Origin of the sequence: Streptomyces vulcanius (assembly GCF_042653945.1) — a bacterium.
Taxonomy (GTDB): domain Bacteria; phylum Actinomycetota; class Actinomycetes; order Streptomycetales; family Streptomycetaceae; genus Streptomyces; species Streptomyces mangrovi.
This window is the reverse complement of sequence record NZ_JBHSFK010000006.1, coordinates 57,672-115,342: the sequence shown is the minus strand read 5'-3', so window position 1 is coordinate 115,342 and position 57,671 is coordinate 57,672. Positions and strand designations below refer to the sequence as shown.

Annotated in this window: 44 protein-coding genes (2 of these 44 cut by a window edge); 13 read left to right on the top strand and 31 right to left on the bottom strand. The window is 71.0% G+C overall.

Annotation, left to right across the window (positions count from 1 at the left end):
* A protein-coding gene (locus ACFPIH_RS11410; protein WP_381173969.1) for a DNA gyrase/topoisomerase IV subunit B crosses the window boundary here: on the bottom strand, positions 1 to 167 show its 5' end (the start). The gene continues 1,957 nt to the left of window position 1, outside the view; 167 of the gene's 2,124 nt are visible here — the first part of the coding sequence; it begins with the start codon at positions 165 to 167; its stop codon lies beyond the left edge, outside the window.
* A 444-nt stretch (positions 168 to 611) separates the two neighbouring features.
* Here ACFPIH_RS11410 and ACFPIH_RS11405 point away from each other — a divergent pair, with 444 nt between their 5' ends.
* Positions 612 to 842, top strand: coding sequence for a DUF7455 domain-containing protein (locus ACFPIH_RS11405; protein WP_381173967.1), 231 nt, complete (start codon positions 612 to 614; stop codon positions 840 to 842).
* Positions 843 to 994: 152 nt separating this feature from the next.
* On the opposite strand, the gene ACFPIH_RS11400 is transcribed toward ACFPIH_RS11405, so the two are convergent.
* The 7 genes from ACFPIH_RS11400 to ACFPIH_RS11370 all read right to left on the bottom strand — a co-directional run bounded on the left by ACFPIH_RS11400 (position 995) and on the right by ACFPIH_RS11370 (position 12,364).
* On the bottom strand, positions 995 to 1,930 hold the full coding sequence (locus ACFPIH_RS11400; RefSeq protein WP_381173965.1) for a S1 family serine peptidase: 936 nt from the start codon (positions 1,928 to 1,930) through the stop codon (positions 995 to 997).
* A gap of 141 nt (positions 1,931 to 2,071) precedes the next feature.
* Entirely contained in the window at positions 2,072 to 3,619 is a 1,548-nt protein-coding gene (locus ACFPIH_RS11395) for an RNA polymerase sigma factor (protein WP_381173963.1), read from the bottom strand.
* A 426-nt stretch (positions 3,620 to 4,045) separates the two neighbouring features.
* On the bottom strand, positions 4,046 to 4,933 hold the full coding sequence (locus tag ACFPIH_RS11390; protein ID WP_381173961.1) for a FadR/GntR family transcriptional regulator: 888 nt from the start codon (positions 4,931 to 4,933) through the stop codon (positions 4,046 to 4,048).
* A gap of 162 nt (positions 4,934 to 5,095) precedes the next feature.
* Positions 5,096 to 7,585 carry an ATP-binding cassette domain-containing protein gene (locus ACFPIH_RS11385; RefSeq protein WP_381173959.1) on the bottom strand — a complete coding sequence of 830 codons (2,490 nt, stop codon included), beginning with the start codon at positions 7,583 to 7,585 and terminating at the stop codon, positions 5,096 to 5,098.
* A gap of 64 nt (positions 7,586 to 7,649) precedes the next feature.
* Positions 7,650 to 8,408 carry an NUDIX hydrolase gene (locus ACFPIH_RS11380; protein ID WP_381173957.1) on the bottom strand — a complete coding sequence of 253 codons (759 nt, stop codon included), beginning with the start codon at positions 8,406 to 8,408 and terminating at the stop codon, positions 7,650 to 7,652.
* 150 nt (positions 8,409 to 8,558) lie between these two features.
* Positions 8,559 to 10,478, bottom strand: coding sequence for a glycogen debranching N-terminal domain-containing protein (locus tag ACFPIH_RS11375; protein WP_381174282.1), 1,920 nt, complete (start codon positions 10,476 to 10,478; stop codon positions 8,559 to 8,561).
* A 344-nt stretch (positions 10,479 to 10,822) separates the two neighbouring features.
* On the bottom strand, positions 10,823 to 12,364 hold the full coding sequence (locus ACFPIH_RS11370; protein ID WP_381173955.1) for a DUF4192 domain-containing protein: 1,542 nt from the start codon (positions 12,362 to 12,364) through the stop codon (positions 10,823 to 10,825).
* A gap of 131 nt (positions 12,365 to 12,495) precedes the next feature.
* Here ACFPIH_RS11370 and ACFPIH_RS11365 point away from each other — a divergent pair, with 131 nt between their 5' ends.
* Both ACFPIH_RS11365 and ACFPIH_RS11360 read left to right on the top strand, forming a co-directional pair.
* A complete protein-coding gene (locus ACFPIH_RS11365) occupies positions 12,496 to 14,661 on the top strand; it encodes a RecQ family ATP-dependent DNA helicase (protein WP_381173953.1) in 2,166 nt (721 codons plus the stop codon).
* A gap of 329 nt (positions 14,662 to 14,990) precedes the next feature.
* Complete coding sequence (locus ACFPIH_RS11360) at positions 14,991 to 15,611, top strand: hypothetical protein (protein ID WP_381173951.1); 621 nt, start codon at positions 14,991 to 14,993, stop codon at positions 15,609 to 15,611.
* Between the two features lie 444 nt (positions 15,612 to 16,055).
* Here ACFPIH_RS11360 and ACFPIH_RS11355 read toward each other — a convergent pair whose 3' ends face one another.
* From ACFPIH_RS11355 to ACFPIH_RS11345, 3 genes are all read right to left on the bottom strand, one after another.
* Positions 16,056 to 16,688, bottom strand: coding sequence for a hypothetical protein (locus ACFPIH_RS11355; RefSeq protein ID WP_381173949.1), 633 nt, complete (start codon positions 16,686 to 16,688; stop codon positions 16,056 to 16,058).
* Positions 16,689 to 16,756: 68 nt separating this feature from the next.
* Positions 16,757 to 17,458, bottom strand: coding sequence for a ribonuclease HII (locus ACFPIH_RS11350; protein WP_381173947.1), 702 nt, complete (start codon positions 17,456 to 17,458; stop codon positions 16,757 to 16,759).
* Between the two features lie 115 nt (positions 17,459 to 17,573).
* On the bottom strand, positions 17,574 to 18,197 hold the full coding sequence (locus ACFPIH_RS11345) for a TetR/AcrR family transcriptional regulator (RefSeq protein ID WP_381173945.1): 624 nt from the start codon (positions 18,195 to 18,197) through the stop codon (positions 17,574 to 17,576).
* A 186-nt stretch (positions 18,198 to 18,383) separates the two neighbouring features.
* Here ACFPIH_RS11345 and ACFPIH_RS11340 point away from each other — a divergent pair, with 186 nt between their 5' ends.
* On the top strand, positions 18,384 to 19,931 hold the full coding sequence (locus ACFPIH_RS11340; protein ID WP_381173943.1) for an MFS transporter: 1,548 nt from the start codon (positions 18,384 to 18,386) through the stop codon (positions 19,929 to 19,931).
* A gap of 315 nt (positions 19,932 to 20,246) precedes the next feature.
* On the opposite strand, the gene ACFPIH_RS11335 is transcribed toward ACFPIH_RS11340, so the two are convergent.
* The 3 genes from ACFPIH_RS11335 to ACFPIH_RS11325 form a co-directional block, all read right to left on the bottom strand.
* Positions 20,247 to 21,152: an ADP-ribosylglycohydrolase family protein gene (locus ACFPIH_RS11335; protein ID WP_381173941.1), complete on the bottom strand. Its 906-nt coding sequence runs from the start codon at positions 21,150 to 21,152 to the stop codon at positions 20,247 to 20,249.
* Positions 21,153 to 21,262: 110 nt separating this feature from the next.
* Complete coding sequence (locus tag ACFPIH_RS11330) at positions 21,263 to 21,922, bottom strand: histidine phosphatase family protein (RefSeq protein WP_381173939.1); 660 nt, start codon at positions 21,920 to 21,922, stop codon at positions 21,263 to 21,265.
* A gap of 130 nt (positions 21,923 to 22,052) precedes the next feature.
* Positions 22,053 to 22,658, bottom strand: a complete 606-nt coding sequence (locus tag ACFPIH_RS11325; protein ID WP_381173937.1) for a YdbC family protein — start codon at positions 22,656 to 22,658, stop codon at positions 22,053 to 22,055.
* Positions 22,659 to 22,810: 152 nt separating this feature from the next.
* Between ACFPIH_RS11325 and ACFPIH_RS11320 the strand changes: the two genes are divergently transcribed.
* Positions 22,811 to 23,341 (top strand): TerD family protein, encoded by a 531-nt coding sequence (locus tag ACFPIH_RS11320; RefSeq protein ID WP_381173935.1) that lies wholly within the window; start codon positions 22,811 to 22,813, stop codon positions 23,339 to 23,341.
* 188 nt (positions 23,342 to 23,529) lie between these two features.
* On the opposite strand, the gene ACFPIH_RS11315 is transcribed toward ACFPIH_RS11320, so the two are convergent.
* Positions 23,530 to 26,430 carry a vitamin B12-dependent ribonucleotide reductase gene (locus ACFPIH_RS11315; RefSeq protein WP_381173933.1) on the bottom strand — a complete coding sequence of 967 codons (2,901 nt, stop codon included), beginning with the start codon at positions 26,428 to 26,430 and terminating at the stop codon, positions 23,530 to 23,532.
* Between the two features lie 165 nt (positions 26,431 to 26,595).
* The gene (nrdR, locus tag ACFPIH_RS11310; RefSeq protein ID WP_381173931.1) at positions 26,596 to 27,171 is read right to left on the bottom strand and encodes a transcriptional regulator NrdR; all 576 of its coding nucleotides are present in this window, start codon (positions 27,169 to 27,171) and stop codon (positions 26,596 to 26,598) included.
* Between the two features lie 596 nt (positions 27,172 to 27,767).
* Here nrdR and lexA point away from each other — a divergent pair.
* Complete coding sequence (gene lexA / locus ACFPIH_RS11305) at positions 27,768 to 28,547, top strand: transcriptional repressor LexA (protein WP_055635752.1); 780 nt, start codon at positions 27,768 to 27,770, stop codon at positions 28,545 to 28,547.
* Positions 28,548 to 28,684: 137 nt separating this feature from the next.
* Here the strand turns inward: lexA and ACFPIH_RS11300 are convergent, their stop codons facing one another.
* The 4 genes from ACFPIH_RS11300 to ACFPIH_RS11285 all read right to left on the bottom strand — a co-directional run bounded on the left by ACFPIH_RS11300 (position 28,685) and on the right by ACFPIH_RS11285 (position 35,479).
* Entirely contained in the window at positions 28,685 to 30,661 is a 1,977-nt protein-coding gene (locus tag ACFPIH_RS11300) for an ATP-dependent DNA helicase (RefSeq protein WP_381173928.1), read from the bottom strand.
* Positions 30,662 to 30,955: 294 nt separating this feature from the next.
* Positions 30,956 to 31,672 (bottom strand): GNAT family N-acetyltransferase, encoded by a 717-nt coding sequence (locus ACFPIH_RS11295; RefSeq protein ID WP_381173926.1) that lies wholly within the window; start codon positions 31,670 to 31,672, stop codon positions 30,956 to 30,958.
* The gene (locus ACFPIH_RS11290; RefSeq protein ID WP_381173924.1) at positions 31,641 to 33,665 is read right to left on the bottom strand and encodes an IucA/IucC family protein; all 2,025 of its coding nucleotides are present in this window, start codon (positions 33,663 to 33,665) and stop codon (positions 31,641 to 31,643) included. The genes ACFPIH_RS11295 and ACFPIH_RS11290 overlap by 32 nt, the downstream gene beginning before the upstream one ends.
* Before the next feature lie 152 nt (positions 33,666 to 33,817).
* On the bottom strand, positions 33,818 to 35,479 hold the full coding sequence (locus tag ACFPIH_RS11285; protein ID WP_381173922.1) for an aminotransferase class III-fold pyridoxal phosphate-dependent enzyme: 1,662 nt from the start codon (positions 35,477 to 35,479) through the stop codon (positions 33,818 to 33,820).
* A 534-nt stretch (positions 35,480 to 36,013) separates the two neighbouring features.
* Here ACFPIH_RS11285 and ACFPIH_RS11280 point away from each other — a divergent pair.
* Entirely contained in the window at positions 36,014 to 37,231 is a 1,218-nt protein-coding gene (locus tag ACFPIH_RS11280) for a trypsin-like serine peptidase (protein WP_381173920.1), read from the top strand.
* Between the two features lie 165 nt (positions 37,232 to 37,396).
* Here the strand turns inward: ACFPIH_RS11280 and hflX are convergent, their stop codons facing one another.
* From hflX to miaA, 6 genes are all read right to left on the bottom strand, one after another.
* Complete coding sequence (gene hflX / locus ACFPIH_RS11275) at positions 37,397 to 38,890, bottom strand: GTPase HflX (protein WP_381173918.1); 1,494 nt, start codon at positions 38,888 to 38,890, stop codon at positions 37,397 to 37,399.
* A 166-nt stretch (positions 38,891 to 39,056) separates the two neighbouring features.
* Positions 39,057 to 40,583, bottom strand: a complete 1,527-nt coding sequence (locus ACFPIH_RS11270) for a M1 family metallopeptidase (protein WP_385876672.1) — start codon at positions 40,581 to 40,583, stop codon at positions 39,057 to 39,059.
* 106 nt (positions 40,584 to 40,689) lie between these two features.
* Positions 40,690 to 43,692, bottom strand: coding sequence for an HD domain-containing protein (locus ACFPIH_RS11265; RefSeq protein WP_381186097.1), 3,003 nt, complete (start codon positions 43,690 to 43,692; stop codon positions 40,690 to 40,692).
* A gap of 529 nt (positions 43,693 to 44,221) precedes the next feature.
* On the bottom strand, positions 44,222 to 45,091 hold the full coding sequence (gene dapF, locus ACFPIH_RS11260; RefSeq protein WP_381186079.1) for a diaminopimelate epimerase: 870 nt from the start codon (positions 45,089 to 45,091) through the stop codon (positions 44,222 to 44,224).
* A 145-nt stretch (positions 45,092 to 45,236) separates the two neighbouring features.
* Positions 45,237 to 45,872 (bottom strand): hypothetical protein, encoded by a 636-nt coding sequence (locus ACFPIH_RS11255; RefSeq protein ID WP_381186095.1) that lies wholly within the window; start codon positions 45,870 to 45,872, stop codon positions 45,237 to 45,239.
* Positions 45,873 to 46,033: 161 nt separating this feature from the next.
* Positions 46,034 to 46,972, bottom strand: coding sequence for a tRNA (adenosine(37)-N6)-dimethylallyltransferase MiaA (gene miaA / locus ACFPIH_RS11250; protein WP_381186076.1), 939 nt, complete (start codon positions 46,970 to 46,972; stop codon positions 46,034 to 46,036).
* Between the two features lie 117 nt (positions 46,973 to 47,089).
* On the opposite strand from miaA, the gene ACFPIH_RS11245 reads away from it, so the two are divergent.
* Positions 47,090 to 47,380 (top strand): antitoxin, encoded by a 291-nt coding sequence (locus ACFPIH_RS11245; RefSeq protein WP_381186073.1) that lies wholly within the window; start codon positions 47,090 to 47,092, stop codon positions 47,378 to 47,380.
* Between the two features lie 19 nt (positions 47,381 to 47,399).
* Here ACFPIH_RS11245 and ACFPIH_RS11240 read toward each other — a convergent pair whose 3' ends face one another.
* Genes ACFPIH_RS11240 through ACFPIH_RS11225 form a run of 4 tightly spaced genes read right to left on the bottom strand, consistent with a single transcriptional unit; the run spans position 47,400 to position 51,315 of the window.
* Positions 47,400 to 48,119: a class III extradiol dioxygenase subunit B-like domain-containing protein gene (locus ACFPIH_RS11240; RefSeq protein WP_381186070.1), complete on the bottom strand. Its 720-nt coding sequence runs from the start codon at positions 48,117 to 48,119 to the stop codon at positions 47,400 to 47,402.
* A gap of 34 nt (positions 48,120 to 48,153) precedes the next feature.
* Positions 48,154 to 48,423: a hypothetical protein gene (locus ACFPIH_RS11235; RefSeq protein ID WP_381186068.1), complete on the bottom strand. Its 270-nt coding sequence runs from the start codon at positions 48,421 to 48,423 to the stop codon at positions 48,154 to 48,156.
* A gap of 35 nt (positions 48,424 to 48,458) precedes the next feature.
* Positions 48,459 to 49,988 carry a tRNA (N6-isopentenyl adenosine(37)-C2)-methylthiotransferase MiaB gene (miaB, locus tag ACFPIH_RS11230; RefSeq protein ID WP_381186065.1) on the bottom strand — a complete coding sequence of 510 codons (1,530 nt, stop codon included), beginning with the start codon at positions 49,986 to 49,988 and terminating at the stop codon, positions 48,459 to 48,461.
* Positions 49,989 to 50,046: 58 nt separating this feature from the next.
* Positions 50,047 to 51,315, bottom strand: a complete 1,269-nt coding sequence (locus ACFPIH_RS11225; RefSeq protein ID WP_381186062.1) for a CdaR family transcriptional regulator — start codon at positions 51,313 to 51,315, stop codon at positions 50,047 to 50,049.
* A 206-nt stretch (positions 51,316 to 51,521) separates the two neighbouring features.
* Between ACFPIH_RS11225 and ACFPIH_RS11220 the strand changes: the two genes are divergently transcribed.
* The 5 genes from ACFPIH_RS11220 to ACFPIH_RS11200 all read left to right on the top strand — a co-directional run bounded on the left by ACFPIH_RS11220 (position 51,522) and on the right by ACFPIH_RS11200 (position 56,875).
* Positions 51,522 to 52,448: a substrate-binding periplasmic protein gene (locus ACFPIH_RS11220; protein ID WP_381186059.1), complete on the top strand. Its 927-nt coding sequence runs from the start codon at positions 51,522 to 51,524 to the stop codon at positions 52,446 to 52,448.
* Between the two features lie 16 nt (positions 52,449 to 52,464).
* Positions 52,465 to 53,220, top strand: a complete 756-nt coding sequence (locus tag ACFPIH_RS11215; protein WP_381186057.1) for an amino acid ABC transporter permease — start codon at positions 52,465 to 52,467, stop codon at positions 53,218 to 53,220.
* A complete protein-coding gene (locus ACFPIH_RS11210; protein WP_381186054.1) occupies positions 53,217 to 54,011 on the top strand; it encodes an amino acid ABC transporter ATP-binding protein in 795 nt (264 codons plus the stop codon). Before ACFPIH_RS11215 ends, ACFPIH_RS11210 begins: the two co-directional genes overlap by 4 nt.
* On the top strand, positions 54,008 to 55,288 hold the full coding sequence (locus tag ACFPIH_RS11205) for an NAD(P)/FAD-dependent oxidoreductase (protein ID WP_381186051.1): 1,281 nt from the start codon (positions 54,008 to 54,010) through the stop codon (positions 55,286 to 55,288). The genes ACFPIH_RS11210 and ACFPIH_RS11205 overlap by 4 nt, the downstream gene beginning before the upstream one ends.
* 156 nt (positions 55,289 to 55,444) lie before the next feature.
* On the top strand, positions 55,445 to 56,875 hold the full coding sequence (locus ACFPIH_RS11200) for an FG-GAP repeat protein (RefSeq protein ID WP_381186048.1): 1,431 nt from the start codon (positions 55,445 to 55,447) through the stop codon (positions 56,873 to 56,875).
* A gap of 7 nt (positions 56,876 to 56,882) precedes the next feature.
* On the opposite strand, the gene rutA is transcribed toward ACFPIH_RS11200, so the two are convergent.
* On the bottom strand, positions 56,883 to 57,671 hold the 3' portion of the coding sequence (rutA, locus tag ACFPIH_RS11195; protein WP_381186093.1) for a pyrimidine utilization protein A. The gene runs 282 nt beyond the window's last position; only the last 789 of its 1,071 coding nucleotides appear in the window; its start codon lies beyond the right edge, outside the window; its stop codon occupies positions 56,883 to 56,885.

The window sequence follows — 57,671 nt, the reverse complement described above, 5'->3', positions numbered from 1 at the left end:
CAGTGCATCAGGCCACGGCTGTCGGTCGAGCCGATGTACATGCCCGGACGCTTCCGCACGGCCTCGAGCCCCTCGAGGACGAGCAGGTGCCGCGCGGTGTAGTTGGAACCGTCCCGGTCTGCTCCTGCCAGCAGAGCTGTGGACGGCACGGACGTTTCGGCGGTCACGCGGTTCGCTCCTCGCTGAATTTCAGGTGGGGCCCTTCTGGGTAAGGGCGCGGCTGGTTCACCGCCAAGAGGGTACCGATGCCTGGTAGAGCCGTTGTCACGCCACCCTCGTCTGAAGGTCAGAGTAGTCCAGGCTCGTATGCGTGTTCGATCCCTCGATGGAGTGAAGTACATATCACGTTCCCTTCGAGGCATGAACCATTTAGGCTCCGGGCACGTCCTCATGAACAAACCGGCAACCCAGCCGGAGGGACCGAGACCATGACCGACAGAGCGAAACCGTAAGCACACCACGCAAGCAATACGGCACATTCGCCGCCAAACCGGCAGCAGACGGCCGCCTCGAAAAGATTCTTTCGAGGAGAAGCCACGAGCGGGAACGTTTTGGGGCTGGTTGGATGTTGACCCTGGTACGACAGCTCGTCGAGCTAGAGAAGAGGCGACGTGACTACTGTTCTGACCCCCGCGAGCCCGCTGACGGCCGCTGACCGCTGCGACCGCTGCGGCGCCCAGGCGTACGTGCGCGTCGTCCTGCTCAGCGGTGGAGAACTGCTCTTCTGCGCCCACCACGGCCGCAAGTTCGAGCCGGAACTCAAGAAGATCGCCGCTGAGATACAGGACGAGACGGAGCGGCTGACGACCGTTCCCACCATCGCCTCAGAAGAAGAGCGCTGATCCCGCGCGTTCGCGACGAGCCACGGCCGGCACAGGCCGGCTAGCGGGCGGCGACCCCTGGACGCAGGGGTCGCCGCCCGCTCTCGTGCGCCCGCACGGCCCCGAGCACCCCGTCGGCGACCGGGCGGGCCCCGGCACCCCGCCGGGTGCCGTCAGGGCGCCGCATGGCCCCTTTGCGGTGTGCCGACTCCCTGAGACCCAGCAGTCTGGGTTTCCTGAGGCTCGGCGGTGCCCTGAGGAGTCGTGGTCCCCTCGGGGGCGGCAGAGGCCTGGCTCAGCGTCCGCATCACATCGGAGACGCGCGTGTAGACCCCCGGACTCCCCGGCCGCCCACAGCCGCTGCCCCACGACACGAGTCCGATCAGGCGGCCTTCGGCGACAAGCGGCCCGCCGCTGTCTCCCTGGCAGGCGTCACGGCCACCTCGCGTCTCACCGGCGCACAGCATGCTGTCGGCGAGGTACCTGCCGTCGGACGAGCCGGGATACGCCCGCACGCAGAGTGCGTCGGCCAGCACATGGACACGTGCGGCTCGCAGGCCGTGCGCGTAGCCGCCGAACCCCGTGGTGTCGCCCCAGCCGTAGACAACGGCCCGCGTCCCGGGCTCGTACGCCGTGTCGCCCGCGGCGGCCATTCCGATGACCGAAGTCGCCGGCAGCGGCTCGGCAAGGGTGAGCACGGCGAAGTCACCGGCGTTGCTGGCACTGTCGTAGGCCGGATTCACCCAGGTCTCGCGCACGGCGATCTCCTGGCCTGCGGCCGAGTACAGATCCGTACGGCCTGCGATGACCTTCAGGTCGCGCGCCCTGTTCGGGGGTGTTCCGAGGACGTCGACGGCCATGCAGTGGGCTGCCGTGAGCACGGTGGTCGGCCCCACCACCACCCCGCCGCAGAACTGTCCCGCCCGCATACCTCCGAACCGGTCACGGCTGGACACCGCGACGGTCCACGGGCCCTGGGAGACGTCGACGGGGAATCCCCCCACGACGACGTCGGAGGCCGCGGGAGAGGCTGACACCAACGGTATGGCCATGGCCGTGGCCGCAAGGACCAGCGGCCGGGTCAGCGCACGGGTGAAGAAACGACGCATGCGCACTCCTCACTCTGAAGTGATCGATGAACACCCAGAGTGATCCAGTGCGCGCCGCCCCGCACCCGCGCGGGAACGCCGAAGGCCCGGCTCCCCTACGGGGTCCGGGCCGGTTCGGTCGCCCAGTCGAGCTCGGTCGCCCTAGTCGAGGTAGTCGCGCAGAACCTGCGAACGCGACGGGTGACGCAGCTTCGACATGGTCTTGGACTCGATCTGACGGATGCGCTCGCGCGTCACGCCGTACACCTTGCCGATCTCGTCGAGGGTCTTCGGCTGACCGTCGGTGAGACCGAAGCGCATCGAGACGACGCCCGCCTCGCGCTCGGACAGGGTGTCGAGGACGGAGTGCAGCTGCTCCTGCAGGAGCGTGAAGCTGACCGCGTCGGCCGGGACGACGGCCTCGGAGTCCTCGATGAGGTCACCGAACTCGCTGTCGCCGTCCTCACCCAGGGGGGTGTGCAGCGAGATCGGCTCGCGGCCGTACTTCTGGACCTCGATGACCTTCTCCGGGGTCATGTCGAGTTCCTTGGCCAGCTCCTCCGGGGTGGGCTCGCGGCCCAGGTCCTGGAGCATCTGGCGCTGCACGCGCGCAAGCTTGTTGATGACCTCAACCATGTGCACCGGGATACGGATGGTGCGGGCCTGGTCGGCCATCGCGCGGGTGATCGCCTGACGGATCCACCAGGTGGCGTACGTGGAGAACTTGTAGCCCTTGGTGTAGTCGAACTTCTCGACCGCGCGGATCAGACCGAGGTTGCCCTCCTGGATGAGGTCCAGGAAGAGCATGCCGCGACCGGTGTAGCGCTTGGCCAGGGAGACCACCAGGCGGAGGTTGGCCTCCAGGAGGTGGTTCTTGGCCCGGCGGCCGTCCTCGGCGATGATCTCCAGCTCACGCTTGAGCTTCGGCGCGAGCTTGTCGGCGTTGGCGAGCTTGTCCTCGGCGAACAGGCCCGCCTCGATGCGTTTGGCGAGTTCGACCTCCTGCTCGGCGTTGAGCAGGGGGACCTTGCCGATCTGCTTGAGGTAGTCCTTGACCGGGTCGGCGGTGGCGCCGGCGGCCGCGACCTGCTGCGCGGGCGCGTCGTCCTCGTCCTCGTCGGAGAGCACGAAACCGGCGCTCTCGGTGCCCTCAGGCTCGTCGCCGGTCTTGGGAGCGTCCTCGAGGGCCTCTTCCTCGACCAGCTCGGCGTCGTCCTTCTTGGCGGTGGTCTTCTTGGCCGCCGCCGTCTTCTTGGTGGCGACGGTCTTCTTCGCGACGGCCTTCTTGGCGGCCGGCGCGGTCTTCTTGGCAGCCGCCTTCTTTGCGGGGGCGGCTTCCTCTGCGGGGTCGTCCACAGCGGGGGCGGCCGGGGCAGCCGTGGTGGCGGTGGCCTTCCTGGTGGTCACGGTCTTCGCAGCCACCGTCTTGGTGGCGGTGCGCTTGGCCGGACTCTTCGCTGCGACGCTCTTTCGGGTGCGCTTGGGCTCCGCGGCACTGACCATCAGCGTCACACCCTCTTCCTCGAGGATCTGGTTGAGGCTGCGCAGTACGTTCTTCCACTGAGTGGCCGGAATCTGGTCAGCTTCGAAGGCCCGACGCACATCGTCGCCGGCGATCTGCCCCTCAGCCTTTCCCCGCTCAATGAGCGCCATGACAGAGACGGACTCGGCGATCTCCGGCGGGAGCGTACGGGATGTGCTGGCCGACACGAACAACCTCTCGGAACGTTGGAAAACGGCTTCCGGCCCCGTCCACAACGGACAGGAGCCGACCACCAGCCTCGGGGTGGGCCGGCGGCGCGGGCGGGGGCCGGGAAGAGTCACAGCGCCTTGAACGGCGTCCGTATTCCCTCCGCGACTGTCACCTCTTAGGTCATCGCGCTGTTTCCACAAGCGTTACGCCCAATCTTCGTGGCCCGAGTCACACCCCGTAAGTAATCAAAAACGGTCAGACACGGATAGAGGAGGTCGCTTGTGTCGCCGTCGGGGCACGGCGGCCCGTCCTACCCTGTCGCGCCGTCGGACCCCATGGGACCCCTGAGCGGGTTCCATGGGGTCCGACGGCGGCGGAGAGTCGGTCGAGGATGACACGGGCGGGGGAAGGCGCCCCCGGGCCGTGCCGCCCACAGTGTGCGGTCAGTGTTCGCGCGGCGCCGGCACGACGCGCTCCACCTCGGGGTGAACGGTGAGCAGCTGGCGCATGGCGGTTTCCGCGGCACCGCCGTCACCCGCGGCCAGGGCGTCGACGATCCTGCCGTGGTTCGCCTGCGAGGCCTCATTGGGCCGGTCACAGGCCGTGACCGGCCCACCGGACACCTGGAGGGCGGCCGAGACGATCCCCGAGAGATGCTCCAGCATGCGGTTGCCTGCCACCTGGATGAGCAGCCCGTGGAACTCCGTGTCGGCCCGGGAGTAGGTGAGCGCGTCACCCTGCCCCATGGCGTGTCCCATGATCTCGACCATGTCGCCCAACCGCTGCTGGACGTCGTCCCGTCCGTGTCCGGCGGCGAGGCGGGCGGCCAGCGGCTCGATCATCCAGCGCAGCTCGTTGAGCTCGCGTCGCTGGTCGTCGCGCTGAGGACCGAAGGCCCGCCACTCGATGATGTCCGGGTCGAGGAGATTCCAGTCACTGACGGGACGCACGCGCGTGCCGACGTTCGGCCGGGCGCTGACCAGCCCCTTGGCCTCCAGGACGCGGAGCGACTCGCGGACGACCGTACGGGAGACCTCGAAGCGCTGGCCGATCTCCTCCGGCACCAAGGGACGGTCGGCGCCCAGGTCACCCGAGACGATCATCTGGCCGAGTTGCTGGACGAGTTGGCCGTGCAGTCCGCGGCCACGGCTGCCCGTGGCGCGCCGGCCCACGCGCCCCAGCTCGGGGTCCGCGCTTTCCCAGACGGTGGCGCCGACGCGGTCGACGGCGGGAGCCTCGGCGTAGGGGTAGCGGTCGAGTTCGCCCGGGCCGGCCAGACCGGAGTCGGTGGAGCGGGCGGCGGTCATCATGGTGTGCGCAAGGGTACTCACGGATCCTTTGTCGGCGTCGCTTCCAACTCCCTTGAGGTCTTTGGTGAAAAGCACACGAAAGGGTGATCGCTCACACCGTCGCAATTGACGCCTTATCGGAAAGAAACGGGCTTTCTCCGGGGAGTTGCGCACACTGTGGGACAGGATGGGCGCGGACGATCGTCATCGAACCCTGCTCCGCAGGGTCGTGAGCAGATACGTGCACAGGAGAGCCGCCAACGACAACGCCAGTGCCCCGCCCACGGGTTGGGCGATCACCCGGACCGCCGCGAACAGATAGCGCTCTCCCCCGAAGGGCCACTGGACGAGGAGCACCTCACGCAGTCGCATCGAGAAGCCGGCGGCGGTCCGCACGGAAGCGCTCTCCGTGGCCCACTGCGCAAGGGGTACGACGACGACCGGTACGGCGACCACGGCCGCCAGCCCGGCGGTGGTCGACCGGAACACCCCCGCGGCCAGGACACCGGCCCAGGAACAGCCGACGACGAGCCCGAGCCAGCTCGCGCTCAGTCCCGGCCAGTCCGCGGGAACTTGCGCGAGCTCGCTTCCGTAGAGGAGATAGAGCACTTCGGCGTTGCAGCCCACGGTGAGGAAGGCCAGCAACGCCCCGGTGAGCCCTGCGACGAGGAGCTTGGCGGTGAGCAGCCCCAGCCTGCGGGGCACGGTGCCACGGTCGGCCGCCAGCGCGGGGTGGCGGAACTCGTCCCCGAAAGCCAGCGCGCCGAGCAGTCCCGCACCGAGCGCCGTCGGCGGCAGCGGCAGCTCTCCGGGCCAGCCCGCCAGCAACCGCGCCTGCGGGGTGTGTCCGATCCGAGCCAGGAATACGGCGGTGAGGGCGGAGGTGAGCAGTACGGCGGCGGCGGTGAGGAAGCCGGTGCCGATACCGGCGGCGCGGCGGAGTTCGTAGCGGAGGGGGCGGAGCGGGCTGGGGGCGGAGCGGACAGAGATGGGGGGTGGCAGCGCGGACAGGGCGGACAGGGTGTCGGAGCTGCGGGGCACGGCGGGACGGCGGGGTGGCGGGGCGGAGGAGCCGACGGGTGCGGTGACCGGCCCGGGAAGGAGAAGTCTCTCGGCCGGGAGCAGTTCTCCGGTGGACGGCGAGGGTACGGTGAGGGGCTCGTCGACGACGGTGGCGGGCTCCGGGGCGGATGACTGGCCGTCCGAGGCGTCGGGGTCGGCGTCGGGGTCGGCCGTAGTCGCGGCGAGTTCGGGGCCGGGCTCGTGGTCGGAGACTGACGCGGCGTCCGGGGCCGACGCGTTGTCCGAGGTGAGTGCGGCTGCTGAGGCCGTGCCCGAGTCGGAGTACGAGGTGTCATCGGCGGTGGGTGCTTCCTCAGGGGGGCACGCGCCCTCGGGGCAAACGGCCTCAGAGGAGCACGCGCCTCCAGAAGGACACTTCCTCTCGGCGAGGTACGGGCTCTCGGCGGAGGACGCGTTCTCGCAAGGAGCCGCGCCGCCGGAGGGCGGCACGCCGTCGGAGGAATCGGAGCCGTCGCAGGAAGCGGGCCCGTCGGGTGGGGCCGGCTCGGTCGCCGGGCGAGGCACGGCAAACGAGCGCGGCACGACTGACGGCTGGGCTTTCGGGTCGGCCGAAGGCCCACCCCGAGCATCGCGCTCCGCCCGCACCCCCTCGACACCCTCCCCCGGCTCGCTGCTCGGCGCCGGGATGGCAACCGATGCGCCGCCCACCTCGACCGAATCGGCCGACACTCCTGGTGGACGCTCAGGCGTCGCCCCCTGCGCCCCGGCGCCCACTCCGGCTTCCGCCCCCGCTCCCGCCCCCATGTCCCCCGTCTCGTCGGCGAGTTGGTGGATGAGGATGCCGTTCCGGAACGCCACCTCGCCAACGTCGGCGCACGTACTGCCGTACACGGAGAGCCGGTTGCCGTCCTCCTGGACGACCTCGACGGAGCGCTGTCCGGTGCGGGCCTCCCTCGCGAGGAAGGCGGCCAGGCGGGCGGCGTAGGGGCTGCGGACGGCGACCCGGGGGCGCAGCCGGGTGCGGGCGAAGTCGGCGGCCTCCTGGTCGGCGACCAGTCTGCCCCGCTCCAGGGTGACGACCCGGTCGCCGATGAGGGCGGCCTCCTTGGGGTCGGCCGTGGTGGTCAGGACCGTCCCGCCATGGGCTGCGTGCGCGCGCAGCATGCCGTGCAGCCAACGGTTTTCACGGCCGGAGAGATCCTGGCCGGGGTCGTCGAGGACGAGGGTGTGCGGGTCCGCGAGGAGGGCGCAGGCGAGGCCGAGCCGGCGGTCCATGCCGCGGGAGAGGGTGCCGAGGCGTTCGTCCCGCAGGCTGATCAGGCCGACCACCTCAAGGACTTCGTCGGCCCGTCGCACAGGGACGCCGGCAGCGGCGCACAGCATGCGCAGATGGCCGCGGACGGTGCGGGCCGGGTGCCCCGGCACATCGCCGAGGAGGACGCCGACCTCGCGCGAGGGGTGGGCAATGCGGTGCAGGGGGCGGCCTCTGAAGTAGGTGAGACCACGGCCCTGTTGGAGTTCGAGCATGAGTCGCAGCGCCGTGCTCTTGCCCGCGCCCGGCGCTCCGAGCAGCACGGTGACGCGGCCCGCGCGCGCCTCGAAGGAGATGTCGTCGACGGCGGGCGGATGCTCCTTGCGGGAGTCGCTGGTCAGTCCGAAGGCCTGGATCACCTAGAGCAAGATACGCCCTATGTCCGGTTTTTCCGGTTACAGCACGGCCGTTCGTCGTCGGGCGTCACACCTCGGGCCGCAGCATCGGCGGGTTGAGCAGGGTCGCGCCGCCGGCCCGGAAGAGCTGGGCCGGACGGCCGCCCTGACGTGTGGTGGTGCCCCCGGTGGGGACCAGGAAACCGGGGGTTCCGGTGACCTTGCGGTGGAAGTTGCGGGGGTCGAGTGCCACGCCCCAGACCGCCTCGTAGACGCGGCGCAGTTCACCGACCGTGAACTCGGTGGGGCAGAACGCGGTCGCCAGCGACGAGTACTCGATCTTGGAGCGGGCGCGTTCCACTCCGTCCGCCAGGATCTGGGCATGGTCGAAGGCGAGCGGCGCGACGGGTTCGCCGTCCCGGCCGTAGCCGCCGTGCTGGAGCAGTTCCTCGACCGGCGCCCAGCGCGCGTTGCTCGCGTCCCCGCCAGCTCGTGGCGCGGGCAGGTCCGGGGCGAGGGCGAGATGGGCGACACTGACGACCCGCATCCGGGGGTCCCGCTTGGGGTCGCCGTACGTGGCGAGCTGTTCCAGATGGGCGCCGTTGTCCTGGGCCGGAGCGGCGGGGTCGTGTGCGCGCAGTCCGGTTTCCTCGGCCAGTTCCCGCGCCGCGGCCTGGGAGAGGTCCTCGTCGGCCCGTACGAAGCCACCCGGCAGTGCCCATCTCCCCTGGAACGGTGCCTCTCCCCGGCGCACCGCCAACGCGCACAGGGCATGGCGGCGCACGGTCAGCACGACCAGGTCCACGGTGACGGCGAAGGGCGGAAAGGCTGACGGGTCGTAGGGCATGCGGTGATCATAGTCGTCTTCCTGACGATAAACACACCCTTCGTCGACCGCCCGATGGCTGATCCACTTCGGTCGGGCGCGGTCGTCACCGGTCCCTCCCGGCTCCCGTCCGGTTCCGCGTCGTACGAGGTCACACCCCTGATGGCCAGGTCACACCCCCAGCTGCAGTCCGTCGACCGCTTCCTCGACCATGGCGAGTCCGAGGCGGCTGACCCGTACGGAGAACGGGCCTCCGGCGACCCGCAGTCCGGTCAGCCCGATCTCGCCCAGGGGTGCGCTGTGCGGCGGGCGCAGGGTCACCGTCCGGGCCGGTGCGTCGGGCCGGATGCCGGCGAGGGCGGTGAGCATCAGGACCCCGGCGGCTGCCGCGGTGGCGGCAGGGCGGCAGGCGGCGGGATGGGGCAGGGGTGCGCTTCCCTCCGTGCGCTGGGCCCCGGCGTACATCTCCGGCAGTCGATGGGCGAAGGCCTCGGAGGCCGCCAGCGCGCCGCGCAGCAGCGCACCGGCCTCCTTCTCGTAACCCGCGGCCGTCAGACCGGCGACAGCGATCGCCGTCTCGTGCACCCGTACGGCACCGCTGCGATGGCCGAAGGGGTTGTAGCCCGCCTCATTGGTGCCCAGGCCCCGCAGTCCCCAGCCGGAATCCAGGACCGGGCTGCCGAGCAGCCTGGCCAGGTTCTCGGTCTGCACCTTGTCGAGCAGACCGGCTGCCTGGGCCCCACCGCCCAGCAGGCCGGTGTCGAGGAGGTGGACCGCCGTCGCCCCGAGATGGGGCACCTGCCGTCCGTCCCGGGCGAGTGCGGCGGCCGGTCTGCCGCCGCCCCGGTCGTCGATCCAGAAGTCCCGCCGGAAGACGGCCTGCAGCGCCCGCGCCCACTCCCGCAGCCCGTCACCGCCCGGTCGGCCGCAGGCATCGAGCAGATCGGCGCCGAGGAGAGCCGCGCGGTGGGCGTGGGCCTGGGTCTCGCAACGGACGGGCCCGCCCGGCTGGGGGTCGCGCAGGTAGGACCCCTCGCCCACCGCGGCCCGCAGCCAGGTCAGACAGCGCTCGGCCGTCGGCAGCAGTTCCTCCGTCTCCTGCTCGGGCAGCCCCCAGCGGCGCGCCTCGGCGAGGAGCACCGGGAAGAGCAGGGTGGCCTCCGTGCCCGTACAGCCCGGCGGCAGGTGGGAGCCCGCGTCGCGCCGTGGACCGGGGATCATGCCGCAGCGCGGCCCTCGGGCCGTGGCCTGGGTACGGGCCAGGGTGCGCAGCGTGCCCGCGGCGAGTCTTGTGCCGAGGGGCAGGACCATACGAGCCGCCGCGAGCGCCTCTGCCGGGGCGAGGCCGCAGCGCCACGGTGCCCCGGCCGCGAGGTGGAGGTCCGTGGGGTGGGCGGGGTCGCGCACCAGCAGTGCCTGGAGATCCTCGACGCAGGTGGCCAGGAGCGCCCCGACACGCGGGTCGTCCCCGGTCGCCCGCGCGGGGGCCAACGGGCTCGTGGCCGCGCGGCCGACGGCCCGCACCGGGCTAGCGCCCTCCAGGCGGACCCTCAGTTCCACGGCGACGCTGCCGCCGGGTGGCAGGTCGACGTCCCAGCGCAGCAGTCCTGCGGAGGCGATCGCGTCGGCGGGCGGCGGATCGGCGATGACGCTCGCGGTCCCCGCCGGGCAGGACCAGCGCAGACCGGAGGCGTGGACACTGGCCGGCAGTTCGGGCCCCACGACCCCGGAGGCGATGGCCCCGAGGTCGGCCAGGTCCGTGCCGAGACTGATCTCGACCGGTACGCGCAGCGGGCGGGGAGCGGAGCTGTGCAGGGTGATCCGCTCCGTGCCGTCCGCACCTCGGGTCCGCTCGACGACGACCTCGGGGTCCGGGCCTCCGTGCGGGGTGACGCGCAGGGTGCCGGTGAAGCGTGCCCGGTCGGACGTCGTCATCCGCGCCTGCACCGCCAGCGGTTCGCGGCCGGCCACACGCACCTGGCAGCGTGACAGGATGCGCCGACCCGCCCGGTAGAAGCCCTCGAGGCCGCGCCCCGTCAGCTGACCCTGGTCGGTGGAGATGGCCAGGCCGGGCAGGGCGACGCAGATCATCGCCGTGTGGGTGGGCGGCAGGCCGCCCGAGCTGCGCGGCGCCGGGGGTGAGGTCTGCGGCGGGCGGCGGGCCGTACCGGTGGGCACCGGCGTGCCACGGCCGGAGCGTTCGTCGGTGGCTGAGGGCGGAGTCGGCTGGTGCATGCGGTGACTTCTTCTGCTCTCTGTACGCCTCGGACGGGGTCGAGGCCGGGTGAGGGGCTCCGGCGGCGCGGGTCCGCTGTTGCGGTACGACTCCTGCGGGCGTTCCGCCACTCAGGTGAACGGGGTGGGACTCCCCCAGGTCACGCCCTTGCCGGCGCGCCCCACCGAATGGCGGCGGGGCGTCGTCCGTGACCCCACCCCTATGGGCGCTCACCGCTTGCCCTTGGGGTCGTCTCGGTGTCGTCTCCTTCGCGCCGCACTCCTTCGGGGCGGCCTCCTCGCCGCCGCGCCGAGGTTTTCCCCGGCGTACGCGGGCGTGATCCGCCGCGGCTCGCGGGAGCGGGGCGTGTGCTGGGCGCCGACGGTGCGTGGGGACGGCCGGGCCGCCCGCCGAGGGCCGGGGCGTGCGCGGGCGCGGGCGCGGCTTCCGCATCTGCCGCGTTCCTGCGTGCCTCGCGTCCTTCCCGCTCTGAGCGCAGACAGCGTCGTACGGATTCGGGGTCGAGGCCCTCGTTGCAGGCCTGGTGCAGCAGGCGGGCGAAGAGGTAGTCGGGGTCGGCGCCCAGCGCCATGGCAAGGGCCTCCCTGGCCTCCAGTTCGTCGCCGCCGGACCAGGCGACCCAGCCGGCCAGGGTGAGGGGCGCCGCGGCGTGTTCACCGTAGGGACCCACGCAGCGCCGGGACAGCGCGCGCCAGAGGCGCAGGGCGGGCGCCGCGTCGTCGCCCTCCATCCACTCCGCCGCGCGGTCGCGTGTCACGCGGTCCTGGACGCCGAGGATCAGGGCGGCGGCTTCGTCGCAGCCGAGCAGTTCGTCGTCCCTGCGGTCCGCGATGGCGGTGCCGGATACGACCCGTGCCTCGGCGAAGCGCCGCATGACGACCGCGGCCAGTGCCACCGTCTCGTCGGCGACCGCCGCGCGGCCCGTGTCCTCGACGATCCTCGGGACGAGCGCCATGCTGGCGGTGTCCAGGGCGACTTCCTGTTCGAAGACGACACCAGTCTCCAGAGGTTGCAGCCGGGCCCGCAGCTCGCGCAGGGTGCCCCGCACCTGGATCCCTGCGTAGGTCGCGGCAGCGGCCAGCACGGAGGTACCGGGCAGGCCCATCGAGGTCCCCTCGACCGGACAGCAGCCCGTACGCGCGCAGCAGTACGACCAGAAGCGTCCGTCGGAAATGCACAGCGCCTCGATCACCGGGACTTCGAGCTTCCCGCACGCGGCGCGCAGGTGGTGGGCCAAGGGCTGGAGCCGTTCCATGACCTGGCTGCCGGTCTCGCCGCTCGCCGGGTCCTGGCAGAGATAGGCGACCATCCGCTCGGGGCGGGCGCCACGGCGTTCGCTGCCCTTCACCAGACCTTCCGCGAGTTGCCTGGCGACGGCGGGCCAGTCGTCCGGGTTCGCCGGAATGCCGAGCCGTGCGCGGCCTCCGAACCGGCCGCGCCCGCCCCGATCGCTCAGGGCGACCAGGACGATGCTGTCCTCCGGCCGGTATCCGAGCAGGTAGGGCAGGGCGTCGGCGAGCTCGCTCGGGGTGCGCAGGGTGACCTGGTGGGCGGTGGGGTCTCCGCCGTACGTCGTGCTCGCGTCGTAGGCGGTGTGGCTGACGTATGCCGTGGGGTCGCAGGGGGAGGACGGGTCGCCGTGTGTGGGCCGGTGGTCGGAGGAGGCGGGGCCGTCGAGCCCGTTCCGTCCGGTGATGTCGCCGTTTTCGGAGGAGCCGGTCGTTTCGCTGTGATTCGTCATGCGCCGACGATCTCGCGGATCGCCAGCTTCCGCTTGACCCTGTGGATAACTCAAGTCAGGGCCATGCCATTCGGGTCGAATCGTGCACAGGTCGGGCGCGCACTGTCAGCGGCGTCCTGTTGTATGGAGGCATGGACCACACGATCAACGCGGAACTCCGGGCGGACGCCGACGCCGTCCTCGCCCGTCTCGTCGGCGACGCCACCGGCGCGGCCCGGCTGCGCGAGGACCAGTGGCGGGCCATCGAGGCACTGGTCGCCGAGCGGCGTCGGGCGCTGGTCGTGCAGCGCACGGGGTGGGGCAAGTCCGCGGTGTACTTCGTCGCGACCGCGTTGCTCCGGGCCCGTGGCTCGGGTCCCACCGTGATCGTCTCCCCTCTGCTCGCCCTGATGCGCAACCAGGTCGACGCCGCGGCCCGGGCCGGTATCCGCGCCCGGACCATCAACTCCTCGAACACCGAGGAGTGGGAGACCGTCCAGGACGAGATCGCCGCGGGCACGGTCGATGTCCTGCTGGTCAGCCCCGAGCGGCTCAACAACCCCGACTTCCGCGATCAGGTGCTGCCCGCACTGGCCGCGGCGACCGGGCTGCTCGTGGTCGACGAAGCGCACTGCATCTCCGACTGGGGCCATGACTTCCGCCCCGACTACCGCCGCCTGCGGACCATGCTCACCGACCTTCCGCCGGGCGTTCCCGTGCTCGCGACGACCGCGACGGCCAACGCGCGCGTGACCGCCGACGTCGCCGAACAGCTCGGCACGGGCGGCACGTCGGACGCCTTGGTGCTGCGGGGCCCCCTGGACCGGGAGAGCCTCAGCCTGAACGTGCTGCGGCTGCCCGACGCGGCGCACCGGATGGCCTGGCTCGCCGACCACCTCGACGATCTGCCGGGCTCGGGAATCGTCTATACGCTCACCGTGGCCGCCGCCGAAGAGGTCACCGCCTTCCTCAGGCAGCGCGGGCACGTCGTCGTCTCGTACACGGGCCGGACGGAGAACGCCGACCGGCAGCAGGCCGAGGAGGACCTGCTGGCCAACAAGGTCAAGGCGCTGGTCGCCACGTCCGCCCTGGGCATGGGTTTCGACAAGCCCGACCTCGGTTTCGTCGTGCACCTCGGTTCGCCCTCCTCCCCCATCGCGTACTACCAGCAGGTGGGCCGCGCCGGCCGCGGAGTCGAGCACGCGGAGGTGCTCCTGCTGCCGGGCAGGGAGGACGAGGCGATCTGGGAGTACTTCGCGTCGCTAGCCTTCCCCTCCGAAGACCTGGTGCGCCGCACTCTCGACGTCCTCGCCCGCGCGCAGAAGCCCATGTCGCTGCCCGCACTTGAGCCATTGGTCGAACTGCGGCGCTCCCGGCTGGAGGTCATGCTCAAGGTTCTCGACGTGGACGGAGCGGTGCACCGGGTCAAGGGCGGCTGGACCGCGACCGGCCGCCCGTGGACGTACGACACCGAGCGGTACGACTGGGTGGCACGCCAGCGCAGGGCCGAGCAGGAGGCGATGCGGGAGTACGCGTCGACGAAGGACTGCCGGATGGAGTTCCTGCAGCGCCAGCTCGACGACGAGGGCGCCAAGCCGTGCGGACGGTGCGACAACTGCGCGGCGCCTCGCCATGCCGTCGAGACGTCGACCGCGGCGCTGGACGCCGCGCGCGTGGATCTGGGCCGCGCGGGGGTCGAGGTGGAGCCGCGCCGGATGTGGCCGACCGGGCTCCCGGCGATCGGCATGGAGCTCAAGGGGCGCATCCCTGCGGGTGAACAGGCAGCTCCCGGACGGGCCTTGGGACGGCTCTCGGACATCGGCTGGGGCAATCGGCTCCGGCCGCTGCTGGCCGCCCAGGCATCCGACGGTTCGGTACCTGACGACGTGGCCGGGGCCGTCGTGGGTGTGCTGACCGACTGGGCGAAGGGACCCGGCGGCTGGGCCTCGGGGGCAACCGACTCCCAGCCGCGCCCGGTCGGCGTGGTCACCATCGCCTCCAGCAGGCGACCGCGGCTGATCCACTCGTTGGGCACCCGCATCGCCGAGATCGGACGACTGCCCTTGCTGGGGACGGTGGAGTACGCCGCCGACGCCTCGCCGGTCTCCCGGAGCAACAGCGCCCAGCGGCTCAAGGCGCTCGACGGCCTGCTGGAGGTGCCGCCCGCGCTCGCCGCCGCGCTCGCCAAGGCCCGCGGGCCGGTGCTCCTGGTCGACGACTTCACCGAGACGGGATGGACCCTCGCGGTCGCGGCCCGGATGCTCCGACGCGCGGGCGCCCAAGGAGTGTTGCCTCTGGTCCTGGCCGTGCAGGGCTGACCGGGCGCGCGCGTACCGGCCACCGGCCTCCGTGTGCACCAATGCGACATCCGCGCCCCTTGGCACGAAATCCTTACCCAGGGGTCTGGAAGCGAGGTGTACGTCCGCCCCACGCGTCCGCCGCCGCTTCACTGGGTAGAGATATATGCCACACACCGCCATATAACGGTCGGTGGCCCCAATTGCTCGTTGCCGCATCCCAGTTCGACAGGAAGAATTGAGTTCCGCTCCCCGCACGGCTGGCCCGAGGTCCGGTTGGGCTTTGCTGCGGCGTGCGCTCCCCCGAATCCGACCCGCCCGCAAAGTGGGCCGTAGCCGAAGGGAGGATCGTGACCTTCGGATTCGCTCCGTCTTCGGCAGCATCGTTGTCGTCGTCCACGTCCGCCGCCTCCGCCCATCGCATGCTCGAGCCCGCGGAGTGGACCGCGGCCGGCATCCCACTGCTGCGCAACCCGCGCGAGGTCGTCAGCGGGCTGCACTCACGGCACCGGCCCCGCCCGGCCACCGCGATCGTCGCGGTGCTCGACACGGAGGAACGGGTGCGGGCCAGCGCTTCGTTCACCCGGCGCCCGGCACCGGCGGACGGCTGGATGTTCCGTAACGCGCTGCTCGCCCAGCTGCGCCGGATCATCCCGCACGACCTGCGGCGCCGCACACCGGTGCGCACCGCGGTGCTGCTGTATTGCCGTGAGGGCGACGCGCGCTGGACCGAGGAGGACGGGGCGTGGATGTGGGGCCTGCGTGACGCCTGCACGCTGCACGGGCTGCGCTGCGGGGCGTACATCACGCTGACCAAGGACGGCTGGCAGGTCCTGGGCGAGGGACGCGGCGGCCGTCGCCCCCACACGGATTCCACTCCGGAACCCTTCGGTCTGTCGGAGGCACCGCCCCCGCTGCCGCGGACCGGGGGTGCCGTGTCGGAGGTCCTGCGCCGCGCCGCCGCCCGCTGAGCCCTCCCGGCGGCCCGTCGCGAGTTTCACGCGCGCCCGGCCCCGGACGGGGAACCCCAGGCGGGCGCGCCTCGTCACCCGGTATCTGAGTGCTGGTCCGCGACAACTCGCAAGGCGGGAGTGCGGCAGCGGGGCACGGCCTTGCGGGCGCGCCGAGAGGCACGGCGCTCACGGCCGACCGGAATGCGCACCGCGCAACGCCCAGCCGAAGGTCGCACCACGCATGTCACGACGGAGGAGCGGCCGAAGCCCGGCGACGCCGGTCCCCGCACACTCCGTCGGCTCGCTCGTAGGCACTCGGCGCCCCGCAGGCCCGAGTTCCCCTTCCGGGCGCACCGAACTGAGCGCGCCGGGACCTCCGTCTTCCGTGCACGCGAAAGCGACCGTGGAGGTGCCGCACCAGCGACGCCTCCCCGGGCTCGGCTCCCGGCTACCGGAGCCGGCTCAAACGCCCGTACCCAGCGCCGCGTTGATCTGCTGCGGCTCGCCGCAGACGATCAGCAGGGTGCCGGCCCGGGCACGGGCCAGAGGCAGGGCGGTGGCGGTGCCGTCACCGCCGTTGACGGCGACCACGACGACGGGGCGCACGGCCGCTCGGCCCGCAGCGCCGGCATCGGCGTAGAAGACGTCGTCCCCGGCGTCGTGCTGCGCCCAATAGGACGCCTCACCGAAGGACAGTTCGTGGACGGCCCAGGGGTGCTGTTCGCCGGTGGTGATCACCAGCACCTCGCCCGGGGCGCGCCCCGAGTCGAGAAGCAGGTCCACGGCCTCCTCGGCGGCGTCCAGTGCGCCCTCGGCCGAGGCCGGGATCAACTGGACCTGGGGCGTCGCCGGGGCGGGCGCGGCAGGGGCAGGGGTGGCCGGGGCCGAGGCCTCGGGCTTGGGGGCGACGTCACGCGGGGTGCGTTGCACCGGCGGCGTGGGCCGGAGGGGGCCAGGACGACCGGGACGCGACGGAGCCGCGGGACGGGGTCCGGGTACGGGTCGAGGGGTCGGCGCTGTACGGCCACTGGCCGGAGTGGCGCGGGGACCCTGGGCACTCTCGTGAATCTGAGGCTCCTCGGGAATGAGAGGCATGGGCTGATATCTATCAAACGTTGGTGCGGCTCGCGCCAGCGGGTGGCACATCAGTGCGAGCGGAATCGTCAGAAGTCGAAGCCGAGCTGACCCTCGATCTCCGGAACGCGTCCGTCCGCCCAACTGCGGGTTTTCTTGAGGTGCCGCCACTGGGGCAGCGCATCAAGATACGCCCACGACAACCGGTGGTGCGGGGTGGGACCCCGCTCCTCCAGTGCGGCCTTGTGCACGGGCGACGGATACCCGGCATTGTCCGCAAAACCGAAGTGTGCATGCTCGGCACCCAGTTCGGCCATCATTTTGTCGCGCCGAACTTTGGCGATCACCGAAGCCGCCGCGACCGACACACACGACTGGTCACCCTTGATCACCGTGCGGACCTGCCACGGGTTTCCGAGGTAGTCGTGCTTCCCGTCGAGGATCACCGCATCGGGGCGGACCGGAAGCGCCTCCAGCGCCCGCCCTGCGGCGAGCCGGAGTGCCGCGGTCATCCCCAGATCGTCGATCTCCTCGGGAGAGGCGTGGCCCAGGGCGTACGACGTCACCCACTTGTCCAGGGCCTCGGCAAGTTGGGTGCGCCGCTTGACGGTGAGCAGCTTGGAGTCGGTGAGACCGACGGGCGGTCGGCGCAGTCCGGTGACCGCCGCGCAGACGGTGACGGGTCCGGCCCACGCACCGCGGCCCACCTCGTCGATACCGGCAATGACCTTCGCTCCGGTCGTGGCGCGGAGGGAGCGCTCGACGGTGTGGGTGGGTGGTTCGTACGGCATGGCGTCCTAAGACTACGCCGCCGGAATCCCCTCGCGACACCCTGCCTCCCCGCGACCGCGCACCGGCCTCTGCCCGACCGCGCACGGACACCCGGCAGCCACATCGCGGCCACGGTCAGGACGCGTCGGGTCGCAGCAGCGGCAGCATGAACTGGTCGATCATTTCCTCGAGATCCCGATCGTGCCATTCGCTCCCGCACACCTTTGACCGGTACATCATCATGGCCGGCATGGCGTCGAAGACATAGCCGTTGGCCGCCTCGGGCCGCACCTCACCCCTCGCGATTCCCCGGCTGATGACCTCGTGAAGCAGCTCGACGGCAGGTTTCACCACCCCGTCCAGGATCAGGCCCTGAAAGCGCTCCGCCTGAAGCGCGTCGCACTCGTGAATGATCGAGCGCAGGGCGAACCCGGGGCGGGAGAACATCGCGTCACGTGCCGCCCGGCACAGCGCCACCAGGTCCTCCCGCACTCCCCCGAGGTCGGGTACCGCATCCAGGCTGGGCAGTCCGGCCCGCAGAGCGTCCGCCACCAGGTCCTCCTTGGACGGCCAGCGGCGGTACACGGCCGCCTTTCCGGTCTGGGCCCCGGCCGCGACGCCCTCCATCGTGAGGCCGTTCCAGCCGACGGTGCCCAACTGCTCCAGCGCGGCATCGAGGATGGCGCGTTCCAGCACGGCGCCGCGCCGGCGGGGGGAGGCCGTCCGAACGGGGGCGGCCGTCCAGCGCGAAGTAACCATTCGAGTGTCTCCAGCGAGCAGGCGGGGCGGGGATATTCGGGGAGCGGCACAGCACCGTGCGATGCCGGGGGGACGTGCCGCAGGGCGGAACGAAAAGTGAACGCTTGCGTTCACTACCGGGGACTCACTACCGTTGACGCAACAGTGAACGCGAGCGTTCACTAACACCTCCGTGGGGGACCCATAGTGACAACCTCTCAGTTGATCCAGGACCAGAAACCAGGTGCGGCCCGCCGGGAGGGGCATCCCGGCATCGCACTCACCGTCATCGCGGCCTGCCAACTCATGGTGGTACTCGACGCGACAATTGTGAACATCGCCCTCCCGCACATTCAAGACGCACTCAAGTTCAGCACCACCGACCTCACCTGGGTGGTCAGCGCCTACACGCTCACCTTCGGCGGTCTGCTCCTGCTCGGCGCCCGGGCCGGTGACATCCTCGGCCGACGCCGGGTGTTCGTCACCGGGATCCTGCTCTTCACCTTCGCCTCGCTGCTCGGCGGATTCGCCCAGGAGCCCTGGCAACTGCTGGCGGCCCGCGCCCTGCAGGGCATGGGAGGCGCCATAGCGTCGCCCACCGCGCTGGCACTCATCACCACCACGTTTCCCGAAGGCCCGGAGCGCAACCGGGCCTTCGGTGTCTTCGCCGCCGTCTCCGCGGGCGGCGGCGCCATCGGCCTGCTCGCGGGCGGCATGCTCACCGAGTGGCTCGACTGGCGCTGGGTCCTGTTCGTCAACGTACCCATCGGCATCCTCATCGCCGCCCTGGCGCCGCTGTACATCAACGAGTCCGAACGGCACCCGGGGCGCTTCGACTTCGCGGGCGCACTGACCTCGACGGCGGGCATGGCATCCCTGGTCTATGCCTTCATCCGGGCCGCGGAGGAGGGCTGGCGGAACAGCCTCACCCTCGGGGCGTTCGCCGCCGCGCTGGTCCTGCTGGTCGCCTTCGTGTACACGGAGAGGCGGGCCAAGGAACCGATCACCCCACTGAAGATGTTCACGGACCGGAACCGCTCCGGCACCTACGTGATCATGCTGAGCCTCGCCGCGGCGATGTTCGGGATGTTCTTCTACATCGTCCTCTTCGTGCAGAACGTGCTGGGCTACAGCCCCATCAAGGCCGGTCTCGCCTTCCTCCCGGTCACGGCGGCCATCGCGGTCGGCGCGGGCCTGTCGCAACGCTTCCTGCCCGTCCTGGGGCCCAAGCCGTTCATGCTCACGGGCGCCACACTCGTCCTGATCGGCCTCACCTGGCAGTCGTTCATCAGCCCCGAAAGCTCCTACGCGGGCGGCGTGCTCGGCCCGATGCTGGTATTCGGCTTCGGCATGGGGCTGAACTTCGTGACGGTGACGGTCACCGCGGTGGCCGGTGTCGCCCCGCACGAGGCAGGCGCCGCGTCGGGCCTGCTCAACGCCACGCAACAGGTGGGAGGTTCGCTCGGCCTGTCCATCCTCACCACCGTGTTCGGCACGGCCAGCAAGAACGAGGCGGAGAAGCAGTTGCCGGACTTCCTCGCCAACGGATCGGCGGAGCAGAAGGCCGAGTTCGCCAAGACGCACCAACTGCCGGCCCCCTGGGGGCACGAGGTCCTCGCCCAGGGGATCTCCACGGCCTTCGTGCCGGCCGCTGCGATCGCCGGAGTCGCCCTGGTGACCGCCTGGCTCGTGATCCGGGTCCGCAAGAGCGACCTGGAGGCCCTGGCCGGGACATCGGGCCCCATGGCGGGCTGACAGGCGCGGACGACGTACAGCGGCGTGCGGACGCCCGCTCCTCGCCCGAGGAGCGGGCGGCGAGAGCTCCGGCACGGCCCTCCGCACGCCGATCGCCCCGGCTCCTCCTGCCAGGAACAGCACGACCAAGGCGAACTCGACGAACCACACGACCATCACCCCCGCATCCCGCACGTCACATCCCAGTCACCGTCGGCACCCACCCGCACGTCGCGCAGCAGATGTCCCGACAACGCACGGATGGTTACGCAGAGTTCCCGGCGAACACGGTGAGTTTCCGTCGGGTGCGGGCCGGTCGCCAAGCAGACGGGGACGTCAGACGGACGCGGGCACCCACTCCGGCAGCGCCTCCGTCTGCTCCGCCCACGCCTCCGGCGGTGTCCCCGACCACCCTGCGGCGAGCACGCCTCCCACGATGGCGCAGGTGGTGTCGACATCGCCGCCGACCTGTGCGGTCGTCCAGAACGCCTGTTCGTAGTCGCCGAGGGCCCGAGCGGCCGACCAGAGCGCGAAGGGAACGGTGTCGTGGGCGGACGTACGCCGTCCGCAGCCGAGGACGGCCGCGACGGTGGCCGCGTCGGCGTAGTCGAGCATGTCCCGCGCGCGCCGCAGACCGGCGCCGACGGCGCTCTTCGGGACCAGGGCGACGACCCCGTCCAGAAGCTCGGCAGGAGTGGGAGGGCCGGCAGGAGCGCCGACCAGCGCGGCAGCGGCGGCCACGGCCATGGCACCGACCACCGCCTCCCGGTGCTGATGCGTGGGATAGGCGGAGATCTCCGCCTGGTGGGTCGCCTGTTCGGGGTCGTCCGCGTACCAGGCACCGAGGGGAGCGATCCGCATCGCGGCGCCGTTGCCCCAGGAGCCCTGGCCGTTGAACAGCGTGGCCGCGAGTTCACGCCAGTCCGCGCCTTCCCTGACCAGCCTCAGCAGCCGGTTGACCGCGGGGCCGTAGCCGCGGTCGAAGTCATGGCGCTGCGCGAACGAGCGGGCCAGGGCGTCCTGGTCGATGCGGTGGTGGGCGGCCAGGACCGCCACGACCGAGCAGGCCATCTCGGTGTCGTCGGTCCACTGCCAGGGGCCGGCCGGCAGTTCCCGGCGCATGAGCAGTGGATAGTTGGCCGGCACGAAGAACTGCGAGCCCAGCGCGTCTCCCACCGCGAGGCCTCGCAGGCTGATGAGGGCGCGTTCCAGGCGCCTGTCGGAAGAGAATTCAGAGGTCATCGACCGGCCACTCTAATCGGGTCCTCGCGGAACGGGCCCCGCTCGCGAGGAATGTCCACCACTACGCAGGCCTCCCGGCCTCCCCGCTGCCCGCTCAGGCCCATCAGGCGTCATCCGGTGATGCCGTACGGCTCCGGATCCCGCCAGCGGTCGAAGGGCCGGTCGAGCGTGTACTTGTCGTCGTCTCCCAGAACGAGCATGCGCATCTCGGCGTTCCCCGGATTGGACAGGGACTCGAAGTCGGCGACCGTCCAGTGGAACCAGCGCATGCAGAACAGCCGCATGGCAAGGCCATGGGTCACGATCAGCACGTTCGGCGGGTGGTCGGGGTCCTCGAAGCTGCGGAAGAGGCTCTCCAGGAAGCCGCCGACCCGGTCGTAGACATCGGCTCCGCTCTCGCCCTGGGCGAAGCGGTAGAAGAAGTGCCCATAGGCGTCCCGGTAGGCCTTCTGCAGCCTTACGTCGTCGCGGTCCTGCCAGTTCCCCCAGTCCTGCTCCCGCAGCCGGGGCTCCTCGCGCACTCTGATGCGGTCGGAATCCAGATGGAAGGCGCGGAGGGTCTCATGGGTGCGCCGGTAGGGGGAGACGTACACGCTGACCTGCTCGTGACCGAACACCTCCCGCAGCCGCTTGCCGGTCTCCTCGGCCTGCTGCCAGCCGCGCTCGGTGAGAGCGAGTGCGTGGTCGGGTTCACGCTCGTAGACGGTGTCATCAACATTGCCCGTTGACTCCCCGTGTCGGACAAGGACGATGCGCCGTGGTCGTGCCATGCCAAAACCCTAGATCGGGATGCGGCAGATCGAATACTCGTACGGCCTCCATACGGCGTAGGTCACACAAATCCCGCACCAGGAGCCCCACAAGCCACACGGCCAACAGGCCGGACCGCAAGTCCGCATTTCAAACCGTCCAGGTCGTCTCGAGTTCCACGATGTCGCCGGTGAGCGAGGCGATGTCCGCCTCCGTCTGGGCCCGCAGCGCGAGCCGCTCCACGCGTTCGGTGCGGTACTTCCCGTGCTCGGCCACCGAACGCCACATCGACAGGACCAGGAACTCATGGCCGGGTGCCTCGCCGAACATGCCCCGGATCATGCCGGGCGATCCGGCCATGGCGGGGTTCCAGACCTTCTCCTGCATGAGGGTGAAGTGCTCGGCGCGCTCCTCGTGGACCCGGCACAGGGCGACCCGCAGCAGGTCGGAGTCGGTGAATCGGGGCTCGAAGCCGGTCTTCACGTCGAAGCGGTAGTCGAACAGCCGTACCTGGGCGTCCTTGAACGTGCCCGACTGGGCCGCCGCCAACCGGTCGTGGGAACGGGCCATGAAGGAGTCGTAGAAGGCACGGCTCTCCCAGAAGGCGAAGACATGCGCGACCGACGGCCGTCCCCTGCTCCAGCCCCCGCCCTGTCCCCGAAATCCCGGCTCCCCCAGAAGCCCCGCCCACTTTCGCTGCCCCCGCTCGAAACCGCGGCGGTCCACCACGGTGCAGCGAATCCACTTGACCAGCACCGCGCCATCGTACGGCCAGCGGACGTGGCGCCGGTCACTCTCTGGCGCAGAGCAGTCATGCGACGGCCACACGCGCGTGGCAGGATGGACAATCGGCCCTGATGGTCGGCCAGTTCGGGGCGAGGCAGACGGCGAAACGGGGAGGGAAGGCTGTGAACGGCCTCAACAAGGGGATCCGCAAGGTCGAAATGGCGCTGAAGTGGGATCCAAGTCCCGCAGGGCAGCCGCCCACCGATCTGGACATCGTTGCCGCGACCTACCTGGCGAGCGATCCGCAGGGAGCGCCCGTCTATGTGGTGCATTTCGACAGCCGCTCGCCCGACGGCACGATCTATCTCAACCGTGACAGCAAGGACGGCAAGGGCTTCGGCTGGGACGAGGTCATGACGCTCGAGCTGGACCGGCTGGACGCGCGCTACGCACGCGTGGTGGTCGGTGTCGTCATACAACAGCAGCCGGCGCACCGGACCTTCGTCAGCGTACTCAACCCCGCCTTCCGGATCCGTGAGGGCTACAACGTCCTCGACGAGGACGACTTCGGCAGCGTCCTCGGATCTACGGCGGCGACGGTCGGGGAGTTCATGCGCGAGACGTCCGGCTGGTCGTTCCACTCGGGCGTCCAGGGCTTCGAGGACGACCCGGCGACGTTCACCCAGATCATGGGCCAGGTCCGCCAGTCCTGAACAACTGCATGAGGGGCGCCGGCCTTTCGGTCGTCGCCCCTCATCGGTGTCTACCGGGACCCACCCGGTAACCCGCTCCGCCAACCAGATCAGAACGTCAGTGCGTCTCTCGGACGCCAAAGGCGGTGGCGTCGAGAAACGGCGCCACCGCCCTGACCTGGGAATTCATCCCCGGGCTGTGCCGGGAATCAGCTGCAGCCGCTGGTTGAACCGCAGCCCTCGCAGATGTAGCAGGAACCGGCCCGCTGCATCTTCGTACCGCAGGAGAAGCACAGCGGGGCGTCGGCCTGGATGCCCAGCTGCATTTCGACCAGTTCGGCGCTGGTGTGGGCCTGCTGCAGAGCGGGCTTGGCCACCTCGGCGCCGGTCTTCGGGCCGGACACGGCCTTCAGGTCCGTCGGACGCGGGGCCGACTGCGCGAGGCCCTCGACGTCGACGTCCTCGACGGAGGGCTCGTACGAACCCGTCTCCAGGTGGCGCTGGCGCTCCTCGGCGGAGTGGATGCCGAGTGCGGAGCGCGTCTCGAAGGGCAGGAAGTCGAGCGCCAGGCGGCGGAAGATGTAGTCGACGATCGACTGCGCCATCCGCACGTCCGGGTCGTCCGTCATACCGGCCGGCTCGAAGCGCATGTTGGTGAACTTCGAGACGTACGTCTCCAGCGGCACGCCGTACTGGAGGCCGACGGAGACGGCGATGGAGAAGGCGTCCATCATGCCCGCGAGGGTCGAACCCTGCTTCGACATCTTCAGGAAGACCTCGCCGAGACCGTCGTCCGGGTAGGAGTTGGCGGTCATGTAGCCCTCGGCGCCGCCGACCGTGAAGGAGGTCGTGATGCCGGGGCGGCCCTTGGGGAGGCGCTTGCGGACCGGACGGTACTCGACGACCTTCTCGACCGCGGCACGGATCGTGTCCTCGGCCTTCTCCGTGACGGCCTTCTCCTGCTCCTTGGTGTCCTTGGTCTTCGCGGAGAGGGGCTGGCCGACCTTGCAGTTGTCGCGGTAGATCGCGAGCGCCTTGACGCCGAGCTTCCATGCCTCGAAGTAGATCTCCTCGACCTCCTCGACGGTCGCCGTCTCCGGCATGTTGACCGTCTTGGAGATGGCGCCGGAGATCCAGGGCTGGATCGCGGACATCATGCGGACGTGGCCCATCGGGGAGATGGCGCGCTCGCCCATGGCGCAGTCGAACACCTCGTAGTGCTCCTGCTTGAGGCTCGGCGCGTCGATCACGTTGCCGTTGTCGGCGATGTGGGCGACGATCGCCTCGATCTGCTCCTCCTGGTAGCCCAGGCGGCGCAGGGCCTGCGGGACGGTGCCGTTGACGATCTGCATCGAGCCGCCGCCGACCAGCTTCTTGAACTTGACCAGGGCGAGGTCGGGCTCGACGCCGGTGGTGTCGCAGGACATCGCGAGACCGATGGTGCCGGTCGGGGCGAGCACGGACGCCTGGGAGTTACGGAAACCGTTCCTCTCCCCGAGGCGCAGCACGTCCTGCCAGGCTTCCGTGGCGGCGGCCCAGACCGGGGTGTCGAGGTCGTCCACACGTACGGCCGTGCCGTTGGCGTCGGAGTGCTGCTTCATGACGCGGTTGTGGGCGTCGGCGTTGCGGGCGTAGCCGTCGTACGGGCCGACGACCGAGGCGAGTTCGGCGGAGCGGCGGTAGGCCGTGCCGGTCATCAGGGAGGTGATGGCGCCGGCCAGGGAGCGGCCGCCGTCGGAGTCGTACGCGTGGCCGGTGGCCATCAGCAGGGCGCCGAGGTTGGCGTAGCCGATGCCGAGCTGGCGGAACGCGCGCGTGTTCTCACCGATCTTCTGGGTGGGGAAGTCGGCGAAGCAGATGGAGATGTCCATCGCGGTGATGACGAGCTCGACGACCTTCTGGAAGCGCTCGGCCTCGAAGGACTGGCTGCCCTTGCTGTCGTCCTTGAGGAACTTCATCAGGTTCAGCGACGCGAGGTTGCAGGACGTGTTGTCCAGGTGCATGTACTCGCTGCACGGGTTCGACGCGGTGATCCGGCCGGACTCGGGGCAGGTGTGCCAGTTGTTGATGGTGTCGTCGTACTGGATGCCGGGGTCGGCGCAGGCCCAGGCGGCTTCGGCGATCCTGCGGAAGAGCGCCTTGGCGTCGACCTCCTCGATCACCTCACCGGTCATCCGGGCGCGCAGGCCGAACTTGCCGCCCTGCTCGACGGCCGTCATGAACTCGCTGTTCACACGGACCGAGTTGTTGGCGTTCTGGTACTGGACGGACGTGATGTCGTCGCCGCCCAGGTCCATGTCGAAGCCCGCGTCGCGCAGGACGCGGATCTTCTCCTCTTCCTTGACCTTGGTCTCGATGAAGTCCTCGATGTCCGGGTGGTCCACGTCGAGGACGACCATCTTGGCGGCCCGGCGGGTGGCGCCGCCGGACTTGATGGTGCCGGCGGAGGCGTCCGCCCCGCGCATGAAGGAGACCGGGCCGGAGGCGTTGCCGCCGGAGGACAGCAGTTCCTTGGACGAACGGATCCGGGAGAGGTTGAGGCCGGCGCCGGAGCCGCCCTTGAAGATCATGCCCTCTTCCTTGTACCAGTCGAGGATCGACTCCATGGAGTCGTCGACGGCCAGGATGAAGCAGGCGGAGACCTGCTGGGGCTGCGGGGTCCCGACGTTGAACCAGACGGGGCTGTTGAAGCTGAAGATCTGGTGCAGGAGGGCGTATGCCAGCTCGTGCTCGAAGATCTCGGCGTCGGCGGGCGAGGAGAAGTACCGGTGGTCCTCGCCGGCCTTCCGGTACGTCTTCACGATGCGGTCGATCAGCTGCCTGAGGCTGACCTCGCGCTGCGGGGTGCCCACGGCACCGCGGAAGTACTTGCTGGTGACGATGTTGACCGCGTTCACCGACCAGAAGTCGGGGAACTCGACGCCGCGCTGCTCGAAGTTGATCGAGCCGTCGCGCCAGTTGGTCATGACGACGTCACGGCGCTCCCAGACCACCTCGTCGTACGGATGCACGCCCGGGGTGGTGTGAATGCGCTCGATGCGCAGGCCCTTGGTGGTCTTGGTGCCCTTCGCTCGGGAACCTCGTGCCGGACCGCTCGCCGTCTCTGTCATGCCGCCTCCCTCTTAGGGCAAAAACGCCCTGAAATGCCACGTTGTTCCCGTGACACGTTGCTCTGTGGTGTGCTGCGGGCGCCCACGCGCTACCACCCACAGCAAGTCTTCTTCCGCCGCCGCCCGGCCGGCACCTGGGCCCGAGGCCCTGCGCCGGCCCGCCGGTCAGCCGGCGGTGCGGGCGGGCACGGGGACCTGTCCGGTCCCCCCGCGCCCACCGTCGTCCTTCCGGCTCCCCACGACCGTGCCTGCGGCGTCATCGGCGTATTCGCGGTCGTCGTCCACGGCAGGGTGTTGCGTCTGGTCCCTCAGTTCCGCGATGGCGGCCTCGAAGTCCTCGAGCGAGTCGAACGCCCGGTAGACGGAGGCGAATCGCAGATACGCGACGAGGTCGAGTTCCTGCAACGGGCCGAGTATGGCCAGCCCCACGTCGTGCGTGGTCAGCTCGGCGCTTCCGGTGGCCCGCACCGCCTCCTCGACCCGCTGCCCGAGCTGGGCGAGCGCGTCCTCGGTGACGGGCCGCCCCTGGCATGCCTTGCGCACGCCGTTGATGACCTTGGTGCGACTGAACGGCTCGGTGACCCCGGACCGCTTCACCACCATGAGCGAGCACGTCTCCACGGTCGTGAAACGACGGGTGCAGTCAGGACACTGGCGGCGCCTGCGGATCGACGTACCGTCGTCGGTCGTACGACTGTCGACGACGCGGCTGTCGGGGTGCCTGCAGAAGGGGCAGTGCATGAATTCCCAACCCTCCTCACAGCAGACTCAATGACCTCGCCGGGCCTCATGGGCCCCTCGAAGCAGCCCCAAGCATAGGCGATCCACACGCATCCAAAGACACGGGGGACCACAACTTCTGGGCCACTGATGCCATCCAACCACTACATGTGGGGATTGGCTCATACACGGGCTCCATGCGCGCGTGTCGCAGTCACACGGTCACACCCCGTACGCCCCGCCCGGCGCGGCGAACCCTCGGGGCGCACGGAACACGCCACACACACACGCGCGCAGGGGTGTGGAGCCGTGGCACATACGGCGATACCGTGGGCGCCGCAGGGAGGTCAGGTGCGACTCTCGCGCAGACCGGGCCCGACCCCCGGTCGACCGGAGACCGGATGGCAGACTGGGGCAGCACCCCACAAGGGCGTCAACCCTGGCGGCGAAGAGTACAACAATGATCCCTTTTGCCCGCTGAACGTCGCGATAGGCCATACACCCAGACACATGATCAAGTCAGGCTATCCACGCTTTTTCACTCGAACGTGTGTTTGGCGCAACCTTTCGAAAGCAACTACCGTTGTGCAGCAGGGAGACAATCGAGAGGGGCCGACGTGACCACCACCGCAGACAGTGCCACCATCACCGCCCAGGACCGCTCCCAGGGCCGACTCGAGCCGGTGCATGCGATGAACGAAGCTGTGAATCCCGAGGGGCACAAGCGCTCCCTGCCGGGCCGACCTCCAGGCATCCGGGCGGACAGCTCGGGACTCACCGACCGACAGCGCCGGGTGATCGAGGTCATCAGGGACTCCGTGCAGCGGCGCGGTTACCCGCCGTCCATGCGGGAGATCGGCCAGGCCGTCGGCCTGTCCAGCACGTCCTCGGTGGCGCACCAGCTGATGGCATTGGAGCGCAAGGGCTTCCTGCGCCGCGACCCGCACCGCCCGCGTGCGTACGAGGTGCGCGGCTCCGACCAGGCCGTCTCCGTGCAGCCCACGGACACCGCCGGGAAGCCCGCCGCGTCGTACGTCCCGCTGGTCGGCCGGATCGCGGCCGGCGGCCCGATCCTCGCCGAGGAGTCCGTCGAGGACGTCTTCCCGCTGCCCAGGCAGCTCGTGGGCGACGGTGAACTGTTCGTGCTGAAGGTCGTCGGAGACTCGATGATCGAGGCCGCGATCTGTGACGGAGACTGGGTCACCGTCCGCCGCCAACCCGTCGCGGAGAACGGCGACATCGTGGCCGCGATGCTCGACGGCGAGGCCACCGTGAAGCGTTTCAAGCGCGAGGACGGCCATGTGTGGCTCCTGCCGCACAACGCGGCGTACGAGCCGATCCCCGGCGACGACGCGACCATTCTCGGCAAGGTGGTGGCGGTGCTGCGCCGCGTCTGAGCGCGGTGGGCGGGCCTCACCTCCGCCGCCCTCCCTGACTGGGCCCCGGGATCCCTGCGCCGGTTCCGGGGCCCTGCGCTGTCCGTGAGTTCTTTGGCGACGGCCCCGTCCCGGTGCGGAAACGGGGCCGTCGCCACTCACTGGGTCTCGGCCTGCCGGGCCGTCGCGTCGATGGCAGCGAGGGACTTCCGGACCTGGTTGCGGTCCGTGGTGTACCAGAAGTCCGGCAGGGATGCCTTCAGATAGCTCCCGTAACGGGCCGTCGCCAACCGCTGATCCAGTACGGCGACCACCCCGCGGTCCCCCGACGCCCGGACGAGGCGGCCGGCGCCCTGCGCCATCAGCAGCGCCGCGTGCGTGGCGGCGACGGCCATGAAGCCGTTGCCACCGGCGTCCTCCACCGCCTTCTGACGGGCGCTCATCAGCGGGTCGTCCGGACGCGGGAAGGGGATCTTGTCCATCACCACCAACTGACAGCTGGGGCCGGGCACGTCCACGCCCTGCCAGAGCGACAACGTCCCGAAGAGGCACGTCCTGGGGTCCGCGGAGAAGTTCTTGATCAGCTCGCCCAGGGTCTCCTCGCCCTGCAGGAGGATCGGGAACTCGGGGATACGGCCTCGCAGTTCCTCCGCCGCGAGCTGGGCCGCGCGCATGGAGGAGAACAGGCCGAGGGTGCGTCCGCCGGCCGACTGGATCAGTTCGCTCAGCTCTTCCAGCATGTCCGTGCGGTCGCCGTCCCGCGCGGGGCGGGACAGGTGCTTGGCGACGTACAGGATGCCCTGCTTGCGGTAGTCGAAGGGCGAGCCGACGTCGATCCCCTTCCACTGGGGGAGGTCCTCGCCCTCCGCACCCTCGGGGGCGAGTCCCAGGGAGGCACCCACGCCGTTGAAGTCCCCGCCCAGCTTCAGGGTCGCGGAGGCCAGGGTCACGGAGCGGTCCGCGAAGAGCTTCTCCCGCAGCAGACCTGACACCGACATGGGCGCGACGCGCAGGGAGGCACCGAAACGGTCGTGCCGCTCGTACCAGACGACGTCGTACTCGGAGCCGCCGACGATCCGCTCCGCCACGTCGTGCACGGACTCCACGGACGCGAGCGCCTGTTTGCGGACCGCGTCCTCGTCCTGGACGGACTTGTCGCGGGTCGCGCCGATCCCGGAGATGACGGTCCGCGCGGCGTCGCGCAGCGCCATCAGGGCGTATCCGAGATCCTCCGGAATCTCCTCCAAGCGGCCCGGCAGCGCCAGCTCCATCAGCCGCTCGAAGCCCTCGGCCGCGGTCTGGAGCTGGTCGGCGGCCTTCTCGTTGACCAGCTTGGCCGCCCGCCGCACGGCTCGGTTGACCTGCCCCGGGGTGAGCTCGCCGGTGGCCACACCGGTGACCCTCGACACCAGTTCGTGCGCCTCGTCGACGATCAGCACCTCGTGCTGCGGGAGGACGGGGGCGCCTTCGATGGCGTCGATGGCCAGCAGGGCGTGATTGGTGACGACGACCTCGGCCAGCTTGGCTCGCTCACGGGCCATCTCCGCGAAGCACTCCGCGCCGTAAGCGCACTTCGAAGCGCCCAGGCACTCCCGGGAGGACACCGACACCTGGGCCCAGGCCCGGTCGGACACGCCGGGTGTGAGGTCGTCGCGGTCGCCGGACTCGGTCTCGTCCGACCATTCGCGCAGCCGCAGCAGGTCCTGGCCCAGCTTGCTGGTGGGCGCGGCTGCCTCGAACTGGTCGAAGAGACCCTCTTCCTCGTCCTGCGGGACGCCTTCGTGCAGGCGGTGCAGGCACAGGTAGTTCGACCGGCCTTTCAGCATCGCGAACTCGGGACGCCGACGCAGCAGCGGGTGCAGTGCCTCGACCGTGCGCGGCAGGTCCCGCTCCACCAGCTGGCGCTGCAGCGCGAGGGTGGCGGTCGCGACGACCACCCGCTCCCCGTGCGCGAGCGCGGGCACCAGGTAGCCCAGCGACTTTCCGGTGCCGGTGCCGGCCTGGACCAGCAGATGGGAACCGTCGTCGATCGCGTCCGCGACGGCTTCGGCCATGGTCACCTGGCCGGGGCGCTCCGCACCGCCGACAGCTGCGACGGCGGCATGGAGGAGTTCAGGGAGTGAGGGCTTCGTCATAGCGCGACCACCCTACGGCGCGGGACTGACAAACGGGTGATCCAGCAGGTGGTCAGGGAGGCGCTCGGCGCGCTGGGGCAGGGCGGCGAGAGGGGTGAGTGGGGTGACGGAGTCAAGGTGCGGGGCTTCTCGGCTTCGAGGGCTGGCAGGGGCTGAGGAGGTGGCTGACAGGGCTTGAGGAGGCAGTCGGCGAGTGCCTGAAGAAATTTTCGGGATTCGCGGAATCGGCGGGAACCGGCGCGGGCGCCGAGGCGTTCCACTTGTAACGGCTCGTGATGAGTCAAGTACTAAAAGTTACAACACATCGCGGAGGGTCCTGTCCCGGACCATGAGGGCGGCCCGCTTGGTGGCCAGGTGGACCTCGGCGGAGAAACGGAAACCGGCAGTGAGAAACGCGGCGATGGAGGGGGTGTTGCGAAGATCGGGTTCAGCGATGACTCGTGCGCACGCGGGTCTCCTGTCGAGTACGAGATCGGCGACGGCTCTGAGCAACAGGCCGCCGAGTCCGTGCCCGCGGACTGCGGCGTCGCCGATGAGGACGTGGATGCCCATGTCGTGAGGTCGGGCTGGGTAGTGGCGGGCCAGGGGGTCGAGATCCGCCCGGTAGATCTCCCAGTAGCTCATCGGCATGCCCCCGAGCACACCGAGACAGGGAACGCTGTGCCGCACGGAGGCGGAGAGCTGACGGCGCAGATGTCGCTCGGTGACGGTGCTGGGACCCGCCAGTTCCCAATACGCCGCGACGGCCGGTTCGTTCATCCAGCGGCGGATGAGTGGAAGGTCCCGCTCGACCCGGACGGAGACGAGGTGGAACTCGCCCGCGGGGGTGGCGGTGGGGCCCCAGTCGCCGACGCGGTCGAGTGGGTACGGCTGCTGGACGGCATGCACGGCAGGGCTCCTCGCATCAGGCGGGGCGGACAGGCTCCTCGGAAACGGAGTAAGGGCGACGGGAGTTGGGGTCGGTGATGCGGCGGACAGTTCAGGAGTGGAGGGGGTTGGCGATGGTGACATACACGGACTGGGTGTCCACCGGGCCGACGAGTTCGTCGAGACCGTGCAATCGGGTCAGTAGATTGGCCTTGCAGCGCAGAACGGGTGAGTCGAGCAGCCGGACCGGCAGGGAACTGCTCAGCCGGTCGGGGCCGGAGGCTGCGGCGGCGAGGAAACGGCGGAAGGCAGCGAGCAACAGATGCTCGTCGGCGAGCCGCTGGGAACCGAACGCGCCGATGAGACCGAGCACGTTGTTGATCCCCAGGTAGTAGGCGAACCGCTCGTCGGTGACCTCGTCGGAGACGAAGGTGTCGCTGTACTCGCCGATACAGGGCAGCTGGGCTTCGAGCTCCGCGCGGCGGGAGGTACGGAAGTAATAGCCCTGGTTGTCACGGTAGCGGCCACCCGTGGGCCAACCGTCCCGGTCCAGCAGGAGCAGGGTGTTCTGCTGGTGCGCCTCCAGGGCGATGCCCGCTTCGCCGTCGAGCCACAGCACCGGACGCACCACGTGTTCCAGGTAGCGCAGGAACCACTCGACGGAGACGGCTCCGAGCGGGCGCCCCGTGCATACCGCGAGCCGCGCGAGGACCACGGCGAGCCGGGAACTGCGGATGGAGTGCGGAGCCGGATTCGAGATAGGGGGCGGTGGGAGTGGCCCGTCCGGTGGGAGGTGCAGCGGGCGGGGTGAGACGAGGCCGGCGATGCAGGAGATGTCCTGCGCGGGGGTGAACGGGTTGTGGCGGATCACGACGTCGAGTCCTCGCAGCGGGAGACCGTCGGTGCCGTCGGCTGCGAGCCAGGCCGGGTCGCGGACGATGTCGAAGCCCGGGTGGGCCGCCCGCCACCGTCCGGACAGGCCGGCCCGCAGCAGGCGGTGCACCTCGACGCCGCGGTGGAGTTCTTTGCGGAGGTTCTCACGACAGGAGTTGGTGATGCGCAGGCCGAGCGAGAGCTTGAGCATCGCCGGGGCGCCGGACTGGTGGACGGTGCGTACGGAGGAGGTGGGATACCAGGGCGAGCCGTGTACGCCGAGGTCGCGGAGCAGCCCGGAGTCGAGCAGGGCGGTGACCTCGGGGCGGTGCCGGGCCTCGCGCAGTTGCCATGGGTGCAGGGGCAGGAGGGCGTAGTTGTCGGGCAGTTGAAGGTCGGGGCCGGCGAGTCGGGCGGTCAGCCGGTAGGCGGGGACGGTACGGCCGTTTTCCGTCCAGGCGGAGTCGGTGGCGAGCAGGGAAGGAGCGACAGCCAACCAGTGGAGGGAGAAAGACCCGCGCAACTCGGGTGAGTAGAGCCGCCCTTCAGCCTCCGAGAGACCTTCTCGGCTCTTCGGGGTCGGGTGCAGGGGGTGTCCGAGCAGCAGTGCCTGTTCGGCTGACAGGAACAGGTCGGGTCCGTCGGCTGGGCGTTCGCGGCGCTCGGCGATGAAATCGGCGGTACGGCACACCGAGTCGACGACGCGTGCCACCAGGTCGATGCCGTCGCTGTTCGCGGGGGTGGGGTCCGCTTCCGTGGGGGCGGTGCCCGCTTCGGCGGGGGCCGTCATGCCTGTGGTGGCGCGGGCTGCCGCTGAGGATGCCTCGCGGGCCAGCAGGGCCGCGACCGTGGCGGCGTCCGCGGGTGGGGCGTGGTCGGGGGCCCCGGCAAGGCGGGGGCGGCCGAAGCGATGCCAGCCGGTCGGGGACCAGTAGTGGACCGGGGCGAGCAAGGCGGTGGCGCTTGCGGGCAGTGGCACCTGGAGGGTGCCGCCCACGGGAGCGGACAGGCCCGCCTCTCGTACCCAGCAGCGGAGCAGGTTCTCCACGGCGGCTGCCTGCGCCGCCGTGTGGGGGTCGGGGTGGTCCAGGAGGTCGCCCGGGGCGGGGTGCGGTGACGCGCAGTGCGGGGTGTCGCGCTGCTGGCGAGGGACGGAAGCGGTCGGTGTGGCTTTGCTCGACGGAACGAAGGAGGTGGCGGCTTGTGTGGAGGAAACGGCAGGGACGAGTTCCGGGGTACTGGCTGAAGGTGGGGTGGTGTTCAAGGTCGTTCCTCGTGAGGTGGCGCCGCTACGGGCGGCGACGCGGCGGGCTGGGGCGGCGAACGGGGCCCGGCGGCCGGCATTCCGGTGGTGGTATCCGCCTCGTGAGGTGGCGACCCGTGGGCGAGTGGGTGGAGGTGGGGCGGCTGTTCGGGTCATCCCGCACGTTCGGCACAGGCGCGGCGGCCCTCGGTCCGCCCGGGCGGCAGGTTCGGCGGCTTGTCGCCACGGTGACTGGTGCGATCGGCGTGGCCGGTGCAGCCTGTGCGATCGGCATGGCTGGTGCGGCCCGTGTGGTCAGTGCGGCCCGTGCGGTCGGCGTGGCTGCGGGCCGCTGCCTCGATCGCGTCGGCCAGTCGGTCGAGTACCGCGGTGGCCTGCTCGTCGGTGATGGTCAGCGGCGGAAGCAGCCGTACGACGCCGGCGTGGCGGCCTCCGAGTTCGACGATGAGACCGCGACGAAGGCACTCCCGCTGTACGGCGGCGGCCAGTTCCGGGGCGGCGGGGTGGGAGCAGCGGTGCTGGGGCGTGCCCAGCACGCGGCCTGCCCCAGCCCCAGCCTCAGCACCAGCGCTGGCACTGGGAGCGGCACCGGCACCGGCACCGGCACCGGCACCGGCATGTGGGCGGAGACGCGCAGGGGGTGCCGTCGGGTTCGCCGCGTCCTGGGCCCTGTCTCCGTGTCCCCGTTCCGGCGCGGCCGAGTGTTCCGCCTCCGGGTCGACCATCTCGACGCCGATCATCAAGCCCCGTCCTCGGACGTCTCCCATGCAGGGGAAGTGCGCGGCGAGGTCGCGGAGTTGGCCCAGCATGTGGGCTCCGAGGGCGGCGGCGCGGTCGGCGAGGCGGTTCTCGCGGACGTGGGCGAGGGTGGCCGTGCCTGCGGCCATGGCGAGTTGGTTGCCGCGGAAGGTGTCCGCGTGGGCGTCGGGTCGCCAGACGTCGAGGTCGTCGCGGTAGACCAGGACGGCCAGGGGAAGGCTGCCGCCGATGGCCTTGGAGAGGACCATCACGTCGGGGGTGACCCCGCTGTGCTCCACGGCCCAGAAGGCGCCGGTGCGGCCGACACCGGTCTGTACCTCGTCGGCGATGAGGGGGATGGCGCGGTCGGCGGTGATCTGCCGCATGCGGCGCATCCAGGCGTCCGGTCCGGGGGTCACACGCTCGCCCTGGACGGGTTCGAGGATCAGCCCGGCAGGCCGTCGGAGGGCGAACCTGGGGTCGTCGAGGACGGAATCGGTCCAGTGGGCGGCGAGTTCGGCGCCGCGTTCGCCGTCGGCGCCGAACGGGCAGCGGCAGTCCTGCGGATAGGGCAGCTGCGTCACCCGGGCGTCGAGGGGGTCGTCGGCGGCTTCGAGGGCTCCGGAGGTCGTCCTGGGGTGGGCGCCGGTGAAGGCCAGGACGTCCGTGCGGCCGGTGGCGGTGCGGACCAGTTCGAGCGCGGCCCGCACAGCGTCCCCACCGGCGGGTCCGCAGAACCGTACGCGCGAGCGGCCGACCAGTCCGGGCGGCAGAGTGCGGAACAGCTCGGTGATGAAGGCGTCCTTGACCGGGGTGGCGAGGTCATGGACGTGCAGGGGCGCGCCCGAGTCGAGGACCTTGCGGATGGCCTCCAGCACGACGGGATGGTTGTGGCCGAGCGCGAGGGTGCCGGCGCCGGAGACGCAATCGAGGTAACGGCGGCCGTTGGCGCCCTCGATGGTCAGTCCCCGGGCGCGGACCGGCACGATGGGCAGGGCACGCGCATAGGTACGCGCCGAGGACTCACGCGTCGACTGGCGGCGCAGGATGCCCTCCCGCGCGGTCCGGACACCCACCGGGCGCCCTGCGTCAGCCGCGCCGGTGACGAGGGTTCCGAAGGTCCCGAAGGCTCCCGAGGAGGAAGGTCCGGCGGCAGCGGCTCCCTCGGGGGAAGCCCCGGTGGTACGCCCCGGGAGGACCTCTTCGGACTTCGGCTCAGGCATTGGCCGTGGTGCCGGCTCGGGCACTGGCTCAGGTTTGGGCTCGGACATGGGCTCGGGCACTGGCTCAGGTTTCGGCTCGGACATGGGCTCGGGCACTGGCTCAGGCTGTGGCTCGGGCATTGGTACAGGCTTTGGCTCGATCGCTGCCACGGCTCCCCTGTCCTCCCGCCGGTCGGAGGGCGGGCTCACGCGTCAACCCCCCGTCGCTACCAACCCCTCACGGCTGTACGGGTTACGGGTCGTTACGAGATTGGCCGGACACGCACCTGCACCAAGGGCAGGTGGCCTGTGGCGGAACCGTTGCTGTTCCGGCGGAGGGCGCCCACAGCGAGCGCATATCGTGTGGTGGCACAGCAGAGTTCGTTGACAGCAGGGGGAGTTCAGACCATGCGATCGATACGGCCGTCGTTCACCGCTCACCGAGGGAGGAACACGCGCCGCAGAACCTCCCCCGTGCTGGGCGCGATCGCCCTCGCCTCGGTGCTCGCGCTCACCGCGACCGCCTGCGACTCGGGCGACACCAATGCCGGGAGCCAGGCCAGCTCCTCGGCTGCCGACGACGGAAAGATCACGATCCCGGACGACATCAAGGACCGGCTCAAGGAACACGGGATCGATCTCGACAAGTGGAAGAACGGCGCCTGGAAGAACTGGGACGAGGACGACTGGCTGCGCGAGGCCAAGGACTACATCAACCCGATCATCAAGGGTCTGTGGGACCCGGACCGGATGCGCGAGGCGGAGGATCCGGACCGGGGTGTCGACGACACCGACCTCTCCGCCGACCAGGGCGTGACCGACCCGACACCCGAGGCCGTGGACGCCAAGGCGGTGGCGACGCCGTACCACACCAACGCCCCCGAGGCGGGCAAGGTGTTCTTCGACTCTCCCGAGGGCACGATGGTCTGCTCGGCGACGGTCGTGGAGGACCCGGCCCACCCGGGCAAGTCCAACCTGGTGTGGACGGCGGGCCATTGCGTGCACGCCGGCAAGAAGGGCGGCTGGTACCGCAACATCGCCTTCGTGCCGTCGTACAACGACAAGGGTTTGTCGGCCGACGAGTTGAAGGCGGCCACGCGGGAGCAGTCGGCTCCCTACGGCGTCTGGTGGGGCGACTGGGTGAAGACCTCGGACCAGTGGATCGCGCAGGGCGGTCAGACGGGCGGGGACGGCGCGCCGTACGACTTCGCCGTCATCCATGTGACACCGGAGGAGGGTGGTTCCGGCAAGTCCCTGGAGGAGACGGTTGGTTCGGCCCTGCCGGTGGACTTCGCCGCGCCTTCGGTGCCGAAGGTCGACAGCATCACCGCGACGGGGTATCCGGCGGCGAAGCCGTTCGAGGGGCAGACGCTCTACCAGTGCCAGGACAAGCCGGGGCGGCTGTCGTTCAGCGAGTCGGACCCGACGATGTACCGGATCGGGTGCACGATGACCGGCGGTTCGTCCGGCGGTGGCTGGGTGGCGACGGGGTCGGACGGCAAGCCGGCGCTGGTGTCCAACACCTCGATCGGCCCGGCGAGTTCGGGCTGGCTCGCGGGGCCGCGGCTGGGTGAGGTGGCCAAGGGCGTGTACGACTCGGTGAGCGAGAAGTTCGCCGGACAGTAGACGTAGACGCCGTCTGCCGCGCATGGCAAAAGGCCCGTCCCCCACGCGAGCAGGGGGCGGGCCTTGGTGCTTCGCCACGCGACCACGCGACCGGTCAGCTTCGCCTCGTGGCCGGCCGGCCAGTTTCGTATCCCGACCGGCCGGGCGGCTTTGTTTCTTGGCTGGTCAGGCCGCCGGTGCGGGGACGTACGGCGCGAGGTCGGCCGCCAGTTCCTCGTGCACCCTCACCTTCAGCAGGGTGCCCTCCGCCGTGTGCTCCGCGGAGATCACCTCGCCCTCGGTGTGGGCGCGGGCGACCAGCCCTCCGTGGGTGTACGGCACGAGCGCCTCGATCTCGACCGAGGGCCTGGGCAGTTCGTTGTCGATGAGCGCGAGCAGTTCGTCGATGCCCTGGCCGGTGCGGGCCGACACCGCGATGGAGCGGGTCTCGATCCGCATCAGCCGCTGGAGCGTCAGCGGGTCGGCCGCGTCCGCCTTGTTGATCACGACGATCTCGGCCACCTTGGTGGCGCCGACATCCCGGATCACCTCGCGTACGGCGGCCAGCTGCTCCTCCGGGTTGGGGTGCGAGCCGTCGACCACATGGAGGATCAGGTCGGACTCGCCGACCTCCTCCATGGTGGAACGGAACGCCTCGACCAGGTGGTGCGGCAGATGCCGTACGAAACCGACGGTGTCGACCAGTGTGTACAGGCGGCCACCGGGGGTCTCGGCCCGGCGGACGGTCGGGTCGAGGGTCGCGAACAGGGCGTTCTCGACCAGGACGCCCGCGCCCGTGAGGCGGTTGAGCAGAGACGACTTGCCGGCGTTGGTGTAGCCCGCGATGGCGACGGACGGCACCTTGTGGCGCTTGCGCTCCTGGCGCTTGATCTCGCGGCCGGTCTTCATCTCCGCGATCTCCCGGCGCATCTTCGCCATCTTCTCGCGGATCCGGCGCCGGTCCGTCTCGATCTTGGTCTCACCGGGACCACGGGTGGCCAGACCGCCGCCCTTGCCGCCGCCCATCTGACGGGACAGCGACTGACCCCAGCCTCGCAGCCTCGGCAGCATGTACTGCATCTGCGCGAGCGCGACCTGCGCCTTACCCTCTCGGGACTTGGCGTGCTGGGCGAAGATGTCGAGGATCAGGGCCGTACGGTCGATGACCTTGACCTTGACGACGTCCTCAAGGTGGATGAGCTGGCCGGGGCTGAGCTCACCGTCGCAGATGACGGTGTCGGCGCCGGTCTCGATGACGATGTCGCGCAGTTCGTCGGCCTTGCCGGAGCCGATGTAGGTGGCCGCGTCGGGCTTGTCGCGGCGCTGGATCACGCCGTCGAGCACGAGTGCGCCCGCGGTCTCCGCGAGGGCGGCGAGCTCCGCGAGGGAGTTGTCCGCGTCCTGCACGGTCCCCGTGGTCCAGACGCCGACGAGGACGACCCGCTCCAGGCGGAGCTGGCGGTACTCGACCTCGGTGACGTCCTCGAGCTCGGTGGAGAGGCCCGCGACGCGGCGCAGGGCCGCGCGCTCGGAGCGGTCGAACTGGTCGCCGTCCCGCTCTCCGTCGACCTCGTGGCTCCAGGCGACGTCCTCTTCCATCAGGGCATCGGCCCGAAGACCCTCGGGGTAGTCGTGCGCGAAGCGCTTGGTGTCCTGGGAAGGGGAAGAAGAGGAGGTCATTGGGTCCTTACGTCGTGGGGATACCGGTTCGGCGTGCGTCACCGGTCATGGTTCTCACCGCTCACGATGCACAACGCACGAGCACCTCGGTAGATTCCCGTGCCCCGTGCCCCGTGCCGCGCCGACCTGACGATGGTCGCACGGTACGCGTCGTCTCGTCACGGCGTTATTCCTTCGCGGTGGGGGCGACCGGGCGCCAGTCCGGGTGGCCGGGCATCGGCGGGGTCTTCCGGCCGTAGAGCCAGGCCTGGAAGAAGGTGCCCAGGTCACGTCCGGAGACCCGCTCGGCGAGACGGGTGAAGTCGGCCGTACCGGCGGTGGAGTCCTGGTGGTCGCGGACCCAGTCCCGCTCCACTTGCTCGAACGTGCGTTCGCCGATTTCCCGGCGCAGTGCGTAGAGGACCAGGGCGCCGCCGTCGTAGACGTTCGGGCGGAAGATGCTGATCTTCTCGCCGGGCGTGGGCTCCTTGGGGTGCGCGGGAGGTCCGCCGGCGGCGCGCCAGCGGTCGGACGCGCCGTACGCCGCCTTCATGCGCGCCACCAGGGTGTGGCCGCCCTTCTCCTGCGCGTAGAGGGCCTCGTACCAGGTGGCGTGTCCCTCGTTGAGCCACAGGTCGGACCAGGTGCGCGGGCTGACGCTGTCGCCGAACCACTGATGGGACAGCTCGTGCACCATGATCGAGTCGAGGTACCACTCGGGGTAGCCCGGCTCGGTGAACAGTTTCTTCTCGAAGAGGGAGAGAGTCTGTGTCTCCAGTTCGAAGCCGGTGGAGGCCTGTGCCATGAGCACGCCGTACGTCTCGAAGGGGTACGGGCCGACCTTGCTCTCCATCCAGGTGATCTGGGCGGGGGTCTTCTTCAGCCACGGTTCGAGCGCCGCGCGGTCCTTGGTGGGCACCACGTCCCGTACCGGCAGTCCGTGCGGTCCCTCGCGGTGCAGGACGGTGGAGCGGCCGATGGAGACCTGGGCGAGCTCCGTGGCCATGGGGTGCCGGGTGCGGTACGTCCATGTTGTCGTCGGGTCTGTCGGGCCGCCCTTGTCCACTCCGGCGGGCAGCCCGTTGGCGACGGCCGTGTACGCGTTCGGGGCCGTGACCCTGATGGTGAACATCGCCTTGTCGGAGGGGTGGTCGTTGCACGGGAAGACCAGATGGGCGACGTCCGCCTGGTTCGCCATGGCGAGGCCGTCCTCGGTGCGCACCCAGCCGCCGTCCCGGTTGCCGTCCATCACCGGGTCGCTGGTGTGCCGCACGGTGACGCGCATCCAGTTGCCCGCCGCCAGTCGCGCCGCCGGGGTGATCACGAGGTCCTCGCCGGCGCTCGTGAAGGTGGCCGCCTCGCCGTCGACGTCGACCGAGTCGACCTTGCCGTGGGCGAAGTCGAGGTTGATGCGGTCCAGGGCGGTGGTGGTCCGGGCGTCGATGGTGGTGACCGCCTGGAGGGGCTTGCTGTTGGAGCCGGTGTAGGTGAAGGAGAGGTCGTAGGCCGCCACGTCGTAGCCGGGGTTGCCCAGGTGCGGGAAGAGGCGGTCGCCGACGCCGAGCGGGACAGCGGGGGCGCTCGCGGCGACCAGGCAGACGGAGACGGCCGAGGCGAGCAGCGCGGACTTCAGACGGCGGGAGCCACGGAGGGCGGTGCGGGCGCGGGGGCCGGGGGCGGTGCGGGGGCCCGGGGAGCGGGGGGTGAGCAGCATGCACCACCGCTACCAGCGCGCACCTCTCCTGCGCCGACGACTCGCGCCCGGCCCACCCGAACGGGTTGCTCACGCGTGCGTGCGTGACGGCCCGTCGGCCGGGCGGTCAGGAAGCGGGGGCGTGGTGCTGCGCGCGGCTCACGTCGTACACGCCTGGGACGTTGCGCATGGCTCGCATCAGGGTGGGCAGGTGGGCCGCGTCGGGGAGCTGGACGGTGTACGTGTGGCGTACGCGTTGCTGGCTCGGGGGTTCCACGGTCGCGGAGACGATCTCGGCGCCTTCCGTGGCCATGGCCTCGGTGAGGTCGGCGAGCAGATGCGGGCGGCCGAACGATTCGGCGACCAGGGTGACCCGGCACGCGGTGGTGTCGCCCCAGCGCACGTCGACCGCCGCGCGCCCCGCGTCCGCCATGCGCGCCACCGCCGCGCACTCCACACGGTGCACGGTCACCACTCCCCCGCGCACGGCGAAGCCGGTGACCTCGTCGGCCGGTACGGGGGTGCAACAGCCGGCGAGCCGGACGCTCACGTCGGGCCGGTCGACGACGGTGATCGGGGCGTCGGACCGCGGGGCCGGGCCTTCGGCGGCGGGCCGGGGGTGTCGGCCGTCGGTGGCGAGGTGCGGGGGCCGCGGGTCGGTGACGGAGTGCGGGGGCCTGGCATGAGGGGCCGCGTGCGGCGGCCGGGCGTGGGGGGCGGCCCGTCGGGTACGGGCGTCGGCGACCACGTGCGACGGCCAGGAATGGGCGGTGAGGTCCGAGGCCGGGGTCCAGGGCTGGGGGGTGGCATCCGGTGCCGGGGCCTGGCTGTCGGCTGCGGGCGCCGGGGACGGATCCGTGGCCCCGGCCGGGATGGGAGCCGAGGGGTCGGTGGCGGGGCGCGGGGCGCGGGCGTCTGCCCCAGGGGCGGAAACGTGCGCGTCGGCCTTGGGGGCGGGGGCGGAGACCCGGCCCCCGATGGCGAGGTCAGAGGCCGAGCCGCCGTCCTCGGAGACGGGGTCCGCGCCGTCGGTTACGGCGGCAGAAGCCAAGGCTCCTCGTCCGGGACCAGGGGCAGGGACAGGGGCATGGGCCGAGGCGCCGGTCACCGCAGCCGAATCCGGACCACCGGCCACAGGACCGGGCATGGAGCCACCGGCCGCAGAGCCACCAGGCACGGAGCCGTCGGACGCGGAGCCACCAGGCACGGAGCCGTCGGGAGCCGGGGCACCAGCCGCTGAGGCCGAACCCGCGAGAGCGCCCGCCGTCGAGCCCGAGGCCGCGCCGAAGGCCGCCGTACCCGCGGCCGAGCCGCCCGCCTCACGCCCCGGAACCGGGCCGTCCGCCACCGGAGCTGAAGCCGAGCCGTCGGCCTCAGGGGCAGAGGTGAGGGCCGCCCCTGGGTCACCCGGCGTTCCCGCGGCAGACGTCCGGGCCTGCTCCTGGGCTTGCGCCTGGGCCTGGGCCTGGGGCGCACGTGCCGCCGCCGGGCCACCGGCCGGCCGCCCCGTGGTCGGTTCGGTGGCCGGCTCCGCCTCGTCGGCCGGCGTCGGGTGGGTCGCCAGCCAGCGCCGGATGGCGATCCGGGCGGCGGGGGTGTGGGCGTGTTCCAGCCATTCCCTGGAGGGTTCGGAGGCCGGGTCCTGGCCCATGAGGAGCTGGACGGTGTCGCCGTCCCGCAGAACGGTGCTCAGGGTCGCCAGCCGGCCGTTCACCCGGGCGCCGATGCAGGCGTGGGCGTCCTCGCCGTACTGGGCGTACGCGGCGTCCACGCAGGTGGCTCCCTCGGGCAGGCCGAGGGTGCCGCCGTCGGGGCGGAAGACGGTGATCTCGCGGTCCTGGGCGAGATCCTCGCGCAGCGTGGACCAGAAGGTGTCGGTGTCGGGCGCGGCCTCCTGCCAGTCGAGGAGACGGGAGAGCCAGCCGGGGCGGGTGGGGTCGATACGCTCGCCGTCGGCCGAGGCCGTCTCCCTGGACTGCTCCTCCGGAAGGGAGGCGTAGGGGTTACCGAGCGCGACGACGCCCGCCTCGGCGACCTTGTGCATCTGGTGGGTGCGGATGAGGACTTCGGCGACCTGGCCGTCCACGCGGGCGACGGCGGTGTGCAGCGACTGGTACAGGTTGAACTTCGGTACGGCGATGAAGTCCTTGAACTCGGAGACCACCGGCGTCATACAGGTGTGCAGTTCGCCCAGGACGGCGTAGCAGTCCGCGTCCTCGTTCACCAGCACCAGCAGACGGCCGAAGTCGCAGCCGCGCAGCCGTCCGCGCTTGCGGGAGACGCGGTGCACGGAGACGAAGTGCCGTGGGCGGATGAGGACTTCGGCCGGGATGTCGGCCTCGCGCAGGACCGCGCGCATCGCGTCGGCGAACTCGGCGAGCGGGTCGTCGGCGCGGGCGGCGTTCTCGACGATCAGCTCGCGCGTGTGTGCGTACTCCTCGGGGCGCAGGATGGCGAAGACAAGGTCTTCCAGCTCCGTCTTGAGTGCCTGGACTCCGAGGCGTTCGGCGAGCGGGATGAGGAAGTCCCGGGTGATCTTGGCGATGCGTTCCTGTTTCTCGGGGCGCATGACGCCGAGGGTGCGCATGTTGTGCAGGCGGTCGGCGAGTTTGATCGACATCACGCGGACGTCGTTGCCGGTGGCGACGAGCATCTTGCGGAAGGTCTCCGGCTCGGCGGCGGCACCGTAGTCGACCTTCTCCAACTTCGTGACGCCGTCGACGAGATAGCGGACCTCTTCGCCGAACTGCTCGCCGACCTGATCGAGCGTCACGTCGGTGTCCTCGACGGTGTCGTGGAGCAGAGAGGCCGTCAAGGTGGTGGTCTCCGCGCCGAGTTCGGCGAGGATCAGGGTCACGGCGAGGGGGTGCGTGATGTACGGCTCGCCGCTCTTGCGCATCTGGCCGCGGTGCGAGGACTCGGCAAGTACGTAGGCGCGGCGCAGGGGTTCGAGGTCGGCATCGGGGTGGTGGGCGCGGTGGGCCTCGACGACATGGCCGATCGCGTCGGGCAGCCGGCCGCGCGAGGCGGAGCCGAGCAGCGCGGCCCGGCCCAGGCGGCGCAGGTCGAGCCGGGGACGGCTGCGCCTGCGGGGCGAGGGCGACGCGGGCGCCACCGCATCCGACGCCACCGGCACCGAGGCCACAGAACCCACAGAGCCTGAAGTCTCGGAACCCACCGGGGCTGAGGTCGCAGAACCCGCCGGGCCCGCAGGCGCAGGGCCCCCCAGGTCTGACGTCACGGGGCCAACCGGGCCTGAAGTCATAGGACCCACCGGACCCGAAGTCACAGGCGCCACCAGGCCTGACGTCGCGGGCGGCACCGGGCCTTGGGTCGCAGGGTTCGTGGCCTCCGCACTCATGGGCACCTCCGGCTGCGTCGACCGGCGGACGGGGTGCCCCAGGGCGGACACGGCTCAGGGGACTGGCAACGTCCCCCGTCCGGGCCGGTGCTTGATGCTACCGAGCCCACCACGCGCGACTGACCGCCTCTCGCCGAGCGTGAAACGGATCACCCATTCGAGCGATGGTTTTGAGGTTTAGGGTTTTGCGCCATCAGAAGGGGAGCGAGCCGTGTGTTTGCCCCTCGAACGACCCCTTCGCTGTGCTCCTGCACGGCCCGGGTCCGTCCCAGCCTCCGATCCCATGCCTCCACACCGCTCAGCGGAAGGCTGTTTCCAGCCACTCCCGATCGATCTCTCCTGTGGCGACGATCACTGCGGGACCGGTCATCTCGATCTCCCCGTCGGGCCGCTCGGTGATCAGCAGACGGCCGCCGGGGACGTCCACGGTGTACGTGACCGGCGTGCCGGTGACGGCCGGGTCGGCGCCGTCCCTGCGGGCTGCCGCGACGGCGACGGCACACGCGCCCGTGCCGCACGAGCGGGTCTCGCCGGAGCCGCGCTCGTGCACACGCAGGGCGACGTGCCGGGGGCCGCGGTCGACGACGAACTCGACGTTGACCCCGTCCGGGTAGGCGGCGGCTGGGCTGACGGGCGGCGGGGTGAGCAGGTTGCCCGCGTGCGCGAGGTCGTCGACGAAGGCCACGGCGTGCGGGTTGCCCATGTTCACGTTGCGTGCGGGCCAGCTGCGCTCGCCGACGGTCACCGTGACGTCGCCCTCGGGGAGGCCCGCCCTGCCCATGCCGACCGTGACATCGCCGTCCTTGGCGAGGTGCACGCGCTTCACTCCCCCGCGCGTGGCGATCGCGAGGTCGCCCTCGGTGACGAGCCCGGCGTGCTGGAGGTAGCGGGCGAAGACACGGACGCCGTTGCCGCACATCTCCGCAATCGAGCCGTCGCCGTTGCGGTAGTCCATGAACCACTCCGCGTCGGACGCCATGTCCTGCGCCTCGGGGTGCGCGGCGGACCGTACGACATGCAGCAGGCCGTCGCCGCCGATACCGGCGCGGCGGTCGCACAGGGCGGCCACGGCGGACGGGGAAAGGCCGACGGCGTTCTCGGGGTCCGGGACGATCACGAAGTCGTTCTCCGTGCCATGACCCTTGAGGAAGGCGATCCGCGTGCTCATTCCTCGATCGTACGGCCCGGCACCGACAACGCCCTCAGCCGCACGGCCACCCGCCGACCACACCGTCAGCCGCACAGTCCCGCGCCCATCAGGCCGTCAGCCGTACGACACCGCGCCCACCACGCCCTCAGCCCGGCAGACCGCCTCAGCGCAGCCGCGCCACGCGCCACACCGCGAGGACCACGACGACGGCGACCAGGACGACGTACGCCAGGACGACCCGCCAGTCGGGGCGGCGGCCGGAGCCACGGGCGGGCAGGCCGGGCCACGTGTAACCGACGCGGCGTGCGGCCATCATGGCCCAGCCGGCCGCGCAGGAGCAGATCAGCAGTCCCAGCATGGCGATCACCGCGCCGCTGTCGCCGAAGTCGAAGGCGAGCGGGAAGGCGAACATCAGGGAGCCGGTCGCGGAGAGGGCGACGATGGGGGCGAGCTGCCAGATCCGCAGCCTGCGCTGCGGACGCAGCTCGACCTCGACCTCGGGCCCGCCCGCGAACATCTCCTCGGGCTCGGGACCGTCGTCGGTCACACCGCCCTCCTGGGTGTCGTCCGCCTCGTCGGGGATCGGACGCCCCTCCTCGGGAAGCCCCCCTTCGGGAAGCCCCTCCGCTGGAAGCCCGGTATCGGAAAGCTCCGCCGCGGGAAGCGCATCGGGAAGCTCCGCCGCGGGAAGCGCATCGGGAAGCCCCGTCTCGGGTAGCCCGTTCTCCGGCTCCGGTTCCACCGGATCGGGGGTGATGTGCTCGGTGCCTTGTGCGGTGTCACGAGGGCCGGCCTCCATCGCCACGTGCCCTCCCAACTCGGACTCCGCCTGCTCGATGCCTGGTCGATAACTTGCTCGATACGTGGTCGATCGAACTCATCGAACTCGATCGAAGCTCGATGATGGCACGGCGTCGGAGGCCCGGATGACGGCCTGGGCGTCCCGATGCCATGACGTGATCAGGCTGTAACCGGTCGTTCGATCAACGCCATTGCGAGCTGCGGAAGTTCTGTGAGATCCGCCGCAGCCCCACTCAACCAGTGCACCCGCGGGTCGCGCCTGAACCATGAATCCTGACGGCGCGCGAAGCGCTTGGTGGCACGGACGGTCTCCGCGCGCGCCTCGGCGTCCGTGCACTCTCCGGCCAGGGCGGCGAGGACCTGCTGGTAGCCGAGTGCGCGCGACGCCGTACGCCCCTCGCGCAGGCCTTGCGCCTCCAGCGCGCGGACCTCGGCCACGAGCCCCGCGTCCCACATCCGGTCGACGCGGCGGGCGATGCGCTCGTCGAGCTCGGGGCGGGCCACGTCGACCCCGATCTTGACGGTGTCGTAGACCGAGTCATGGCCCGGCAGATTGGCGGTGAAGGGCCTGCCGGTGATCTCGATCACCTCCAGCGCGCGGACGATACGGCGGCCGTTGCTGGGCAGGATCGCCTGCGCGGCCTCGGGGTCCGCGGCGGCGAGCCGGGCGTGCAGGGCGCCGGAGCCACGCAGGGTGAGCTCCTCCTCCAGCCGGGCGCGGACCTCGGGATCGGTGCCGGGGAACTCCAGGTTGTCGACGGCGCCGCGGACGTACAGCCCGGAGCCGCCGACGAGGATCGGCCAGCGGTCCTCGGCGAGCAGCATGTCGATCCGGGCCCGCGCCAGCTTCTGGTACTCGGCGACGGAGGCGGTCTCCGTGACGTCCCAGATGTCCAGGAGGTGGTGCGGGATCCCGCCGCGTTCCCCGGCCGTCAGCTTGGCGGTGCCGATGTCCATCCCCCGGTAGAGCTGCATGGAGTCGGCGTTGACCACCTCGCCGCCGAGTCGCTGGGCCAGAAAGACGGCCAGATCGGACTTTCCGGCCGCGGTGGGTCCGACGACGGCGATGACTCGGGGGGTGGGGGCTGCGCTGCTCACCGCACCAGTCTCCCAAACCCGGGCGCCGCCCTCGAACGAGTTCAGCAGCGCGGCAATTCCCTCACCCACGTACCGTATGTAGCAAATATGGATGTTTTACTCACAGAAGGGTGACCCATGGGTCTCATCGACCATCTGAAGGCCAGGCTCGGGCCGGCCAGGGGCAAGGTCTCGGATCTCGCGCAGCAGCACGGGGACAAGGTCCAGCACGGTCTGGACAAGGCCGCCAAGGCCGTCGACGAGAAGACCAAGGGCAAGTACAGCAATCGGATCCACACGGGCACCGACAAGGCCAAGGGCGCCATGGACCGGCTCGCGCACAAGGACGAGCCCGGGACCGAGGGTGGCGGTGGCAGTGGCGGCGGGGACATGTTCACACCACCGAGGACTCCTCCGCCGACCTCCTGAGCCGGGCCGCGGGCCGGCTCTAGGACCAGGTCGCGACGATGTACCCGACGCCGTAGGGGGCGTCCTCGTGGAGCAGCGTGCCGTGCAGCCCGGCGTTCTCGGCGGCGCCCGCGAGCACCTGCCAGGGGGCCCTGCCGGAGGCCTTCAGCTGTTGCGCCAGTTCGGCGTCCAGCGCCTTGAGCGCCTCGATGTCCGCCGTGCCGAGTGCGTGGGCGACCGCGGCGTCGAAGGGTTCGGCGCGGTCGTCGAGGTAGCCGGGTGCCTTCAGCGTGCGGCAGGCGCTGGCGTCGCCCATCGCCAGCAGCGCGACCCGCTCCGCGGCGCCGCCGACGCGCCGTCCGGCATCGAAGCAGCGCTCCGCCGTGAGCGGCTCGCCCACGCCGAGTCCCTCGACGGGGGAGGCCGACCAGCCGGTCCGCTCCAGCAGCCAGGCGGCCACGGCGAGGGACGGCGGGAGGGCGTCCTGTCCTGGCTCACCCTCCGTAGCGCCCGTGCCCAGGCGTACGGCGAGGTCGACGCCGAAGCCCCGGAACGAACCCCGGGTGCCCTCCGGGTGCGGTCCGCGGCGGGACTCCTCGGCGGGGCCGACGACCACGAGGAGGTCCGGGCGCGCGGCCGCCAGGACGGCCAGCGCGTCGGAGCAGGCGGCACGTGCCGCGTCCAGTTCGGGCGCGGCGCCCGCGGCGACCTCGGGCACGAGGAGGGGCGGACAGGGGCAGGCTGCGGCGGCGACAAGCATGATCGGCAGGGTAACCCCGCGGAACGGCCGGGTGTCAGTCCTCGAAGAGCACGTCAGTCAGGTCGATGACCGTAAGCACGAGGACCACGAGCCTGCCCTCACTGATCACGTACTCGATGAAGAGGTTGCGCGACAGGGCGAGCCCACGCGTGGACTCGTCGCCGAGGACGGAATGGGAGAGCTTGTGCCGCGGGTCGGTCGCCAGTACGGCCAGGCCACGCTCCAACAGGTCGCGCCTGTCGGCGGTCAGACTGTCACGCACTTGGGCAGCCTGTTCGGTGAACGCGACGCTGTACGGCAACATGTGATGCTCCTTTCCTGTCCGTATTGTGCAGGCGCTCAGTGGCTGCCGCAGGCGCTTCCCGTGGCCACCGGCAGCGGCTCCGGCACCCCGATCTTCGGCAGCCCCAGCAGCACGCCGGCCGGCTTGGCGGCCTTCTCCGCGGTGCGCTTCTCCCAGGCGTCACCCGCGCGCGTGCGGCGCACGTCGAGGACGGCGCCCTCGGCGAGGAGGTGGTGCGGGGCGGCGTACGTGATCTCGACCGTGACGACGTCCCCGGGGCGGACCTCCTGCTCCGGCTTGGTGAAGTGGACCAGGCGGTTGTCGGGGGCGCGGCCGGAGAGGCGGTGGGTGGCGCCGTCCTTGCGGCCCTCGCCCTCGGCGACCATGAGGTCCAGCGTGCGGCCGACCTGCTTCTTGTTCTCCTCCCAGGAGATCTCCTCCTGGAGGGCGACGAGACGCTCGTAGCGCGCCTGGACGACCTCCTTGGGGATCTGGTTCTCCATGGTCGCGGCCGGGGTGCCGGGGCGCTTGGAGTACTGGAAGGTGAAGGCCTGCGCGAAGCGGGCCTCGCGGACGACGTGGAGGGTCTCCTCGAAGTCCTCCTCGGTCTCTCCCGGGAAGCCCACGATGATGTCCGTCGTGATCGCGGCGTGCGGGATGGCGGCGCGGACCTTCTCGATGATCCCGAGGTAGCGCTCCTGGCGGTAGGAGCGGCGCATCGCCTTGAGGACCGTGTCCGAGCCGGACTGGAGGGGCATGTGGAGCTGCGGCATCACGTTGGACGTCTCGGCCATGGCGGCGATGACGTCGTCCGTGAAGTCGCGCGGGTGCGGGGAGGTGAAGCGGACGCGCTCCAGGCCGTCGATCGAGCCACACGCGCGTAGCAGCTTGCCGAAGGCCTCGCGGTCGCCGATGTCGGAGCCGTACGCGTTGACGTTCTGGCCGAGCAGGGTGATCTCGCTGACGCCCTCGCCGACGAGTGCGTCGATCTCCGCGAGGATGTCGCCGGTGCGGCGGTCCTTCTCCTTGCCGCGCAGGGCGGGGACGATGCAGAAGGTGCAGGTGTTGTTGCAGCCGACGGAGACCGACACCCAGGCGGCGTACGCGCTCTCGCGGCGCGTCGGCAGGGTGGAGGGGAACGCCTCGAGGGACTCGGCGATCTCGATCTGCGCCTCCTCCTGGACGCGGGCGCGCTCCAGCAGGACCGGCAGCTTGCCGATGTTGTGCGTGCCGAAGACGACGTCCACCCAGGGCGCCTTCTTCACGATGGTGTCGCGGTCCTTCTGCGCGAGGCAGCCGCCCACCGCGATCCGCATACCGGGGCGGCTCGCCTTCTTCGGCGCGAGCCGTCCGAGGTTGCCGTACAGCCGGTTGTCGGCGTTCTCGCGCACCGCGCAGGTGTTGAAGACGACGACGTCCGCGTCGCCGTCCGACCCTTCGGGGGCGCGTACGTAGCCGGCCTCTTCGAGCAGCCCGGACAATCGCTCGGAGTCGTGGACGTTCATCTGGCACCCGTAGGTGCGGATCTCGTACGTCATAGATGATCGAACGTCCACTGCCGGGCTCCGGTCGCTGCTGATGGTCATGGGTCAAGGGTAGGCGCTCCCGGAAGCACCCCCAGTCGTCCGGGATCCCGTTCGGCCGTCAGTCCTCGGTGACGGTCAGGTGGTCCGTCAGGCAGGCGAGGTAGAGCGCCATGGTGGTGTGGTGGTCGCGCAGGGGGCGGCCGGTGAGCTGTTCGATCTTGTTCATGCGGTAGACGACCGTGTTGCGGTGGATGTGCAGGGCCGCCGCGGCCCGGACGAGGTTGAAGCCGCTCTCGCACCAGGCGGTGATCGTGTCGCGCAGGGCCGGCCAGTCCGGCTGGGTCCGCAGTTGTGCGGTGGTGGAGGCGAGGAGACGGTTGCGGGCCGACTGGCTGACCGTCGCCAGGAGTTGCTGGACGCGCAGTTCGCCGATGGGGTGGACGGGGAGGCCGTCGGGGCGGCGGGCGCCGAGGCGCAGCGCTTCGCAGGCGTCCTGGTAGGAGTCGTGCAGACCGCCGACGGCCGTGGCCGGCTCGCCGATCCCGGCGCGGGCGGCGAGGCCGTCCTGGGCGGCGATGGCGTCGATGACGCGGCGGCAGCCGGCCTCCGGGGAGTCCACGGGGCCGCGCGCCGGGAGGCGGTGCAGCACGCCGACCCGGCCGGGTGCCGTGGCGGCGACGATGTCCTGCGGGTCGGCGAAGACCTCGCGCACCGTGCGGAGCAGTTCGGAGCGGACCAGTCCCATGTCCAGGTTCGGTGCACCCGGGCGGCTGCCTCGGTTCGGTGCGCCCGGACGGCTGCCCCGGCTGGGGGCGCCCGGGCGGCTGTCCGGGTTCGGTGCGCCCGGGCGGCGGCCGGTGTCGGCGGGCGGGGCGGTCACCTCGAAGGCCACCGCGATCCGGCGCAGCCGCAGGTCGAAGCCGAGGTCGGCGGCCCGGAACAGCAGGCTGTCGGCCTCGATGACCTGGGCGTCGTAGGAGGCGATGTCGGCGAGGAGTTTCTCGGCGGCGCGCTCGGCGAGCAGCCGGGAGCGCAGCATCACGGACTCCCGGAGCAGGATCTCCGTCTGGCGCTTGACCAGCAGGCCGAAGCGGCGGACCTGGGCCGGCGTGCCGGTGATGCCGACGGTCCCGACCGCCTGTCCGCCCGCGACCAGCGGCAGCGTCACGCCGGGGCGCACCCCGCGCAGCAGTTGCGCCTGGGACGCGTTGTGCGTGGCGGGTTCCTTGGTGCGCATGACCTCGACGGACGCCTCGTGGAAGCTGCCCACGCGGCTGCTGTCGCCGCTGCCGATGACCACTCCGTCGGCGTCGGTGATGAGCACGTTGAAGCCGATGACCGCGGAGGTGTCCCCGGCGATCTCCTGGGCGAGTGACGGGCTCAGCACGGGCGGTCCTCCCGTCGGGGGGCGGTCTGGGTTGGACGGACCGTACAGGGGAGCGCGCGATTTCGGCCAGACATTCGTACGAAGCGACCGGTGACGCACGACAGGACGATCTCTAGCGTATGGGCCCAATCACACCCCGCCGGGGGCACAGCTCAGCACTGGTGTGGCTCAGTCTGATGCACAGATATACGGAAGGGCCTCTCCCAATGATCCGTGTACGCTCACTCGCCGTCGCCCTGGCGGCGACGGTCCTGATGTCCCTGACGGCCGCGTGCGGCTCCGGCGACGACGACGCTCCGAAGAACGTCTCGGCGAAGACCGCCGAGTTGGACACACTCACGCCCGGTGTCCTGAAAGTGGCGGTCCAGCCGTACGCGCCGTACACCACCGTCCAGGGCGGCAAGATCGTCGGCCTGGACGGCGACATCCTCACCTATGTCGCCAAGAAGCTCGGCCTGGAGATCAAGCCGCAGGTCACGGACTTCGCCGGCATGCTCGCTGGGGTACAGTCCCGCCGCGTCGACATCACCGTCGGCGGTGTCGCCTGGTCGGCCGACCGCCAGAAGCAGGGACTGTTCACCGACCCGCCGTACTACTCGCCGCCCGCGATGGCCGTAAAGGACGGCAAGACGTACAAGACGGTCGACGACCTGCAGGGCAAGGAGCTGGGCACGGTCGAGGGCTATGTGTGGGTCAAGTCGATCCAGGCGGTTCCCGGGGCGAAACTGCACGCCTACCCGGACGCCAACGGGGTCTTCGACGACCTGGGCGCGGGCCGGATCGACGTCGGCTTCCTCGACCCGCTGATCATCATCGCGGCGCAGAAGCAGCGCCCCGATCTGAAGATCGCCACCGAGTACCTGACGCCGCCGCTCGCCACCGAGGTCAAGCAGCGGCCCGCCTACGCGTACTTCCAGCCGTACCAGACCGGCTTCTACCTGCCCAAGAAGGCCACGAAGCTGGAGAAGGCGATCTCCGCGCAGATCGACGCGATGTACACCAACGGCGAGATGACGAAGCTCGTGAAGAAGTACGGCGGTGACCCCGAGCAGTTCCTGAAGCCGGCCGCCGATGTGGCCACCTCGCGGCGCGGGGTGGACCGGCCGGGCAGCTGGAACCCGCCGACCATCTGACAAGTAAGGCGCTGACATGTCCGGACTCTTCCAGGTCCCCTGGTCCGACTACCGCGGCGATCTCCTCGACGCGCTCGGCCGTACCGTCTCCTACACCGTGGTCAGTTTCGTCGGCGCGGTCCTCCTCGGTCTCGCCGTGGCTCTGCTGCGGCTGAGCAGGGCGTGGCCCGCGCGGGCGGTGGCCGCCGTCTACACCGAGGTCTTCAAGAACGTTCCGCTGCTGGCCATCATCTTCCTGACCTACTTCGGGCTGGCCTCGGCCGGCATCCGGCTGGACGTGTTCAGCGCCGGGTGCCTCTCCCTGGTCGTGTTCTACGCGGCCTATCTGTCCGAGATCTTCCGCTCCGCGATCAGCGGCGTGCACGGCGGACAGACGGAGGCCGGGGAGGCGCTCGGCATCGGCAAGGTGGGCATCTTCGCCCACGTCGTGCTGCCGCAGGCCGTCCGGCAGGCGCTGCCCGGCACCAACACCATGCTGGTCGACCTGCTGAAGTCGACCTCGCTGCTGGTGACCGTGTCCGCCGCGGAGCTGATGTCGGAGGGGCGGCTCATCACCTCCTCGACCTTCCGGGCGCTGGAGGTCTACCTGGTGATCTCCGCCATCTACTTCGCCCTGTGCTATCCGCTCTCGCAGCTCCTGCTGCTGCTCGAACGCAAGGTGCGGGCCGGCATCCCGCTGTCCCCCCGGCGACGGCGCCGGGTGCGCGCGGCGCGTGCGCTGCTCGCCGCCGACCTGGCCGGGCCCACCGTACGGAAGGAGGCGGCCGTATGACCGAGCCCGTCACCAAGAGCATGGGGGCGGCTGCCCCGGTCGTCGAGGCGGTCGTACGGATCGAGGGGCTGAGCAAGTCCTTCGACGGGCGGCTCGTGCTCGACGACGTGAATCTGGAGGTCGACCGCGGCCGGATCGTCAGCGTCATCGGGCAGAGCGGCGGTGGCAAGACGACCCTGATGCGCTGCGTCAACCTGCTGGAGAAGCCCGACCGGGGCACGGTCGAGGTGGCCGGCGAGGTGGTGCACAGCCGGGGCCGGACCGTCTGCCGCGACCTGCCGCGGCTGCGCCGCACGGTCGGCATGGTCTTCCAGAGGTTCAACCTCTTCCCGCATCTGACGGCCGTGGAGAACGTCGTCCTGGCGCAGCGCAAGGCGGGCGTGCCGGAGGAGGAGGCGCTGGAGCGCGCGGTCGCGCTGCTGCGCCGGGTCGGCGTGGCCCATCGAGGTCTGGCCCAGCCCGAGCAGCTCTCCGGCGGCGAGCAGCAGCGGGTCGCCATCGCCCGGGCACTCGCGCTCAGGCCCGAGGTACTGCTGTTCGACGAACCCACCTCCTCCCTCGACCCGGAGGCCACCCGCGAGGTGCTGAGCGTGATGCGGGAGCTGGCCGCGGAGGGAATGACGATGCTGCTGGTCACGCACGAACTGCCGTTCGCCCGCGAGGTGTCCGACCATGTCGTCTTCGTCGACGGCGGCCGGATCGTCGAGGAGGGCCGGCCCCGGGACGTCCTGGACCGCCCCGCCCACGCCCGGACCCGGGAGTTCCTCGCGGCGTACGGGACCGTGTCATGAGCGGTCCGACGGGGGATGGCCCCGTCGTGGTGGTCGGTGGCGGTGTCATCGGCCTGTGCACGGCGTACTACCTGGCGGCGGCCGGGCTGCCGGTCGAGGTGGTGGAGCGCCGGGACCTGGGTTCCGGGGTGTCGCGGGGCAACGCGGGCTGGGTCTGCCTCAGCCATTCCACGCCCGTCCCGGCGCCGGGCGTGGTCCGCTACGCGCTCAGGTCGCTGGGCCGCCCGGACTCGCCGCTGTATCTGCGGCCGCTGCCCGACCCGGCGTTCGTCCGCTGGCTGTGGCGGTTCTGGCGCAGCAGTACGCCGGCCGCGTTCCGGCGCGGCTACTCGGCGATCGCCGAGCTGAACCGCGACACCTTCGACCTCTTCGAGGGGCTGCGCGCGGCGGGGGTCGAGACGACCCTGACCCGGCCCGGCATGGTGCACGCCTTCCTGTCGGCGGCCGAGGCCCGCCACCATCTCGCCGTCCAGCGGGAGATGGCGGACGGCCGCTACGGGCTGCCCGACGATGTGACGACCGGGGACGAGGCCAGGCTCCTCGACGACGCCCTGTCGTCGCGGGTGCGGGCCGCGTATCTCGTCGAGGGCGAGGGAGTGGTCGACCCGGAGGCGTTCGCGCGCGGGCTCGGTGAGGCGCTCGCCGGCGCCGGGGTGAAGGTCCACGAGCACGCGGAGGTCACCGGCTTCCGCACCGCCGGGTCACGCGTCACGGCGCTGCGCACCACGCAGGGCGAGATACCGTGCGCGGCCGTCGTCGTGGCGGCCGGCATGCGCTCCCCCGGTCTGCTCGACCTCCTCGGGCAGCCGCTGCCCCTCCAGGCGGGCAAGGGCTACAGCTTCTCCGTCGACCTGGATCCGGCACCCCGGCACACCCTGTACTTCGGCGAACGCCGGGCCGTGGCCTCCCCGATCGGGACGACCACGCGGATCGGCGGCACGATGGAGCTGAGCGGCAACAACAACCGGCTCGACTGGCGCCGGATCGTCGCGGTGGCCCTCGCCAGCCGGCACTACCTGGGCAACTGGTTCGACGACCCGGACGACCTGGTCGCGCTGATCCGCGACCCCTGGGTGGGCGGGCGGCCCTTCCTGCCGGACGGGCTGCCGGTCGTCGACCGGGTGCCGGGCCGCGACAACGCCTTCGCGGCGACCGGCCACGGCATGCTCGGCGTCACACTCGGCCCCGTCACGGGCCACAGACTCGCCGAGTACGTCCGCACGGGCCGCCGTCCGGAGTCCCTCGCCCCGTTCCGCTTCGACCGGCTGAGGAAGTGAGGACAACCGACACCTCGTTGCCGATTGTCATCGAACTGTCACAGTCGGCAACGATCGCACAACCCCCTCACAGCTTTCCCTGTCGAACCCCGCGTCGGCGACATACCGGAAGAGGCCGGACCAACGCCGACCAACAGGGAATCGGGGACCAATCACATGACCAACCGTAGGAACCTCGCACTGGGCGCCGCCACCTTCCTGCTCGTGACCGGGGCCGGAATCACCGTCGCGCCCTCCGCCTTCGCGGGCACCCCGGGCGGCACCTACGCCAACGACCGCAACAGCGACTTCAACGGCGACGGCTACGACGACGTCCTCACCGGCGCGCCCGGCGGCACCGTGGGCGGCAAGAAGGGCGCGGGCTACGCCACCGTCCAGTACGGCTCGGCCGCCGGTGTCGGCGCGCGCAGCCGCACCGCCGTCCTGAGCCAGTCCACGGCCGGGGTCTCCGGCACGGCGGAGGCGGGGGACGCCTTCGGCGCCGCCGTCGCCACCGGTGACGTCAACTTCGACGGCTATGACGACGCGGTGATCGGCTCGCCCGGCGAGGACCTGGCCGGGGTGGCCGACGCGGGCCGGGCCAGCGTGCTGTACGGCTCGCCGAGCGGTCTGCGCGGTACGGGCAGCGTCTCGCTGGAGGCGGTGACGCCGACGCGGGAGGCGGGCTACGGCGGTGCGGTGGCCGCGGCCCGGTTCACCGGGGCGACCCCGGGCGACGGGATCGCCGTATCGGACGACGAGGGCGTGGACCTGTTCGCGGAAGAGGGTCCGATGCTCCGCGTCGACCGCCTCGAGACGGTCGCCGACCCCGGCGGTGTCTCCGTCGTCCCCTTCGGCCTGACCACCGGGAACTTCGACGGCGACGGCTACGCCGACCTCGTCGTCTCCGGCCTCAGCCTGCTGGACGACGAGGGCGTGCGGGGGCGCTCGGTGGTGTACGAGGGCGGCGAGTACGCCCTCGCCTACGACCGGGACCTGACCGGCGGTCCGTCCGCCGCGGCCGGCGACGTCAACGGCGACGGCCACGACGACCTGGTCACCAACGAGAAGGGCGGCGGCCGGATCGCGCTCCGGTACGGCAGCGACGACGGGATCACCGAGCTCGCCGACGAGCTGACCCAGGACACGCCCGGAATCCCGGGCACGGAGGAGGAGGGCGACAACTGGGGCGCGGACCTGTCGGTGGCCGACACCGACGGTGACGGCTTCGCGGACCTCGCGGTCGGCGCGCCGGGCGAGGACATCGGCACGGTGCCCGACGCGGGCGCGGTGTGGGTGATCCGCGGTCAGCAGCGCGGCTGGACACCGACGGGCGTGCGTTCGTTCGACCAGAACTCGGCGAACGTTCCCGGCTCGGCGGAGGCCGGTGACGCCTTCGGCGCCCAGGTCCGGCTCGTGGACACCGACCGGGACGGCCGCGCCGAACTGCTGGCCGCCGCGCCCGGCGAGAACACGGACGACGGCGTCGCCATCGCCTTCCCCGCCACCGCCTCCGGCGTCACGGCGAGCGGCTCCTGGCTGTACGGCGGCGGGACCTTCGGCGTCTCCGGCACTGACGCGCTCTTCGGGGCCGCGATCGACGAGTAGGCCCTGGTCATCCGCCCTGCCTCGACCTCATCAGGGGCTGGATGCGCGTACCGAAGTCCTCCAGCCCCGCCAGGAAGTCGTCGAACACCAGCATGATGCCCTTGGTGCCGGGCACGCCGGCGATGTCGTCGAGCATCCTCGCCACGGTCTCGTACGACCCGACGAGCGTGCCCATGTTGAAGTTCACGGCGCCCTCGGGCAGCACGATGGTGCGGGCGGTGGAGGAGTCGTCGGCGCTGGTGTCCGTGGCGGACTCCCCGGCCATGTACGCGAGCGCCGCGTGGTCGGCGTTGTCGTGGTAGTCCTGCCACTTGGCGCGGGCGGCGGCGTCGGTCTCGTCCGCGATGACCATGAAGAGGGACAGCGCGCCCACGTCCCGTCCGGTCTCGCGTACCGCGTCCACCAGCGCGGCCGTGGTGCCGGCGAAGGCGAGCGGGGTGTTGACGCCGCTGCCGAGCACGAAGCTGTAGTCCGCGTGCTCGGCGGCGAACCGCATGCCGGTGCCGCTCTGGCCGGCGGCGACGATGTCGATGTGCCCGTTCGCCGGGCGCGGGGACAGCACGCAGTCGTCCATCTCGTAGAACGCGCCCTTGAAGTCGCTGACGCCCTCGCGCCACAGCTCCTTCATCACGGTGACGTACTCGGCGGCCCGGTCGTAGCGGTTGGTGAAGTGCTCGTCGCCCGGCCAGACGCCCATCTGCGTGTACTCGCCGGGCGCCCAGCCGGTGACGATGTTGACGCCGAAGCGTCCGGGGGCGATGGAGTCGACCGTGACCGCCATGCGCGCGACGATCGC

Excerpts from the sequence above, each read along its gene's own strand:
- ACFPIH_RS11220 (WP_381186059.1), top strand. The coding sequence starts at position 51,522 with ATGATCCGTGTACGCTCACTCGCCGTCGCCCTGGCGGCGACGGTCCTG.
- ACFPIH_RS11375 (WP_381174282.1), bottom strand. The coding sequence starts at position 10,478 with ATGATCTGCGTCGCCCTGCCCGGCCTGGCCATCTCCACCGACCAGGGT.
- ACFPIH_RS11255 (WP_381186095.1), bottom strand. The coding sequence starts at position 45,872 with ATGGAGGCCGGCCCTCGTGACACCGCACAAGGCACCGAGCACATCACC.
- ACFPIH_RS11370 (WP_381173955.1), bottom strand. The coding sequence starts at position 12,364 with ATGACGAATCACAGCGAAACGACCGGCTCCTCCGAAAACGGCGACATC.
- ACFPIH_RS11280 (WP_381173920.1), top strand. The coding sequence starts at position 36,014 with ATGCGATCGATACGGCCGTCGTTCACCGCTCACCGAGGGAGGAACACG.
- ACFPIH_RS11380 (WP_381173957.1), bottom strand. The coding sequence starts at position 8,408 with ATGCCCTACGACCCGTCAGCCTTTCCGCCCTTCGCCGTCACCGTGGAC.
- ACFPIH_RS11365 (WP_381173953.1), top strand. The coding sequence starts at position 12,496 with ATGGACCACACGATCAACGCGGAACTCCGGGCGGACGCCGACGCCGTC.
- ACFPIH_RS11315 (WP_381173933.1), bottom strand. The coding sequence starts at position 26,430 with ATGACAGAGACGGCGAGCGGTCCGGCACGAGGTTCCCGAGCGAAGGGC.
- ACFPIH_RS11400 (WP_381173965.1), bottom strand. The coding sequence starts at position 1,930 with ATGCGTCGTTTCTTCACCCGTGCGCTGACCCGGCCGCTGGTCCTTGCG.
- ACFPIH_RS11330 (WP_381173939.1), bottom strand. The coding sequence starts at position 21,922 with ATGGCACGACCACGGCGCATCGTCCTTGTCCGACACGGGGAGTCAACG.
- ACFPIH_RS11205 (WP_381186051.1), top strand. The coding sequence starts at position 54,008 with ATGAGCGGTCCGACGGGGGATGGCCCCGTCGTGGTGGTCGGTGGCGGT.
- ACFPIH_RS11355 (WP_381173949.1), bottom strand. The coding sequence starts at position 16,688 with ATGCCTCTCATTCCCGAGGAGCCTCAGATTCACGAGAGTGCCCAGGGT.
- ACFPIH_RS11295 (WP_381173926.1), bottom strand. The coding sequence starts at position 31,672 with ATGTCACCATCGCCAACCCCCTCCACTCCTGAACTGTCCGCCGCATCA.
- ACFPIH_RS11215 (WP_381186057.1), top strand. The coding sequence starts at position 52,465 with ATGTCCGGACTCTTCCAGGTCCCCTGGTCCGACTACCGCGGCGATCTC.
- nrdR (WP_381173931.1), bottom strand. The coding sequence starts at position 27,171 with ATGCACTGCCCCTTCTGCAGGCACCCCGACAGCCGCGTCGTCGACAGT.
- miaB (WP_381186065.1), bottom strand. The coding sequence starts at position 49,988 with ATGACCATCAGCAGCGACCGGAGCCCGGCAGTGGACGTTCGATCATCT.
- ACFPIH_RS11335 (WP_381173941.1), bottom strand. The coding sequence starts at position 21,152 with ATGACCTCTGAATTCTCTTCCGACAGGCGCCTGGAACGCGCCCTCATC.
- ACFPIH_RS11240 (WP_381186070.1), bottom strand. The coding sequence starts at position 48,119 with ATGCTTGTCGCCGCCGCAGCCTGCCCCTGTCCGCCCCTCCTCGTGCCC.
- ACFPIH_RS11300 (WP_381173928.1), bottom strand. The coding sequence starts at position 30,661 with ATGACGAAGCCCTCACTCCCTGAACTCCTCCATGCCGCCGTCGCAGCT.
- ACFPIH_RS11245 (WP_381186073.1), top strand. The coding sequence starts at position 47,090 with ATGGGTCTCATCGACCATCTGAAGGCCAGGCTCGGGCCGGCCAGGGGC.
- ACFPIH_RS11200 (WP_381186048.1), top strand. The coding sequence starts at position 55,445 with ATGACCAACCGTAGGAACCTCGCACTGGGCGCCGCCACCTTCCTGCTC.
- ACFPIH_RS11350 (WP_381173947.1), bottom strand. The coding sequence starts at position 17,458 with ATGCCGTACGAACCACCCACCCACACCGTCGAGCGCTCCCTCCGCGCC.
- ACFPIH_RS11235 (WP_381186068.1), bottom strand. The coding sequence starts at position 48,423 with ATGTTGCCGTACAGCGTCGCGTTCACCGAACAGGCTGCCCAAGTGCGT.
- ACFPIH_RS11270 (WP_385876672.1), bottom strand. The coding sequence starts at position 40,583 with ATGCTGCTCACCCCCCGCTCCCCGGGCCCCCGCACCGCCCCCGGCCCC.
- ACFPIH_RS11345 (WP_381173945.1), bottom strand. The coding sequence starts at position 18,197 with ATGGTTACTTCGCGCTGGACGGCCGCCCCCGTTCGGACGGCCTCCCCC.
- hflX (WP_381173918.1), bottom strand. The coding sequence starts at position 38,890 with ATGACCTCCTCTTCTTCCCCTTCCCAGGACACCAAGCGCTTCGCGCAC.
- ACFPIH_RS11210 (WP_381186054.1), top strand. The coding sequence starts at position 53,217 with ATGACCGAGCCCGTCACCAAGAGCATGGGGGCGGCTGCCCCGGTCGTC.
- dapF (WP_381186079.1), bottom strand. The coding sequence starts at position 45,091 with ATGAGCACGCGGATCGCCTTCCTCAAGGGTCATGGCACGGAGAACGAC.